This window comes from Microvirgula aerodenitrificans DSM 15089 (genome assembly GCF_000620105.1).
GTDB lineage: Bacteria > Pseudomonadota > Gammaproteobacteria > Burkholderiales > Aquaspirillaceae > Microvirgula > Microvirgula aerodenitrificans.
On record NZ_JHVK01000005.1, the window covers coordinates 171,445 to 228,165 of the forward strand.

At 65.7% G+C, this 56,721-nt stretch carries 51 protein-coding genes (2 of these 51 cut by a window edge); 21 read left to right on the forward strand and 30 right to left on the reverse strand.

The window, feature by feature from the left end; all coding sequences use genetic code 11:
* A protein-coding gene (locus Q352_RS0107755; RefSeq protein ID WP_028498863.1) for a glycerophosphodiester phosphodiesterase family protein crosses the window boundary here: on the reverse strand, positions 1-20 show its 5' portion. The gene continues 904 nt to the left of window position 1, outside the view; 20 of the gene's 924 nt are visible here — the first part of the coding sequence; it begins with the start codon at positions 18-20; its stop codon lies off the left edge, out of view.
* Positions 21-173: 153 nt separating this feature from the next.
* Positions 174-719, reverse strand: a complete 546-nt coding sequence (locus tag Q352_RS20220) for a YfaZ family outer membrane protein (RefSeq protein WP_051528764.1) — start codon at positions 717-719, stop codon at positions 174-176.
* A 307-nt stretch (positions 720-1,026) separates the two neighbouring features.
* On the opposite strand from Q352_RS20220, the gene prpB reads away from it, so the two are divergent.
* The 3 genes from prpB (at position 1,027) to Q352_RS0107775 (ending at position 4,665) form a co-directional block, all read left to right on the forward strand.
* Positions 1,027-1,905, forward strand: a complete 879-nt coding sequence (prpB, locus tag Q352_RS0107765) for a methylisocitrate lyase (RefSeq protein ID WP_028498864.1) — start codon at positions 1,027-1,029, stop codon at positions 1,903-1,905.
* 70 nt (positions 1,906-1,975) lie between these two features.
* The gene (prpC, locus tag Q352_RS0107770; RefSeq protein ID WP_028498865.1) at positions 1,976-3,124 is read left to right on the forward strand and encodes a bifunctional 2-methylcitrate synthase/citrate synthase; all 1,149 of its coding nucleotides are present in this window, start codon (positions 1,976-1,978) and stop codon (positions 3,122-3,124) included.
* Between the two features lie 89 nt (positions 3,125-3,213).
* A complete protein-coding gene (locus tag Q352_RS0107775; RefSeq protein ID WP_028498866.1) occupies positions 3,214-4,665 on the forward strand; it encodes a bifunctional 2-methylcitrate dehydratase/aconitate hydratase in 1,452 nt (483 codons plus the stop codon).
* Between the two features lie 64 nt (positions 4,666-4,729).
* On the opposite strand, the gene Q352_RS0107780 is transcribed toward Q352_RS0107775, so the two are convergent.
* Positions 4,730-5,311, reverse strand: a complete 582-nt coding sequence (locus Q352_RS0107780; protein ID WP_028498867.1) for a helix-turn-helix domain-containing protein — start codon at positions 5,309-5,311, stop codon at positions 4,730-4,732.
* 133 nt (positions 5,312-5,444) lie between these two features.
* Between Q352_RS0107780 and Q352_RS0107785 the strand changes: the two genes are divergently transcribed.
* Positions 5,445-6,359, forward strand: a complete 915-nt coding sequence (locus tag Q352_RS0107785; RefSeq protein ID WP_028498868.1) for a DMT family transporter — start codon at positions 5,445-5,447, stop codon at positions 6,357-6,359.
* 176 nt (positions 6,360-6,535) lie between these two features.
* Positions 6,536-7,288, forward strand: coding sequence for a hypothetical protein (locus tag Q352_RS20225; protein ID WP_051528765.1), 753 nt, complete (start codon positions 6,536-6,538; stop codon positions 7,286-7,288).
* A gap of 83 nt (positions 7,289-7,371) precedes the next feature.
* Here Q352_RS20225 and mmuM read toward each other — a convergent pair whose 3' ends face one another.
* Positions 7,372-8,325: a homocysteine S-methyltransferase gene (gene mmuM / locus Q352_RS0107795; RefSeq protein ID WP_036385624.1), complete on the reverse strand. Its 954-nt coding sequence runs from the start codon at positions 8,323-8,325 to the stop codon at positions 7,372-7,374.
* 287 nt (positions 8,326-8,612) lie between these two features.
* Between mmuM and Q352_RS0107805 the strand changes: the two genes are divergently transcribed.
* The 6 genes from Q352_RS0107805 (at position 8,613) to Q352_RS0107830 (ending at position 13,481) form a co-directional block, all read left to right on the forward strand.
* Positions 8,613-9,149, forward strand: coding sequence for a septation protein A (locus Q352_RS0107805; RefSeq protein WP_028498870.1), 537 nt, complete (start codon positions 8,613-8,615; stop codon positions 9,147-9,149).
* On the forward strand, positions 9,149-9,445 hold the full coding sequence (locus Q352_RS0107810; RefSeq protein ID WP_028498871.1) for a YciI family protein: 297 nt from the start codon (positions 9,149-9,151) through the stop codon (positions 9,443-9,445). The genes Q352_RS0107805 and Q352_RS0107810 overlap by 1 nt, the downstream gene beginning before the upstream one ends.
* Positions 9,446-9,447: 2 nt before the next feature.
* Positions 9,448-9,708, forward strand: coding sequence for a BolA family protein (locus Q352_RS0107815; RefSeq protein ID WP_028498872.1), 261 nt, complete (start codon positions 9,448-9,450; stop codon positions 9,706-9,708).
* 23 nt (positions 9,709-9,731) lie between these two features.
* Positions 9,732-10,520 (forward strand): peptidylprolyl isomerase, encoded by a 789-nt coding sequence (locus Q352_RS0107820; RefSeq protein ID WP_028498873.1) that lies wholly within the window; start codon positions 9,732-9,734, stop codon positions 10,518-10,520.
* A 79-nt stretch (positions 10,521-10,599) separates the two neighbouring features.
* Entirely contained in the window at positions 10,600-11,373 is a 774-nt protein-coding gene (locus tag Q352_RS0107825; protein ID WP_028498874.1) for a peptidylprolyl isomerase, read from the forward strand.
* Positions 11,374-11,693: 320 nt separating this feature from the next.
* On the forward strand, positions 11,694-13,481 hold the full coding sequence (locus Q352_RS0107830; protein WP_028498875.1) for a DEAD/DEAH box helicase: 1,788 nt from the start codon (positions 11,694-11,696) through the stop codon (positions 13,479-13,481).
* A gap of 95 nt (positions 13,482-13,576) precedes the next feature.
* Here the strand turns inward: Q352_RS0107830 and Q352_RS0107835 are convergent, their stop codons facing one another.
* From Q352_RS0107835 to Q352_RS0107845, 3 genes are read right to left on the reverse strand one after another with little or no spacing between them, the layout of a single operon-like run.
* Positions 13,577-14,767 (reverse strand): sugar transporter, encoded by a 1,191-nt coding sequence (locus Q352_RS0107835; protein ID WP_028498876.1) that lies wholly within the window; start codon positions 14,765-14,767, stop codon positions 13,577-13,579.
* Positions 14,768-14,813: 46 nt separating this feature from the next.
* Positions 14,814-15,155, reverse strand: coding sequence for a DUF6616 family protein (locus tag Q352_RS0107840; RefSeq protein ID WP_028498877.1), 342 nt, complete (start codon positions 15,153-15,155; stop codon positions 14,814-14,816).
* Between the two features lie 15 nt (positions 15,156-15,170).
* Positions 15,171-15,704 (reverse strand): MarR family winged helix-turn-helix transcriptional regulator, encoded by a 534-nt coding sequence (locus tag Q352_RS0107845; RefSeq protein ID WP_028498878.1) that lies wholly within the window; start codon positions 15,702-15,704, stop codon positions 15,171-15,173.
* A gap of 259 nt (positions 15,705-15,963) precedes the next feature.
* Here Q352_RS0107845 and alaS point away from each other — a divergent pair, with 259 nt between their 5' ends.
* Positions 15,964-18,597, forward strand: coding sequence for an alanine--tRNA ligase (gene alaS / locus Q352_RS0107850; protein WP_028498879.1), 2,634 nt, complete (start codon positions 15,964-15,966; stop codon positions 18,595-18,597).
* A gap of 162 nt (positions 18,598-18,759) precedes the next feature.
* On the opposite strand, the gene speA is transcribed toward alaS, so the two are convergent.
* Positions 18,760-20,646 carry an arginine decarboxylase gene (gene speA, locus Q352_RS0107855; RefSeq protein ID WP_028498880.1) on the reverse strand — a complete coding sequence of 629 codons (1,887 nt, stop codon included), beginning with the start codon at positions 20,644-20,646 and terminating at the stop codon, positions 18,760-18,762.
* Positions 20,647-21,212: 566 nt separating this feature from the next.
* Here speA and Q352_RS22750 point away from each other — a divergent pair.
* Positions 21,213-21,359 carry a DUF3149 domain-containing protein gene (locus Q352_RS22750; RefSeq protein WP_084299955.1) on the forward strand — a complete coding sequence of 49 codons (147 nt, stop codon included), beginning with the start codon at positions 21,213-21,215 and terminating at the stop codon, positions 21,357-21,359.
* 138 nt (positions 21,360-21,497) lie between these two features.
* Here Q352_RS22750 and Q352_RS0107865 read toward each other — a convergent pair whose 3' ends face one another.
* On the reverse strand, positions 21,498-23,387 hold the full coding sequence (locus Q352_RS0107865; protein WP_028498881.1) for a sensor domain-containing diguanylate cyclase: 1,890 nt from the start codon (positions 23,385-23,387) through the stop codon (positions 21,498-21,500).
* Positions 23,388-23,487: 100 nt separating this feature from the next.
* Positions 23,488-24,174 carry a Crp/Fnr family transcriptional regulator gene (locus Q352_RS0107870; RefSeq protein WP_028498882.1) on the reverse strand — a complete coding sequence of 229 codons (687 nt, stop codon included), beginning with the start codon at positions 24,172-24,174 and terminating at the stop codon, positions 23,488-23,490.
* A 345-nt stretch (positions 24,175-24,519) separates the two neighbouring features.
* Here Q352_RS0107870 and Q352_RS20230 point away from each other — a divergent pair, with 345 nt between their 5' ends.
* The 3 genes from Q352_RS20230 to Q352_RS0107885 all read left to right on the forward strand — a co-directional run bounded on the left by Q352_RS20230 (position 24,520) and on the right by Q352_RS0107885 (position 27,146).
* Complete coding sequence (locus Q352_RS20230; RefSeq protein ID WP_244879564.1) at positions 24,520-25,695, forward strand: NnrS family protein; 1,176 nt, start codon at positions 24,520-24,522, stop codon at positions 25,693-25,695.
* Between the two features lie 65 nt (positions 25,696-25,760).
* Entirely contained in the window at positions 25,761-26,162 is a 402-nt protein-coding gene (locus Q352_RS0107880) for an NfeD family protein (protein ID WP_051528767.1), read from the forward strand.
* Between the two features lie 12 nt (positions 26,163-26,174).
* Positions 26,175-27,146, forward strand: coding sequence for an SPFH domain-containing protein (locus Q352_RS0107885; protein ID WP_028498884.1), 972 nt, complete (start codon positions 26,175-26,177; stop codon positions 27,144-27,146).
* Between the two features lies 1 nt (position 27,147).
* Here the strand turns inward: Q352_RS0107885 and Q352_RS20235 are convergent, their stop codons facing one another.
* Positions 27,148-28,632: an MFS transporter gene (locus tag Q352_RS20235; RefSeq protein ID WP_036385627.1), complete on the reverse strand. Its 1,485-nt coding sequence runs from the start codon at positions 28,630-28,632 to the stop codon at positions 27,148-27,150.
* A 90-nt stretch (positions 28,633-28,722) separates the two neighbouring features.
* On the opposite strand from Q352_RS20235, the gene Q352_RS23275 reads away from it, so the two are divergent.
* Positions 28,723-29,649 carry a LysR family transcriptional regulator gene (locus Q352_RS23275; RefSeq protein ID WP_036385629.1) on the forward strand — a complete coding sequence of 309 codons (927 nt, stop codon included), beginning with the start codon at positions 28,723-28,725 and terminating at the stop codon, positions 29,647-29,649.
* Positions 29,650-29,719: 70 nt separating this feature from the next.
* Here the strand turns inward: Q352_RS23275 and accD are convergent, their stop codons facing one another.
* From accD to leuB, 11 genes are all read right to left on the reverse strand, one after another.
* Positions 29,720-30,583 (reverse strand): acetyl-CoA carboxylase, carboxyltransferase subunit beta, encoded by an 864-nt coding sequence (gene accD / locus Q352_RS0107900; protein ID WP_028498885.1) that lies wholly within the window; start codon positions 30,581-30,583, stop codon positions 29,720-29,722.
* A 74-nt stretch (positions 30,584-30,657) separates the two neighbouring features.
* Positions 30,658-31,455: a tryptophan synthase subunit alpha gene (trpA, locus tag Q352_RS0107905; RefSeq protein ID WP_028498886.1), complete on the reverse strand. Its 798-nt coding sequence runs from the start codon at positions 31,453-31,455 to the stop codon at positions 30,658-30,660.
* An 8-nt stretch (positions 31,456-31,463) separates the two neighbouring features.
* Positions 31,464-32,666 (reverse strand): tryptophan synthase subunit beta, encoded by a 1,203-nt coding sequence (gene trpB / locus Q352_RS0107910; protein ID WP_028498887.1) that lies wholly within the window; start codon positions 32,664-32,666, stop codon positions 31,464-31,466.
* Positions 32,653-33,282 carry a phosphoribosylanthranilate isomerase gene (locus tag Q352_RS0107915; RefSeq protein ID WP_036385631.1) on the reverse strand — a complete coding sequence of 210 codons (630 nt, stop codon included), beginning with the start codon at positions 33,280-33,282 and terminating at the stop codon, positions 32,653-32,655. Before Q352_RS0107915 ends, trpB begins: the two co-directional genes overlap by 14 nt.
* 8 nt (positions 33,283-33,290) lie before the next feature.
* The gene (gene truA / locus Q352_RS0107920) at positions 33,291-34,067 is read right to left on the reverse strand and encodes a tRNA pseudouridine(38-40) synthase TruA (RefSeq protein ID WP_028498889.1); all 777 of its coding nucleotides are present in this window, start codon (positions 34,065-34,067) and stop codon (positions 33,291-33,293) included.
* Positions 34,064-34,696 carry a CbiQ family ECF transporter T component gene (locus Q352_RS22230; RefSeq protein ID WP_051528768.1) on the reverse strand — a complete coding sequence of 211 codons (633 nt, stop codon included), beginning with the start codon at positions 34,694-34,696 and terminating at the stop codon, positions 34,064-34,066. The genes truA and Q352_RS22230 overlap by 4 nt, the downstream gene beginning before the upstream one ends.
* 71 nt (positions 34,697-34,767) lie before the next feature.
* A complete protein-coding gene (locus Q352_RS0107930; RefSeq protein WP_156952491.1) occupies positions 34,768-39,012 on the reverse strand; it encodes a pectate lyase-fold domain-containing protein in 4,245 nt (1,414 codons plus the stop codon).
* Between the two features lie 225 nt (positions 39,013-39,237).
* The gene (locus Q352_RS22235) at positions 39,238-40,947 is read right to left on the reverse strand and encodes a motility hub landmark protein FimV (protein WP_156952492.1); all 1,710 of its coding nucleotides are present in this window, start codon (positions 40,945-40,947) and stop codon (positions 39,238-39,240) included.
* A gap of 102 nt (positions 40,948-41,049) precedes the next feature.
* Positions 41,050-41,958 (reverse strand): Asd/ArgC dimerization domain-containing protein, encoded by a 909-nt coding sequence (locus Q352_RS0107940; protein WP_028498891.1) that lies wholly within the window; start codon positions 41,956-41,958, stop codon positions 41,050-41,052.
* Positions 41,959-42,171: 213 nt separating this feature from the next.
* Positions 42,172-43,284, reverse strand: a complete 1,113-nt coding sequence (asd, locus tag Q352_RS0107945) for an aspartate-semialdehyde dehydrogenase (RefSeq protein WP_028498892.1) — start codon at positions 43,282-43,284, stop codon at positions 42,172-42,174.
* Between the two features lie 88 nt (positions 43,285-43,372).
* Positions 43,373-44,434: a 3-isopropylmalate dehydrogenase gene (gene leuB, locus Q352_RS0107950; protein WP_028498893.1), complete on the reverse strand. Its 1,062-nt coding sequence runs from the start codon at positions 44,432-44,434 to the stop codon at positions 43,373-43,375.
* Between the two features lie 269 nt (positions 44,435-44,703).
* Here leuB and Q352_RS0107955 point away from each other — a divergent pair, with 269 nt between their 5' ends.
* Entirely contained in the window at positions 44,704-46,113 is a 1,410-nt protein-coding gene (locus Q352_RS0107955) for a PhoH family protein (protein WP_028498894.1), read from the forward strand.
* A 46-nt stretch (positions 46,114-46,159) separates the two neighbouring features.
* On the opposite strand, the gene Q352_RS0107960 is transcribed toward Q352_RS0107955, so the two are convergent.
* The 4 genes from Q352_RS0107960 to Q352_RS0107975 all read right to left on the reverse strand — a co-directional run bounded on the left by Q352_RS0107960 (position 46,160) and on the right by Q352_RS0107975 (position 49,364).
* A complete protein-coding gene (locus Q352_RS0107960; protein WP_028498895.1) occupies positions 46,160-46,714 on the reverse strand; it encodes a DUF2628 domain-containing protein in 555 nt (184 codons plus the stop codon).
* A 106-nt stretch (positions 46,715-46,820) separates the two neighbouring features.
* The gene (locus Q352_RS0107965) at positions 46,821-47,423 is read right to left on the reverse strand and encodes an IMPACT family protein (protein ID WP_028498896.1); all 603 of its coding nucleotides are present in this window, start codon (positions 47,421-47,423) and stop codon (positions 46,821-46,823) included.
* Between the two features lie 7 nt (positions 47,424-47,430).
* A complete protein-coding gene (gene clsB, locus Q352_RS0107970; protein ID WP_028498897.1) occupies positions 47,431-48,597 on the reverse strand; it encodes a cardiolipin synthase ClsB in 1,167 nt (388 codons plus the stop codon).
* Complete coding sequence (locus Q352_RS0107975; RefSeq protein ID WP_036385633.1) at positions 48,594-49,364, reverse strand: endonuclease/exonuclease/phosphatase family protein; 771 nt, start codon at positions 49,362-49,364, stop codon at positions 48,594-48,596. The genes clsB and Q352_RS0107975 overlap by 4 nt, the downstream gene beginning before the upstream one ends.
* Before the next feature lie 265 nt (positions 49,365-49,629).
* Between Q352_RS0107975 and Q352_RS0107980 the strand changes: the two genes are divergently transcribed.
* The 3 genes from Q352_RS0107980 (at position 49,630) to Q352_RS20255 (ending at position 52,840) form a co-directional block, all read left to right on the forward strand.
* The gene (locus tag Q352_RS0107980) at positions 49,630-49,848 is read left to right on the forward strand and encodes a DUF6434 domain-containing protein (RefSeq protein ID WP_028498899.1); all 219 of its coding nucleotides are present in this window, start codon (positions 49,630-49,632) and stop codon (positions 49,846-49,848) included.
* Between the two features lie 551 nt (positions 49,849-50,399).
* Positions 50,400-51,020 carry a response regulator transcription factor gene (locus tag Q352_RS0107985; RefSeq protein WP_028498900.1) on the forward strand — a complete coding sequence of 207 codons (621 nt, stop codon included), beginning with the start codon at positions 50,400-50,402 and terminating at the stop codon, positions 51,018-51,020.
* The gene (locus Q352_RS20255) at positions 51,017-52,840 is read left to right on the forward strand and encodes an ATP-binding response regulator (RefSeq protein WP_051528770.1); all 1,824 of its coding nucleotides are present in this window, start codon (positions 51,017-51,019) and stop codon (positions 52,838-52,840) included. The genes Q352_RS0107985 and Q352_RS20255 overlap by 4 nt, the downstream gene beginning before the upstream one ends.
* A gap of 83 nt (positions 52,841-52,923) precedes the next feature.
* On the opposite strand, the gene Q352_RS24270 is transcribed toward Q352_RS20255, so the two are convergent.
* From Q352_RS24270 to Q352_RS0108010, 4 genes are all read right to left on the reverse strand, one after another.
* A complete protein-coding gene (locus Q352_RS24270) occupies positions 52,924-54,951 on the reverse strand; it encodes an FIST N-terminal domain-containing protein (protein ID WP_028498901.1) in 2,028 nt (675 codons plus the stop codon).
* A gap of 122 nt (positions 54,952-55,073) precedes the next feature.
* Complete coding sequence (nudB, locus tag Q352_RS0108000; RefSeq protein ID WP_028498902.1) at positions 55,074-55,502, reverse strand: dihydroneopterin triphosphate diphosphatase; 429 nt, start codon at positions 55,500-55,502, stop codon at positions 55,074-55,076.
* A gap of 18 nt (positions 55,503-55,520) precedes the next feature.
* On the reverse strand, positions 55,521-56,333 hold the full coding sequence (locus Q352_RS22240; protein ID WP_051528771.1) for a BUD32 family EKC/KEOPS complex subunit: 813 nt from the start codon (positions 56,331-56,333) through the stop codon (positions 55,521-55,523).
* An 86-nt stretch (positions 56,334-56,419) separates the two neighbouring features.
* Positions 56,420-56,721 carry the 3' end of a response regulator transcription factor gene (locus tag Q352_RS0108010; RefSeq protein ID WP_028498903.1) on the reverse strand. The gene runs 331 nt beyond the window's last position, so only the last 302 of its 633 coding nucleotides appear in the window; the start codon falls outside the window, past its right edge; its stop codon occupies positions 56,420-56,422.

Consider the following 56,721-nt stretch of genomic DNA (forward strand, 5'->3'; position numbering starts at 1 on the left):
AGGGCAATATTGCGATACATCGGGGCGTCCTTTTCATTCAGGATGATGAAGCCCCGAGTGTGACCCGTCCGGCATGCCGGCAACGACTGCAGTACGCTGCCGGCCGGCCGAACTGGCTTTTTTGCAACACCTCCCACCCGCACTTGCCAGCTACTGCATAGCCCGCCGGCGTATCAGAAGCGCAGTGCGGCGCCGATGTACGGGCCGTCAGCCAGCGTGCGGTTGTCACGGCCGTTGTCGAACTCGACCCGGTTGTAGCGATAACCGACGGTCAGTGCCAGCGGCTTGATCGGCACGAAGCGCGCGCCGATTTCGCTGTCGACATAGCTGTGCAGCGTGCCGGACGCCATGCCGCCGCTGGCGCCATAGGCCTGGGCAAAGACGCCGAACGAATTGCCGAGGCCGAGGTCGACCCGGCCACCGATCGGCAGCGCCCACTCGTCATGCCCGGCGACATCGATGTACTCGGCTTTGGCGCCGGCCGTCAGCAGCGCGCTGCCCAGCGGCAGGGAAAAGGTCAGGCCAAGCCCGGCCGTCTGGTCGTCGTCGTCGTGCCGCGAGCTGTGCAGCCAGTCGCCGGTCAGGCCAAAGCCGCCGCTGGTCGGCACGTAGTAGGCGGACTGGAACTCATTGCCGAACTGCGCACCCAATTCCGAAGCCTGGGCTGCGCCCCCGGCCAGGGCCGTACAGAGAATGGCCAGCGTGCTGATCCTGTTCATGACTGATTCCTCGTCGTTGTCGATTGTCGGTTTCCTGATGGATTGCCCGGGCGTCTGTGCACCCGGTGCGGTGGCAATTTTAACGTATCACAGTGTATGTATGTGTTTCCAGGCAGCAGGAAATGCTGCGGAAAATGTAACAAAGCGGATGGCATGCCACGGCCGGCACAAAACGGCATTGGCAACACCATCATGGCAATCCGGCTGTCTGACAGTTTGCGAACAAACCAAGCACTTGCTAGAATCACCCCCACACCAGTCACAGCAACGGTCCGGACAGACCGGTGCGCCAAGGAGAAACGACACTATGCCTACCCCCGGTCAACGCTTCCGCGACGCTGTCGCCAACGAGAAACCGCTGCAGGTCGTCGGCGCCATCAACGCCTACGCCGCGCGGCTGGCTGAACACAGCGGCTTCAAGGCGCTCTATCTGTCCGGCGGCGGGGTGGCAGCCGGCTCGTGCGGCATTCCCGACCTCGGCATCACCACACTGGAAGACGTGCTGATCGACGTCCGTCGCATCACCGACACCACGGATCTGCCGCTGCTGGTCGACATCGATACCGGCTGGGGCGGCGCGTTCAATATCGCCCGCGCCATCCGCTCGCTGGAAAAGGCCGGTGCCGCCGCCGTGCATATCGAAGACCAGGTGCAGCAGAAGCGCTGCGGCCACCGCCCGAACAAGGCCATCGTGCCGCAGGACGAGATGGTCGACCGCGTCAAGGCCGCCGTCGACGCCCGCATTGATCCGTCCTTCGTGATCATGGCCCGCACCGACGCCCTGGCAGTCGAGGGGCTGGAAGCAGCCATTGACCGTGCCCGCGCCTGCGTCGAAGCCGGCGCCGACATGATCTTCCCGGAAGCCATCACCGAGCTGTCGATGTACCGCCAGTTCGCCGAAGCGGTCGGCGTGCCGGTGCTCGCCAATATCACCGAATTCGGCGCCACGCCGCTGTACACCACCAGCGAACTTGCCGCCAATGGCGTCAGCATGGTGCTGTACCCGCTGTCGGCCTTCCGTGCCATGAGCCAGGCCGCCCTGTCGGTCTACGGTGCGATCCGCCGCGACGGCACCCAGCAGAATGTCGTCGACCTGATGCAGAGCCGTGCCGACCTGTACCAGCATCTCGGCTACCACAGCTACGAGCAGAAGCTCGACGCGCTGTTCGCCTCCGGCCGGCAATAACACTTCGCCCGGCGGGCGCCCCGTTCAAACAACATCCGCCCGCCCCGCCCGTCTACAAAGGAGAACCGTCATGTCCGAAGTCGTCATCACCGGCAAGCCGAAGAAGTCGGTCGCCCTGTCCGGCGTCGCCGCCGGCAATACCGCACTGTGCACCGTCGGCCGCAGCGGCAACGACCTGCACTATCGCGGCTACGACATCCTCGATATCGCCACGGCCTGCGAGTTCGAGGAAATCGCCTACCTGCTGGTCCACGGCAAGCTGCCGAACATCGCCGAGCTGGCCGGCTACAAGAAAAAACTGAAAGCCCTGCGCGGCCTGCCGGCCAGCGTCAAGGCCGTGCTCGAAGCCCTGCCGGCCGCCAGCCACCCGATGGACGTGATGCGTACCGCCGTGTCGGCGCTCGGCTGCACGCTGCCGGAAAAGGACGACCACAACGCCCCCGGCGCGCGTGATATCGCCGACCGGCTGATCGCCTCGCTCGGCTCCGCGCTGCTGTACTGGTACCACTTCGCCACCAACGGCAAGCGCATCGACGTGGAAACCGACGACGATACGGTTGGCGGCCACTTCCTGCACCTGCTGCACGGCGAGAAGCCGTCGGCACTGTGGGTGCGCGCGATGCACACCTCGCTGGTGCTGTACGCCGAGCACGAATTCAATGCCTCGACCTTTACCGGCCGCGTCATTGCCGGTACCGGGTCCGACATGTACTCGGCCATTACCGGTGCCATCGGCGCGCTGCGCGGCCCGAAGCACGGCGGCGCGAACGAAGTCGCCTTCGAGGTGCAGAAGCGCTACGAAAGCCCGGACGAGGCGGAAGCCGACATCCGCGCCCGCGTCGAACGCAAGGAAGTCGTGATCGGCTTCGGCCACCCGGTGTACACGCTGTCCGACCCGCGCAACAAGGTCATCAAGGAAGTCGCGCGCGAGCTGTCGGTCGAAGCCGGCGACCTGAAGATGTTCTCGATCGCCGAACGGCTCGAGAGCGTGATGTGGGACATCAAGAAGATGTTCCCGAACCTCGACTGGTTCAGCGCCGTCAGCTACCACATGATGGGCGTGCCGACCGCCATGTTCACCCCGCTGTTCGTCATCGCCCGCACGACCGGCTGGGCTGCACACGTGATCGAACAGCGTGAAGATGGCAAGATCATCCGTCCGAGCGCCAACTACTTCGGTCCGGAAGACCTCACCTTCGTACCGATCGAGCAGCGCTGAGCTGCTCCGGCCCCGCCCCCGTGGCGGGGTCTGCATACCGACACGACCGGCCCCCGCGCCGGCACCACGATTCACTGCAAGGGAAAAACATGTCCGCCCACATCTCCAACGTCCGCCCCGATCCGGATCAGGTCCTCGTCGACATCGCCAACTACGTCGCCGATGTGGCCATCGAATCGCCGGAAGCCTGGAACACTGCCCGCCTGTGTCTGATGGACACGCTCGGCTGCGGCCTCGAAGCCCTGTCCTACCCGGCCTGCACCAAGCTGATGGGCCCGATCGTTCCCGGCACGCTGGTGCCGAACGGCGCCAAGGTGCCGGGCACCCAGTTCCAGCTCGATCCGGTCCAGGCCGCGTTCAACATCGGCGCAATGATCCGCTGGCTGGACTTCAACGACACCTGGCTCGCTGCCGAGTGGGGCCACCCGTCCGACAACCTTGGCGGCATTCTTGCCACGGCCGACTGGGTGTCGCGTGAACGCGTATCCCGTGGCCAGGCGCCGCTGACCATGCGCGACGTGCTCGAAGCCATGATCAAGGCGCATGAAATCCAGGGCTGCATCGCCATCGAGAACAGCTTCAACAAGGTCGGTCTCGACCACGTGGTACTGGTCAAGGTCGCATCCGCCGCTGTCTGCGCCAAGCTGATGGGCGCCAGCAAGGAAGAAATCGTCAATGCCGTGTCGCAGGCCTTCGTCGATGGCCAGAGCCTGCGCACCTATCGTCACGCCCCGAACACCGGTTCGCGCAAGAGCTGGGCCGCCGGCGACGCGACCAGCCGCGCCGTGCGCCTGGCCCTGTTCACCATGAAGGGCGAAATGGGCATCCCGGGCGTGCTGTCGGCCAAGACCTGGGGCTTCTACGACGTGCTGTTCAAGGGCAACCCGTTCAAGTTCCAGCGCGGCTATGGCAGCTACGTGATGGAAAAGGTGCTGTTCAAGATCTCGTTCCCGGCCGAATTCCACAGCCAGACCGCCGTCGAATGCGCAATGACGCTGAATGCCAGACTCGCTGCCGCCGGCAAGTCTGCCGCCGACATCCGGAAGGTCACCATCCGTACCCATGAAGCGTGCATCCGCATCATCGACAAGAAGGGCCCGCTGTCGAACCCGGCTGACCGCGACCATTGCATCCAGTACATGGTTGCCGTGCCGCTGCTGTTCGGTCGCCTGACTGCCGCCGACTACGAAGACGTGATCGCCGCCGATCCGCGCATCGACGTGCTGCGCGACAAGATCGTCTGCGTGGAAGACCCGCAATTCACCCGCGACTACCACGATCCGGAAAAGCGCAGCATCGCCAACGCGCTGACGGTCGAACTCAACGACGGCACCACGCTGGACGAAGTGGTCTGCGAATACCCGATCGGCCACCAGCGCCGCCGCACCGACGGCATCCCGCTGCTGGAAGCCAAGTTCCGCACCAACCTGGCCCGCCGCTTCCCGCAAAAGCAGCAGGAAGCGATCTTTGCCCTGTGCAATGACGCGAAGACCCTGCTCGACACGCCGGTGAATGCCTTCACCGACCTGTGGGTCATCTGACCTTCCTGTCTTCAGGCCAAAAACCCCGGATCTTGCGATCCGGGGTTTTTTGTTGGCCGGGTGCCTATGAGTGCTCGATCAGCATGACGGCCATGGTGTCCGCTTCCAGTGCCTCGAACACGTGCGCCGTGTCCGCCGAGTAACTGATGTAGTCACCGGCCGCCAGTTCGACCGGCTGTTCCACCGGGCCGATCCGCGCCCGCCCGGCGCCAACGATCACGTGCTCGATGGTGCCGGGCAGATGCGGACCGGACAGCCGGGGCGCACCGGGCTGGACCCTGATCCGGTAGAGATCGCGCTGCGTCCCGGCCGGGCACGCGGCCAGCAGCGTTGCCGCATAGTTGCCCTGCTCGGAGACGGTTGCCGCTCCCTCGCCGGCACGGATCACCTGCACATGCCGGCGCGGCTGGCCGATCAGCCGGGTGACCTGGACATCAAGCGCCATGGCCAGCGACCACAGCGTTTCCAGGCTCGGGTTGCCGATACCGGCTTCAAGCTGTGACAGCGTCGACTTGGCAATGCCGGCCCGTCTGGCCAGTTCGGTCACCGACAGACCCAGCCGCTCGCGCTCGCGGCGGATCGATGCAGACAGCAGTCCGATCGGGGTATGCGCTTTCAGCGCGGCAGCATCCGGGGAATCCTTCATTCGTTCACCATGTCATTCATTTGTTCGACTTGACGAACGATAGCCGATAATTCAGCATATCGGTCAATCGTTCGGTTTAACGGATTGTAGCCGCAGGCAGCACCGCGGCCAATCGTCGACAAAGGAATTCTGCATGAACCCCAGGACTCGTGGCGCACTGGAAATGACAGCGGCCATGACCATCTCCGGCACGGTCGGCTGGCTGGTCATCGAAACCGGGCAGACAGCCCCGACCGTGGTGTTCTGGCGCTGCGTATTCGGCGCCGTGGCCATGCTGGTTGCCTGTGCGCTGCGCGGCCAGCTGCGGCCGGGCATGCTCAGCGCACGCCAGCTGGGCATCGTGCTGCTCGGAGGGGTCGCGCTGGTGCTGAACTGGACGCTGCTGTTCGCTGCCTACCCGCTGGCTTCGATCTCGGTCGCCACGGTCACCTATCACACCCAGCCGTTCATGCTGACCGCACTGGGCGTGCTGCTGTTCGGTGAGCGGCTGACGGGAGACAAGGCTGGCTGGCTGCTGATCGCCTTTGCCGGCATGGTGCTGATCGTCACCGGCGGGCAGACCGCCGGCGGAACCGGCTCGAACTATCTCGCCGGCATCGGCATGGCGCTGGGGGCGGCATTCTTCTATGCCATTGCAGCAGCGATCGCCAAGCAGCTGAAAACCGTTTCGCCCTATCTGATCGTGCTGGTGCAGATGCTCGTCGGCTCGGTGCTGCTGGCGCCGTTCGCCGGTCTTGCCACCCTGCCGGCAGACAGCGGGGCCTGGGCGCTGCTGGTCACGATCGGCGTGGTCCATACCGGCCTGATGTCGACCCTGCTGTATGCCGCGATCCAGAAGATTCCGACCAGCCTGGTCGGGGCGCTGTCCTTCATCTATCCGGTGGTCGCCATCCTGGTGGACCGGGCGGTATTCGGCCACCGGCTGGACCTGATCCAGTGGCTCGGCACGGCCGCCATCCTGGCTGCGGCAGCAGGCATGAACTTCGGCTGGAAGCTGCTGCCGGGCAGGCGTTTCCCGCGTGACCGGCACCGGTCTCCCCCGGCCTGAAAACAGCTGCAACAATCTGCAACAGCCGGCCCTGTCCGCACGACAAGGGCCTACTATTCAGCGTGAAGGCACCGGCGCATGAACGGTGCCATGACCTCAAGGTCATCGTGCCCAGGCCCCCGGGACCCGATGACGCTCCCCCCGGCGGCACCTCATGAATCAAAGGAGAGCCGCTGATGCGCTATCTGCTTGTCGCCCTGTCACTGATGCTTGGCCCCGCTGCCTGTACCCAGGCCCGGATCGGCATCGGCGTTGCCACGCCAGGGCTTGCCATCGGCATCGACATCCCGGTGTACCCGGATCTGGTCCGGGTGCCGGGCTATCCGGTCTACTACTACCCGGACGCCGGCACCAACTACTTCTTCTACGACGGACTGTACTGGGTATTCCAGGGCGACAACTGGTACCGGAGCAACAGGTACAACGGCCCCTGGCAGTGGGTCGGGCCCGAATACGTGCCGCTGTATGTGCTGCAGGTACCGGTGCGCTACTACCGCTATCCGCCACCGTACTTCCGCGGCTGGCATGCCGACCAGCCGCCACGCTGGGGACACGACTGGGAAGCCCGCCGTCCGGGACGGGATCACCGGGAGCCGTACGCAGCCCCGGCGCCGTTGCCATCCTATCCGCAGCCATACCAGGGGAACCGCGCTCCCCGCTCGACGGAACAACAGTACGGAATCCGGTCACAGCCCGCGCCGCGTCCGCCGGGGCCTCCGCAAGGCCGGTACCCGGATCAGCCGCGCGCAGCGGACGGCATGCCGCACGGCCCGCGGGGGCAGCAGGACGGAGAAGACGGGCGTCCGCATGACGGGCCGGACGGGCAGCGGCAGCAACATCAGAGGCCACGGCAGGACTACCCCGGGCATCAGCAGGGAGAATCGCATCAACGGGGCGCGAGGCAGTCGTTCCCCGACCCGCAGCCGTAAGGCCGATACCCTCTGTTCCGGCGCCAGCGGGTTGAGTGGAAGGCACACTGGCCAAGGCCGGTGTGCCGGGATCACCGGCGCGGCTACTGCGTCAGCGTGTCTGCCCACGCCGCCACCGCACGGATATCGTCCGGCGTGGTCCGGCAGCAACCGCCGATCAGCCGGGCGCCGGCCGCATGCCAGCCCCGCGCCGACTCGGCAAAGCGACTGGCGTCAGCCTGGCCGTGCCAGCACTTGTGTTCGGGATCATAGTCCTCGCCCGAGTTCGGATAGACCAGGACCGGCTTGCGGGTGGTGGCCGCCGCTGCGGCCACCAGTGACGGAATATGCGCCGGCGCGGTGCAGTTGATGCCGACCGCAACCACTTGCGCAAAGCCGTCCAGCGCCGCCACGCACTCGGCCAGCGGCGTGCCGTCGCTGACATGTGCGTCATCGCGGCAGCTGAAGCTGATCCATGCCCGTGCAGCGGGGAAGGATTCCGCCAGCAGGCGGGCAATGGCCAGCGCCTCGTCCAGGCATGGCAGGGTTTCGCAGGCCAGCAGGTCCGGTTCCGCCGCCAGCAGCTCGACCAGCCGCGGCCGGTGGAAAGCCATCAGCGCGTCGATATCCAGCCCGTAGTGGCCGCGGTACTCGGAGCCGTCGGCCAGCATGGCGCCGTACGGGCCGACCGACGCCGCCACCAGCGGCCGCGAACGGCCAGCATGGTGTTCTGCCCGGGCCCAGAATGCGTCACGCGCCTCGCGGGCCAGTTCGACCGAACGGCGCATCAGCGTGCCGGCAGCGGCAGCGTCCAGCCCGCGCCGGGCAAAGCCCTCGAACGTGGCCTGATAGCTGGCGGTGGTGGCGACATCGGCACCGGCAGCGTAATAGTCTTCATGCACCTGACGAATCAGCGCCGGTGCTTCCATCAGCACCCGGGCGGACCACAGCGGATCGTTCAGGTCACAACCGCGGCGTTCAAGTTCGGTGGCCAGGGCACCATCGAGAATCATCAGCGGTCGGGCAGCCAGCAGGGCCGCGATCGGGTCGGTCGTCATGGTCAAGCTTTCCTTAATGCGGAAACGGTACAAAGGGAGGGCTCCAGCATAACGGAGCGCCGCGCGCGACGCGATGCTTGCCGACAGCCCCCAGCGGCGTAAACTTCCGGGATGGCTACATCAGGCGGGCATGCATGATTGCCGTGGCGCCGAATGCGCCGACGGATACCCATTTTGTCCGGTGCGGTAATACGCTGCCGGAAAACAGACCGGTTTTTTCCATTGTCGACGGCAACGGACCGCACTCCGGTTGCCGCCAGCCCCACCCCCCTGCATAATCTCCCGCCATGAAATTCCTTTCCGACCTGCTTCCGGTCCTGCTGTTCTTCGTCGCCTACTACATTACGCGCGACATGTTTGTCGCGACCGGCGTGGCCATCGCCTCCACCGCCATCCAGGTCGGTCTGGCCTGGTACCGCCATCGCAAGATCGAAACCATGCAATGGGTATCGCTCGGTCTGATTGTCGTACTCGGCGGCCTGACGTTGCTGCTGCACGACAAGCGCTTCATCATGTGGAAGCCGACCGCGCTGTACTGGGCCATGGCCATCGGCATCGCCGTCAGTGAATGGATCTTCAGGAAGAGCCCGCTGAAAGCCATGATGGGCGCGCAGATGACGCTGCCCGAGCCGGTATGGCGCAAACTGGCGCTGGCCTGGGTTGCCTTTTTCGCCGCCATGGGTGCACTCAATCTTTTCGTCGCCTGGACCTTCAGCGAAGAAGTCTGGGTCAATTTCAAACTCTTTGGCGGGATGGGCCTGATGTTCGCCTTTGTGCTGGCACAGGGCTTCGCACTCTCCCGCTACATTGAGGACAAATCCTGATGCTATACGCCCTTATCGGCCAGGATCGCCCCGGCTCGCTCGACGCGCGCCTGGCCGCCCGCCCGGCTCATCTGGAACGCCTGCAGGCCCTGCAGAACGAAGGCCGTCTGGTGCTGGCCGGCCCCTGCCCGGCCATCGACAGCCCGGATCCGGGCCCGGCCGGCTTTACCGGCAGTGTCGTCGTCGCCGAGTTCCCGTCGCTGGCCGAGGCACGCGCCTGGGCCGATGCCGACCCGTATGTCGCCGCCGGCGTCTATGCGCAGGTCGACATCAAGCCGTTCAAGCGGGTGTTCTAGGCGTGAGCCTCGAACAACTGATCGCCGAGCGGCTCGCGTCGCTCGAACCGGAAAGCCTCATGCTGGATGATGAGTCCTCGCAGCACGCCGGCCATGCCGGCAACAGCGGCGGCGGACACTATCATCTGACTCTCGTCAGCGCGGCATTCACGGGCCTCAATGCCGTGGCCCGCCATCGTCTCGTCTACGGTCGCCTGAGCGACCTCATTCCGCACCGGATTCACGCCCTCTCGATCAAGGCTTACGCCCCGGACGAGTTGTGAACCGTCAACTGGAGAATCACCCCATGCGCATTCGTCATTCGCTTACCGCCATCGCCTTCTCGCTGCTCGCCGCCGGCGCCATTGCCGCCCCGGTCGCCGTCGTCAACGGCACCCAGATCCAGCAGTCGTCGCTGGACGAAGCCGCCACCGCCGTCGTCCGTGCCAGCAACGGCAAGGTCAAGGACACCCCGGAACTGCGCAATGAACTGAAGCAGCAACTGATCAACCGCGAAATCATCCAGCAGGAAGCCACCCGCCGCGGTCTGGACAAGAGCGCGCAGTTCAAGCAACGCCTGGACGCCATCCGTGGCGACCTGCTGCAACAGTCGCTGTTCGAAGACATCGCCAAGCAAAGCCCGGTCAGCGACGCACAGATCCGCGCCGAGTACGACAAGATCAAGGCCGCTGCCGCCGGCCAGAAGGAAGTCCACGCCCGCCAGATCACCGTGGGCACGGAAGCCGATGCGCAAGCCGTCATCGCCCAGCTGAAGAAGGGCGGCAGCTTCGAGGCACTGGCCAAGCAGAAGTCCAAGGACCCGGCAGCCAAGCAGAACGGTGGCGACATGGGCTGGGGCAACCTCGGCATGATGGCCAAGCCGCTGGCCGACGTGCTGAAGCCGCTGGGCAAGGGTCAGTACACCACGACCCCGTTCAAGACCGACCTCGGCTGGATGGTGTTCAAGGTTGAAGACACCCGCACCGCCAAGTTCCCGACCTTCGAAGAAGCGAAGGGCCAGCTGGGTCGCCAGATGCAGAATGCCGCAATCGAAAAGACCATTGCCGATCTGCGTGCCAAGGCCAAGATCCAGTAATATGGCTTTCCGGCGCCGCCGGTCTCCGGACCGGCGGCTTTTGACATCAGAAACTCTAAATCGACTGCACGACCATCACATGCGCAAACTTCTCACGCTGAGTCTGCTCGCCGCCACGCTCGCCGCGCCGGCCTTCTCCGCCCAGGGTATCCAGGTCAACGGCACGCTGGTGCCGCAGGCCCGTGTCGACGCCTTCGTCAAACAGATGACCGCCCAGGGTCAGCCGGACAGCCCCGAGCTGCGCAATGCCGCCCGTGACCGCGTGGTCATGACCGAGCTGCTGCGCCAGGAAGCCGTCAAGAAGGGCCTCGACAAGAGCCCCGAGTACAAGTCCGAGCTGGAAAACGTGCAGTCCGCGTTGCTGGCCAATCTGTATGTCCGCGATTACATGAAGTCGCATCCGATCAGCGAGGCCGAACTCAAGGCCGAGTATGAGCAGATGAAGTCGCAGATGCACCAGAAGACCTACCACGCCCGTCATATCCTGGTGAAGACCGAAGCCGAAGCCAGGGCCGTCATCGACCAGCTGAAGAAGGGCAAGAAGTTCGAGGACCTGGCCCGCGCCAGGTCGCTGGACACCGGCAGCAAGGACAATGGCGGCGACCTCGGTTTTGTCGATCCGGCACAGCTGGTGCCCGAATTCGCCAATGTGATGACCAAGCTGGCCAAGGGCCAGATCACCCAGACCCCGGTCAAGAGCCAGTTCGGCTGGCACGTGATCCAGCTGGTCGACAGCAAGGACGCCGATTTCCCGCCGTTCGACCAGGTCAAGGCCCAGCTCGAACAGCAGGTGCAGGGCAAGCGCTTCGATGCGTTCCTGAACCAGCTCAAGACGCAGGCCAAGGTCCAGTAATCACGGCCCTGCTCCTGCATCCCGAAAAGCCGCCTCCGGGCGGTTTTTTCTTGCCCATCCTTGCCGCCCGCAGGAAAAATTTGCCGCCTGTGGCAACAGTGTGTATAGTGCGGCGCTTCGCTTAGCAAGCGCCTGATCACTGCAACTGGTGTGGTCAGGCTGCATCGAATCCCGGCCCCCGCCTGCTTCTGTTGATACGGCACCACGGTCTGTCTTCGATGTCTCGTGGTTTCCGTCGTCCCGCCGCCTCCTGCGAGCGGGTCTCAACGTCCGTATCCCGAACAGGCTGAGCGTCGTTTTGTTACCCAACAAGGATTCGCATGCAAGATCAAAACATTATCGCCGATACCGCCATCACCGCTGATACCGCCGCTGTTGACACCGTCAACGTCGCTGCTGCCGAAGCCGTTGAAGCCGTCACCGTCACCGTTGACAGCGCCGACGCCGGCAACGTGTTCGAGGCACTCGGCCTCGACGCCCGCCTGATCACGGCACTGGACAATCTGGGCATCAAGACCCCGACCCCGGTCCAGGCCGAAGCCATTCCCCTGCTGCTGAACAACCGTGACCTGATGGCCTCCGCCCAGACCGGTACCGGCAAGACTGCCGCCTTCCTGCTGCCGGCGCTGTCGCGTCTGCTGGAAGCCCCGGTCGGCCGCAGCCGTGGCCCGCGCATCCTGGTGCTGGCTCCGACCCGTGAACTGGTTCAGCAAGTGGCCAAGGCCGCTGAACAGTTCTCGACCAAGATTCCGCGCGTCAACGTTGTCAGCATCATTGGCGGCACCTCGTTCCGCATCCAGAACCAGATGCTGACCCGCCCGATCGAAGTGATGGTTGCCACCCCGGGCCGCCTGATCGACCAGATGAAGTCCGGCCGCATCGACTTCTCGCGCCTGGAAATGCTGATCCTGGACGAAGCCGACCGCATGCTGGACATGGGCTTCTCCGAAGACGTGCTGGAAATCTCCAGCCAGCTGCCGCGCAACCGTCAGACCGCCTTCTTCACCGCGACCATGACCCGCCGCGTGCTCGACTTCGCTGACGAATTGCTGCGCAATCCGGAAACGATCGAAATCGCCGCGCAAACCGCCCGCCACGAAAACATCGACCAGCAAGCGATCTACGTTGACGACCTCGACCACAAGCGTCGCATCGTCCGTCACCTGCTGGCCCAGGACAACGTGACCCAGGCCATCGTGTTCGTCGCCACCAAGCGCGACTGCGACACCCTGGCCGACGAACTGAACGTCGACGGCCTGCGCGCCGATCCGCTGCATGGCGACATGCAACAGCGCGACCGCAGCCGCACGCTGACCCGCCTGCGCAACGGCCAGACCGAAGTGCTGGTTGCCACCGACGTGGCCGCTCGCGGCATCGACGTCGCCGGCATCAGCCACGTGATCAACTTCGACCTGCCGCGCTTCGCTGAAGACTACGTTCACCGCGTGGGCCGTACCGGCCGCGCCGGCCAGACCGGCATCGCCGTGTCGCTGGTGGGCCGCAACGACCTGTTCCCGCTGAAGAAGATCGAACGCTTCACCGGCCAGAAACTGAACGTGACCGAAGTCGCCGGCATGGAAGCCCGCTTCAAGCCGCAAGACCGCCGCGAAGGCAGCGGTGGTGGCCGTAGCGGCTACGGTGGCAAGGGTGGCCGTCCGGGCCAGGGCCAGGGGCGCGGTGGTTACGGCGATCGCAACCGTGGTTTCGCTCCGCGTGACGGTGCCGCGCCGCAACGTCGCGAAGGCGGTTTCGCCCCGCGTGATGGTGGTGCCCCGCAACGTCGCGAAGGTGGCTTTGCCCCGCGTGACGGCGCCGCGCCGCAACGCCGCGAAGGTGGCTTTGCCCCGCGTGACGGTGGTGCTCCGCAACGTCGCGAAGGCGGCTACCCGCCGCGTGACGGCCAGGGCCAGCGCCGCGAAGGCGGTTTCGGCAACTCCCGTTTCGGCGGCCAGCGTGACGGCGAACCGCGTCGCGAAGGCGGCTTCAGCCAGGAAGGCCGTCGTGACGACAACCGCGAACGCCAGTGGGGTCAGCGTGATGACCGTCGCCCGAGCACCGGCAACACCGGTGGCAACGGCCGCCGCTACCCGGGCAACAGCGAGTATTGATAGCTGCCGCGCGGGTTGATACCCGCCGACAGTCAAAAAATCCCGCCCCACCTTTACGGTGGGGCGGGATTTTTCATTGCCGGCCGGCGGAACAGCTATTGCGGCTGCGGAACGGGGTGACGGGAAAAGTGCCAGATGGCGCCGCCGCACAGCACCAGCCCGCCCACGGCCAGCAGCCCGCCGACAAGGCCGACATGGGCCAGCCCCAGCTGGCGGCTGACCACGCTGCCGAGCAGGGCGCCGGCGCCGATGCCGATATTGTAGATACCGGAATACAGTGACATTGCCACATCAGTCGCATCCGGCGCCTGGGACATGACCTTCGACTGCATCACCAGACTGAAGCTCATGATGGCCCCCCCCCATGCCGCACTCAGTCCGCCCAGCGCCACGGCACTGCCGGACAGCGGCAGCAGCAACAGCAGGCACAGTGCCAGCCCGCCGATGCTCACCAGCACAAAGCCCTTCGGAAAGCGGTTGCTGTAGCGGCTGAACAGTACCGAGCCCAGAATGCCGGCACCACCGAACAGCAGCAGCAGGACCGTGGTCATGTCGCCGCTCAGCTGCGCCACGGTCTGCGCAAACGGCTCGACATAGCTGTAGGCGGTGAATTGTGCGCTGATAACCAGCACGGTCAGCAGATAGAACACGACCAGCCTTGGCCGGCGGAACAGGATCGGCAGGCTGGCGAGCGAACCCGCATTGCGACTGGGCAGCAGCGGCAGCGCTTTCATCAGACACAGCAGGGTCAGCCCGGCCAGGGCCCCGATCAGCAGGAAGGTCGAGCGCCAGCCAAGCGCCTCGCCGATCACCCGCCCGAGCGGGATGCCGAGCACCATGGCCAGCGAAGTACCGGTAGCCAGCAGCCCCAGCGCCTGGACCCGCTTGCCCTCCGGCGCCACGCGCACCGCAAGCGACGCGGTAATCGACCAGAACACGGCATGGGAAATGGCAATGCCGATCCGGCTCAGCAGCAGGATGGCAAAATTCCAGGCAATACCGGACAGCAGATGACTGCCGATAAACAGCAGGAAAACCAGCAACAGCAGGCGACGACGTTCGATATTGCGGGTCAGCAGCATCAGCGGCAGCGAAGCCAGCGCCACCATCCACGCATAGATCGTCATCATCAGCCCGACCGTGGCGACCGGCATGTCGAAACTCCGGCCGATATCGCTCAATAGCGCGACCGGTACGAACTCGGTGGTGTTGAAGATAAAGGCGGCCAGCGCCAGGGCGACAACACCGAGCCAGCGACCGGCTCGCGCATCCACGGGAAGAGTCATTTAACGGCGTTCAGGGTAAAACGCCATTTTCGCGCGTCGTGTCCTTTCACGCCACGGCGGCAAGCTGGGCCAGATGCCCGCCCAGGTCCGTGCCACGGCCGCCGGCATTGACGGTATCGAAGTAATCATGCCAGCCCGAGGCGGCAATGCCGCCCAGCAGCGCATCGAGCGCGGCCTGATCGGCCAGCCGCCACAGGGCGAAGAAACGCTGCGGTGCGGGATGCAGGCTGCCGGCCTCCACCTCGCCCATGGCGAGCACCTCGACCCCGAGGGCCATCAGCGCCCCCATGCCGGCGCCCACGCCGTCGAAGAACCGCTGTCGGCCAGCCGGGTCCAGTGCCAGCCAGGCCGGTTTCGGTGAATAGAGTTCGGCCAGATAGTGCGCCATGGGATTTTCCTTGTTTCAGGTGGGTGAGAACGGGGTGGCCGGTGGCGGCCGGCCGTCACGGCCGGCATCGGTCCGCAGCCAGATACGCTGCAGCAGGCGGCTCAGCTGTTGCTGCTCCGCCGCGGTCACATCGGCGAACAGCGTCGCGATCCAGCGCGAATGCTCGTCGGCCAGCATGGCGGCCGTCTCCCGGCCGGCGGCCGTCAGCCGGACCGTGACCCGGCGCCGGTCAAGCGGATCGGCGGCACGGACGACAAAGCCGTCGCGCTCCAGCCCGTCGAGCAGGCCGGTAATGGTGGCGCGCGTCACCCCGGCCCGTTCGGCCAGTTGATGCGGCGACAGACCGTCCCCGGCGTCGAGCAGCAGAAACAGCAGCACGAACTTCCCTTCCGACAGCCGGTGACGCCCGAGCCGGGTCGCACAGTCGCGGTCAATGGCCGCGCCCAGCGCCAGCAGCCCGAAGCACAGCCGCACCTTGTCCAGATCCGGCTGTTGCCGGCGCCCCGCCCCGTCGAGCAGGGCCAGATGTTTTTGTTCAAGCCAGTTCATGAGCCGACTTATAATATGGCACCTAATCATTTGTCAAACCCGAACCGCCGCCGTTCCCCTGCCCGCCCGGCAGGCATTTGCCCACCCGGCGCCCGCGCGCATTGCATCCTGCCCGCGTTCATAAGAAAATCGGGACGTTCACCGAAGCATGACAATGCCCGGCCATTACGCCGGGCATTGCTACTGCTACCCCAACTCAAGCGGTTTCACGACGGTTGCGAGACAAGCGTCCTGAAACCGCTGCAAATGAATACGAGACATGAAAGCCTCCGAAATCCGTCAGAAGTATCTCGACTTCTTCGCGAGCAAAGGTCACCAGGTGGTTGCTTCCAGTTCGCTGGTACCGTGGGAAGACCCGACGCTGCTGTTCACCAACGCCGGCATGAACCAGTTCAAGGACGTGTTCCTCGGCTTTGACAAGCGCCCGTACACCCGCGCCACCACGTCGCAGAAGTGTGTCCGCGCCGGCGGCAAGCACAACGACCTCGAAAACGTCGGCTACACTGCGCGTCACCACACTTTCTTCGAAATGCTGGGCAACTTCAGCTTCGGCGACTACTTCAAGCGCGACGCCATCCACTACGCGTGGGAATTCCTCACCTCGTCCGACTGGCTGAATCTGCCGAAGGACAAGCTGATGGTGACCGTGTACGCATCGGATGACGAAGCGTTCGACATCTGGAACAAGGACATCGGCGTCCCGGCCGACAAGATCGTCCGCATCGGCGACAACAAGGGTGCCCCGTACGCCTCGGACAACTTCTGGCAGATGGGTGACACCGGCCCGTGCGGCCCGTGTACCGAGATTTTCTATGACCACGGCGCCGATATCTGGGGTGGCCCTCCGGGAAGCCCAGAAGAAGACGGTGACCGCTTCATCGAGATCTGGAACAACGTGTTCATGCAGTTCAACCGCGATGAAAGCGGCACCATGAACCCGCTGCCGAAGCCGTCGGTCGACACCGGCATGGGCCTGGAACGCATCTCGGCCGTGCTGCAGCATGTGCACTCGAACTACGAGATCGACCTGTTCCAGAACCTGATCCATGCCGCCGCCCGTGAAACCGGCGTGCCGTTCAGCATGGAAGAGCCGTCGCTGAAGGTCATCGCCGACCATATCCGCGCCTGCAGCTTCCTGGTTGCCGACGGCGTGATGCCGAGCAATGACGGCCGCGGCTATGTGCTGCGCCGCATCATCCGCCGTGCCATCCGCCACGGCTACAAGCTCGGCCAGAAGGGCCTGTTCTTCCACAAGCTGGTGCAGGACCTGACCGACGAGATGGGCGATGCCTATCCGGAACTGCGCCAGAAGCAGAGCGTGATCGAAGACGCGCTGCGCCAGGAAGAAATCAAGTTCGCCGAAACGCTGGACAAGGGCATGGCGCTGCTGGAACAGGCGCTGGCCAATGGCGACAAGGTGCTGGACGGCAAGACCGCCTTCCAGCTGTACGATACCTTCGGTTTCCCGCTCGACCTGACCGCCGACATCTGCCGCGAGCGCGGACTGAGCGTCGACCAGGCCGGCTTCGATGCCGCCATGGACACCCAGCGCGCCCAGTCGCGGGCGGCCAGCACGTTCAAGATGGGCGGCAAGCTCGACTACGACGGCGCCGACACCTGCTTCGAAGGCTATACCGAGTCCAGCAGCGAAGGCCGCGTGCTGGCGCTGTACAAGGACGGTCATCCGGTTGACAGCCTGGCGGCCGGCGATGACGGCGTGGTCGTGCTCGACCGCACGCCGTTCTACGCCGAAGGCGGTGGCCAGGTTGGCGACGTCGGCACCCTGTCGGCCGGCGGCGGCGTGGCCGCGCTGTTCGACGTGCTCGAAACCAGCAAGATCACCGCGACCTCGTTCGGTCACCGCGGCAAGCTGGTGCGCGGCGGCCTGAAGGTCGGCGACAGCGTGACGGCGACCATCGACCTGCACGTGCGCCTCGCCACCCAGCGCAACCACTCGGCGACCCACCTGATGCATGCCGCGCTGCACGAAGTGCTGGGCAAGCATGTCGCCCAGAAGGGTTCGCTGGTCAATGCCGAACGTACCCGCTTCGACTTCTCGCACGGCCAGCCGGTCACGGCAGCGGAAATCGCCGAGATCGAACGCGTGGTCAATCATGTCATCGCGGCCAACTACGAAGTGACCGCGACGCTGATGCCGCACGACGAAGCGCTGAAGACCGGTGCCATGGCACTGTTTGGCGAGAAGTACGGCGATGTGGTCCGGGTGCTGAAAATGGGCGACTTCTCGACCGAGCTGTGCGGCGGTACCCACGTCAAGCGCACCGGCGATATCGGCCTGTTCAAGATCGTGGCCGAATCCGGCGTCGCCGCCGGCATCCGCCGCATCGAGGCCTTCACCGGCGAAGGTGCGCTGCGCTACATCCAGGCGCAGGACGCACTGGTGCAACAGGCCAGCGCCGCGCTGAAGGCACAAAGCCATGAGGAAGTGGTCAGCAAGATCGCCGGCCTGCAGGACCATGTCCGCACGCTGGAGAAGGAAGTCGGCCGGCTGAAGGGCAAGCTGGCCGCCAGCGCCGGTGACGAACTGGCGGCCGGTGCGGTCGACGTGGCCGGCGTCAAGGTGCTGGCAGTCGAACTCGACGGCGCCGATGTCGCCACGCTGCGCGACACGCTGCAGACACTGAAGGACAAGCTCGGCAGCGCCATCATCGTGCTCGGCAGTCACAGCGACGGCAAGGTACAGCTGGCCGCCGGCGTGACCGCCAACCTGACCGGCAAGGTCAAGGCCGGCGAACTGGTCAACCACGTTGCCGCCCAGGTCGGCGGCAAGGGGGGCGGCAAGCCGGATACGGCCATGGCCGGCGGCACCGAACCGGGCAAGCTGGCCGGCGCACTGGCCAGCGTGCAGGGCTGGGTCGCCACCAGGCTGTAAGCCGCCGGCAAAGCAGGAAAAAGGCGACGGGGTATCGTACCCCGCCGCCTTTTTTTCCCCTGCTTCTGCTGCCGGAGATTCTGTCCGGCAATGAAAAACGGCGCCAGGGTTTCCCCCGGCGCCGCTGTCATGTCCGGCCGCAACGGCCGGTCAGGCGTCCTGTCACACCATCAGGTACGACGACTGGGTCAGCCCGTGGCGGAAGGCGCCAAGGTACTCGCCGCGCTCGGCATCGCTGAGCGGCGCACCGGCCAGCTTGTCGTGGTAGCGGCGCATCAGCTCGTCCGGCGACAGGTGGACGTAACGCAGCATGTCCTCGATGGTGTCGTGCTCCTCGATCCCGCCCCAGTTGATGCGGCCGGCGTCATCGGCATAGACGTTCACGCTGTCGGTATCACCGAACAGATTGTGCATGTCGCCGAGAATCTCCTGGTAGGCACCGACCAGGAACACGCCCAGCAGGTAGTCGTCGCCCGCCTTCACTTCATGCACCGGCATGGTCGATTCGATCGACTGCTGGTCGACATACTGCGTGACCTTGCCGTCGGAGTCGCAGGTCAGATCCTGCAGCACGGCGCGACGGGTCGGCTGTTCGGTCAGGCGGTGGATCGGCGCAATCGGCAGCAACTGGCCGATGGCCCAGGTATCCGGCAGCGACTGGAACACCGAGAAATTGCAGAAGTACTTGTCGGCCAGCTTCTCGCTCAGTTCGTCGAACACCGGGCGGTGCGCACGCTGCAGCGTGTTCAGGTCACGATAGATCCGGCGGCCCAGCGCGGCGTAGCACTGTTCGGCAAATGCCTTCTCGCGCAGACCGGCCACGCCTTCGACATACATGTCAGCCACGGTCGACACATACTGGCCGGCACGGAAATAGGTTTCCGTCATGGTCAGGATGTCTTCGCTGGAGGCCAGTTCGTACAGCTTTTCCAGTGCGGTCGGCAGCTCTTCGATATCGGCCAGCGACTTGATGTCCGGCATGTCGTCGTTGCGGCGCTCGACGTCGGTCACGTTCATCACCAGCACCGCGTGATGGGCGGTCAGCGCACGGCCGGACTCGCTCATCAGGTGCGGGCAGCGGATGCCCTGCTCTTCGCAGAAGTTCTTGGTCATCGACACGATGGTCTCGGCGTATTCGCCGATGGTGTAGTTGACCGAACTGGCATTGCGCGAGTGGGTGCCGTCATAGTCGACGCCCAGACCGCCGCCGACGTCCATGTGATCGAGCGGCAGGCCGAGGCGCGCCAGTTCGCCGAGGTAGCGCAGCGCTTCGCGGAAGCCCTGGCGGTAGTCGGCGATGTTCGCAATCTGCGAACCCATGTGGAAGTGCAGCAGCCGCACCGAATCCTTCAGGCCGGCAGCGATAAAGCGGTCGGCCACCGTCAGCAGCTGTGCGGCGGACAGGCCGAACTTAGCCTTGTCGCCGCCGGTATCGGCCCACTGGCCGGTGCCCTGCGACAGGCGCACGCGCAGGCCGACATTCGGCACCACACCGAGCTTCTGCGCTTCCTCGATCACATACTGGACCTCGATTTCCTTCTCGATCACGATGAAGACTTCGTGGCCGAGTTTCTGCCCGATCAGCGCCAGGCGCACGAACTCGCGGTCCTTGTAGCCATTGCAGGTGATCTTGCCGCCCGGATGCGCGAGCGCCAGCACGGCCATCAGCTCGGGCTTGGAGCCTGCTTCGAGGCCGATCGGCAGCGTTTCGTCGGCGATGATCGCCTTGATCACCGCTTCCTGCTGGTTGACCTTGATCGGGTACAGCAGCGTGTAGCCTGCCGGATATTCCCAGTCCTTTCGGGCCTGGTCGAAGCCGTCGATGATGCGGCGGGCACGCTGCTCCAGAATGTCGGGGAAACGGACCAGCAGCGGCAGTTGCAGGCCGCTGGCGCGCAATTCGCCAACCAGTTTGTGCAGATCGATCGGGTGGCCATCCTTGCCATGCGGGCGCACGACGACACTGCCGTTGTCCCCCACGTCGTAGAAGTGACTTCCCCAGTGCCGGATCCCGTAGAGATTCCGGCTGTCATTGACAGTCCAAGCCATGAAACGTTGTCCTTTAACGCACGGCGCACGAGTGCTCAGGTGATGCACGCCAGATTAAAAAACCCGTCCTCCGTTTCACGGCTTTGGGCCGAATAGCGCCTAGAGAGTCTTCAAGCGGGATGGCGCCGCCTGTCGGGAACACGGGGCGGGCTACACCCCGTGTCCTCCCAGAATCGCGTTGGAGCCGCGACTCTTTTGTTGCGGGGACGTTCGGAAAGGCGCGAATTCTAACAACAATGTTTTTGCGATGCGGAATTAATTTTCCGTGTCAAGGCGAACGGTCAAAATATTGAACACCAGCAGCAGGTAAGCGCTTGTTCGCCCAGCAGAAAAACGGTCCATAGTCAGCCACATGGACGCAACGCCGCTCACCCGCCGCCGCGGGGTGTTTAAGATATTTTGTGCAGGGGTTTCCGGGATGACCGGCATGTCGGCCGGGTTGTCACCACGACAGGAGGAAGACCACCGGGTTTGACGTCAATCAATTGTCATTACCCGACTTCGTCAGACAATAGCTACCAAAGCCCGGTCACCCCGACGGGGACATCCACAGGAGCGCTTCCGCCATGGAACTCATGCTTGATCTCTTTTCGTCCGATGTCGGCATCCTGAGCCTGCTCGTCATCCTCATCACGCTGGGCATCGTCTGCACCTGTATCGTTTACTTCATCCGCAAGTCGCACGAAGCGCCGCCGGAAGACGCAAAACAGTAACAGGCAGCACCGGACCCGGCGCCGCCGCAGGGAAACCCCGTTTCGCGCGGCCGTTCTGCGTGGACAGGGGACATGGACAGTCTGAAACGGCGGCGACCCGGTGGGCTCGCCGCCGTTTGCCGTTGATGCCGGCGGCCGTCAGTCGGCGACTTCGACCCGGTCGCGGCCGTTGTTCTTGGCCGCATACAGCGCCAGGTCGGCGCGGATCAGCATGGCGGCAAAGGTTTCCGGCCGGGCGGGATCATGGCTGGCCACGCCGATGCTGACCGTCAGGTGCAACGGCGCAATGCCATCCAGCAAGATCGCCTGCTTGCCGATGGCGACGCGCAGCCGTTCGGCCACCAGCACCGCATCGGTCAGGCCGGTTTCCGGCATGACGATGGCAAATTCCTCGCCGCCAAGCCGCCCCGGCACGTCGCTGGCCCGCAGGGTGTCGATGCAGCAGCGCACCGTGGCCCGGATGGCCTCGTCGCCGATATGGTGCCCATGGCTGTCATTGATGCGCTTGAAATGATCGATGTCGAGCATCAGCACCGACAATGGCCGCTGATGGCGCATGGCCAGCTGCAGCAGGCCCTCGCCACGCTCCAGCAGGCTGCCGCGATTGGCGATGCCGGTCAGCGTGTCAGTGGTCGCCAGCACCTGCAGGCGCTCTTCCAGCGCCCGCCGGGCCGTAATGTCGTTGATGCCGATCAGCAGCGCCGGCCCGTCGTCGAACAGGATCGCGCTGGCCGAGACCAGTACCCACATGGCCTCGCCGTCAGGTCGCACCAGCGGCATTTCCCGGCCGGACACATCGCCGGCCTCGTCGACCTTCTCCACCAGCCAGACCCGCTCGACCTCATCCAGCCGCAACTGGCGCTGATCCGGATCGTCATCACCGGGGGCCAGCAGTTCCGCCGATGGCGGGTTGGCGAACAGCACCCGGCGCGCGTCCGGCCGGGTGACGATAACCGGTGTCGGCATCGCATTGACCAGGCGGCGGAAGCGGGCCTCGCTGGCGCGCAGCCGCTTCTGGTGCTCGAGCAGGGCCGCATGCCGGCGGCGGTCGCGGCGGTACAGCAGGAAAATCCCCGAACCGAGCACGGCCAGGATCGCCCCGGCGGCACCGGCCACCAGAATGCGTCCATGCCAGTCGGTCAGATAATCGCGTTCGGACAGGCCGACCGCCAGCACATAGGGCATGCCCGGCAGCCAGCCCCAGCTGTACAGACGCATTTCGCCATCATTGATCGAGCGGAAGCGGACCACCCCGCCGGGCTGGCCGGCAGCCATCTGCCCGACCATCGGGTGATTGCCCGGCGTCCCCCGGACCCGCGCAGCCGGATAGCGGGCCACCACGTCCAGCGCCGTGTCGCGCAAGGCCACGACACCATGCGGGCCGTAGTCGGTACTCGACAGCATGTCCTCGATATAGCTGATGCCGACATCGCTGAGCAGCAGACCGGCAAAGTGGCCGTCGGCAGTATGGATCCGGCGGACGATGGTCACGATATGCCGCTTGTCGATCCGGCTGTACATGGGCCGCGAGTAATACACCTTGATCGACGGGTCATCGCGCATGATGCGCAGGTAGTCGCGGTCGGACACGTCCGCCGTCCAGACCTTGCCGTAATGGTCGAGCGCCAGCAGCCGTCCATCCGGGCTGACCACGCCGACCTGCCCGGCCTGCGGCAGGCGGCCGCTGTAATAGCGCAGCACCTGTTCCAGCCTGGCCCGGTCGACCGGGTCCCGGGCCGACAAGTGCTCGACCCAGCGCGTATGGACCCCGCCCTCGACGGCGATCAGCACCAGTTCCACTTCCCGGAACATGCCGACCAGGCGCGACTCGAGCAGACGGCGCAGATTGCCGGCACTGGCTTCCGCCCGGCTGACTTCTTCATGCCGAGACTGGTAGAGTTCGATGGCCTGGAAACCGCACAGCAAGACGCCGAACAGCAGGGCCAGCAGCGGAACGACGCTGGAGAAGGCGGCCGACTCCCCGATCAGACCGGGCGAGCGAAGACGGCGACGGCGGGGACGAGGCAAGGGGAAAAGATCCGGTAGGTCATTTTAGACCCGCGATTGTAATCGCAACTTCATGCCGCACCCTAACTCATGAAGCATAATTTCTACCGGATGACATGGATTATGCCGGTTGCAGCAGCTGACTCAGCCGCTCGCTGTCGAGAATTTCGATCTCGCGCCCGTTGACGCTGATCAATTGCTGGGTGACCAGCTGGTGCAGCGTGCGGGACAGGGTTTCCGGGGTCAGGTTCAGCCGCGACGCGATCAGGTTCTTGTTGACCGGCAGCACCACGCAATACCCCTGGGTATCCTCGTCGGCCACGCATTGCAGCAGGAAGGCGATCACGCGCTGAACCGCATTCTGCATCGAATACGACTCCACATCGCGAATCAGCCCGTGCAGGCGGGTCGACAGCCCGGCCAGCATCGAGCGGGCAAAACGCGGGTCGGCCTCGATGGCACCGACGATGGCGCGTTTTTCCACCATCAGCAGGAAAGAATCCTCCAGCGCCTGGGCCATGACCGGATAGCTGCGATCGAGGAACATGACCGCCTCGCCGAAGCTCTGCCCGGGCCGGATCAATTCGACGATCTTCTCGTTGCCCTGCGGTGCCGTGACCGACAATTTGACCATCCCGGTGATCAGCAGATGGACGCCGTCACAGACGTCGCCACGCTGGAACAGCACCTGACCACGCGGATAGCGCAGTTCATGCACGTGCGGCAGCAGGCCACCGATATCGGTTTCTGACAGCGCCCCGAACAACGGGTGGTGACGCAGGCAGCCGCGCAAATCTAACTGTGACATTCCGGACTCCATGACAAACCGATCAGCCGCGATTGTGCCGCTTTCCGGCCCGGTTGAGGAATCCTTCTACCTGACTATGGACAGCCGGGAAGGATTACCTTGATGCGTCTCAAGGACGCTGCCCCGGCGGGGCCGTGACACTGTGGTCGGGCCACGGTGCATGCCTCCCGCCCCGCGGGCGGAAGCACGTGAAAAAAGTGTCGGTTTCCCGCCCGCTGGCCCATACCGGAGAAGCCGGTGCCCCCCGTTGGCCATGGGGACAGCTTGCCGATGGCCTTGATCCACGTCAATGACGCACAATCCACCGGCAACCGACACTTTCCCACCTTCAATCCGGTATCCGTCATGGCCCTGTTCTCCGCCCCCCACCGTTCCCTGTTCCTCTGCGGCGCGCTCGCAGCCATCGCCACGATGGCCTGGTGGTGGATGGTCCACTTTTCGGCCGCGCCGCCGGCGCTGAGCGTGGTACCGAGCCAGGCGCACGGCTGGCTGATGCTGTACGGGATCTTTCCGTTCTTCATGTCCGGCTTCATCCTGACCGCGGGCCCCAAATGGCTGGCGGTACCGCCGCCGCGGCCGCCGCGCTGGCTGGCCGTGGTCGCGCTGATGGCGGCCGGCCTGCTGACCGTGCTGGCCGGCACCCGGCTGTCCGCACCGGTCGTACTGGCCGGGATGGCGCTGTATACCCTGGGTTTTGCCGGCCTGACCCTGGTCTGGTTCGACCGGATTCGCGCCAGTCGCGCGCCGGACCGGCTGCATGCCTGGATGGTGCTGTGCGCGTTCGTGATCGGCGTGATCGGCCTGCTGTGCGGGCTGGCCTGGATCGCGGCCGGTGATGCGCGCCTGTGGCTTGCCACCCGCAGCCTGGCGCTGTGGGGTTTCCTGCTGCCGGTATTCCTGACCGTCTGCCACCGGATGGTGCCGTTCTTTACCGGCAATGTGCTGCAGCCCTACACGGTCTGGCGGCCACGCTGGTTGCTGTTCGCCATGCTGGCCGGCAGTGCGCTGCACGGACTGGCCGAGCTGACCGGCGTCACGTCGTTCCCGGTCGATGTCGCCGCCGCGCTGCTGCAGTGGTACGTATGCTGGCGCTGGCAGGTCTGGCGCACCTTCCGCGTGCCACTGCTCGGCATGCTGCACGCGGCCTTTCTCTGGTGCGCGATCGCCTTCAGCCTGTATGCACTGCAGTCCGGGCTGGCGCTGGCCGGCATCTGGGTCGGCGGCTATGCACCGCTGCACGCCATGACCGCCGGCTTCTTCGCCACCATGCTGCTGGGCTTCGCCACCCGCGTCACGCTGGGCCACAGCGGTCGCCCGCTTCAGGTCGGCCGGGTGCTGATCCTGGTCTATCTCGGCATGCACCTGGTCGCCCTTTCCCGCGTGCTGTCCGATTTCCTGCCGGCGGCACGCGGCCCGCTGCAGATGGCGGCGGCGATCGGCTGGCTGCTGGTACTGGCCGTGTGGGCCTGGAAAGTGGTTCCGATCTACCTGAAACGCCGCGCCGACGGTCAGCCGGGATAAGGGGCCTGCCGCCCGCAGGCGGCGTCCGGCGGACCACGTGTTATCCTTCAGGCATGGATACCTGGATGCAGTGGCTGGTCGTCGCGCTGTTGGCGCTGGCGATGGAACTCTTCTCCGGCAGTTTCTTTCTGCTGGTGCTTGCCGTCGGTCTGGCGGTCGCCGCCCTGCTGGCCTTTCTCGGCCTTGATGCGGCGGTCCAGGCCGCAGCGGCCGGCGTGGTCACGCTGGCCGGCTGGAGCCTGCTGTGGCGCAAACGCCGCAGCCTGCACCCGTCCTCTCCCCCGATGTCCCTCGATGCCGGCGCCCCGGTCCAGCTGTTGACCTGGACCGGCCCGACCCAGTGTCGCGTCCGCTACCGCGGTGCAGAATGGGAGGCCGAACTGATCGGCCCGCGCCATCCGGACGAACGCTACGTGGTCGCCCGCCTCGACGGCAACACCCTCGAAATCACCGCAGACAATGCGTAAGAAAGGACGGTAATGGAAGCCGCCATCGTTTTTCTGGTTCTGGTCATCATTTTCGTTTCCCGCGGCATCCGCATCGTGCCGCAGCAAAGCGCCTTCGTCATCGAGCGGCTCGGCCGCTATCACGCCACGCTGTCGCCGGGCCTGAACCTGATCATTCCGTTCGTCGACCGCCTCGCCTATCGCCACAGCCTGAAGGAAGTCCCGCTCGATGTCCCGAGCCAGGTCTGCATTACCCGCGACAATACCCAGCTGACCGTCGACGGCATTCTGTACTTCCAGGTAACCGACCCGCACCGTGCGTCATACGGTTCCAGCAATTACATCATCGCCATTACCCAGCTCGCCCAGACCACACTGCGTTCGGTAATCGGCCGCATGGAGCTGGACAAGACCTTCGAGGAGCGCGACGAGATCAACCGCGCCGTGGTCGCCGCTCTCGACGAAGCCGCGTTCACCTGGGGCGTCAAGGTCCTGCGCTACGAGATCAAGGATCTGGTGCCGCCGCAGGAGATCCTGCACTCGATGCAGCAGCAGATCACCGCCGAGCGCGAAAAGCGCGCCCGCATCGCCCAGAGTGAAGGCCTGAAGATCGAGCAGATCAATATCGCTACCGGTCAGCGCGAAGCTGCGATCAAGAAATCCGAGGGCGAGCAGCAGTCGCTGATCAACCAGTCGACCGGCGAAAAGCAGGCAGCCATCAATCGCGCCGAGGGCGAAGCCGCTGCACTGCGTCTGGTCGCCGATGCCAATGCCCAGGCCATCAGTCTGGTTGCCGCCGCCATCCAGAAACAGGGCGGCAACGACGCCGTGAACCTGAAGGTCGCCGAGCAGTACATCGAGGCATTCGGCAAGCTGGCCAAGACCAGCAACACCATGCTGCTGCCGGCCAATGCAGCCGATGTGGCCGGCATGGTCGGTACCGCGCTGTCGATGCTGAAGCAGACCCAGCAGGTCAGCGCAGCGCCGACGTCCGGCAACCGCTAGGCTAACGCAGCGTCTTCTGCCACAGCACCGCCACCAGCCCGACCCCGCACAGCAGCGCCAGCCAGATGAACACCTGGTCGGCGCTGAGCAGTACCGCCTGCCGTTCCACCATGCCGGCCAGCCCGGCCAGGCTGGCGGCCGAATCGACGTATCCTCCCTCGACCATCAGCGGATTGAAACCGTCCAGCTTCGCCACCAGTGCGGTATGGTTGCTGGCCAGGGCATCGAGCCATAACAGATTGCCGATACCGGAACCGGCCGTGATCGCGATCTGGCGCATGACATTCTTGAATGCATAGGCGTGGATAAAGTCCTGATGCGGGATTTCACGAAAGGTCAGCCCGGCGACCTGGATCACTGTCAGCAGCGGAAACAGCCCTTTCAGGGCAAACACGGGGAACAGCGCATCGGCCGGCGTTGCGCCGGTCGCCGAGGCCGACAGCCAGACCAGCGTCAGCGCGCACAGCGCAAAACCGGCGGCAATGACCTTGCGCCGGTCCGTCATCCATGGTGCCAGGCGGTAGTAGACCGGCAGTGCCAGCGCCGTGCACACCCCGCTGGTACTGAGGATCAACCCGGTCGTGGCGATATTGAATCCTTCTCCGGCCTGCAGGTACTGCGGCGCCAGGAAGGAAATGGCGCCATTCAGCAGATAATAGAACGCGTAGAAGCCAAGGCCGGCCAGGTAGCGGCGGCTGACCACCCGCCTGACGTGCAGCCACGGGTCGTCATGCACCAGCAGGTGCCGGCCGACATAGATCAGCAGCAGCAGCGCGGCCGAACCGGTCAGCACCAGGGTCGGTGACAGCCGGGTATAGCGGTAGTCCTGGACCGTGTGCAGCAGCAGCAGTACGCCCAGGCTCAGCGCCAGCAGGGCCAGCCAGTCGATATTGCCGGCGGCACGCGGCAGGTGTGCTTCCTTCGGCAGCAGGCGCCAGCACAGCAGCAGGACCAGCGTGCCGAAGGTCGCCTGCATGACGAACACCGCCTGCCAGTTGCAGGCCTGCACCAGCACGCCGGTCAGCCACGGCACCAGCGCCATGCAGCCGAACAGACCGAGCATGAAGAGTCGCAGCTGCCTGCCCCGCTGCTCGGGCCGCAGAACCTGCTGCAGCATGATGCGCGAGCCGCTGAACAGCGGTCCGCCACCGATGCCCTGAATGACCCGCGCCAGCACCAGCATGCCGAACGAGGTACTCACGGACGACAGCAGCGCGCCGGCGACGAACACCGCCAGACAGCCCGTCAGCAGGGTGCGGAAGCGCATGAGCCGGGTAAAGCGTTCCAGCAGCAGGATCATGGTGGTGCCGGATGCGGCATAGGCGCTCAGCAGCCACAGGAAATCCTCGGGCGCGGCATGCAGGCCACCCCGGATATGGGCGCTGGCGGTCACCACGCTGGCGGTGGACATGAAATCCACACAGGTGATCAGGCCGGCCAGCAGACCGATGTAGCGCCGACGGTGCAGGAAACGGTATCTGGGCATGCAGGCAATCTCTTGGGAGAGGCCAGCATAAGAGATATTTTCGCGACAATAATCGGGAAAAACGGGTTAGATTGTTGCTATATTGGAACAATGAACTGTCTTGACGACCTGAACCTGTTTGTCGCCGTGGCCGAAGCGGCCAGCTTTACCGCTGCGGCCGGCCGGCTGGGCATGCCGAAATCCAGTGTCAGCCGCGCCGTGACACGGCTGGAGGCCGCGCTGGGCAACCGTCTGTTCGAGCGCAGCACCCGGCATCTGCGCCTGACCGAAGCGGGTGAACAGCTGTGGGCACAAAGTGCCCCGCTGCTGCAGCGGCTGGAAAACGTGCTCGAGCAGTCGATGGCCCACAACGAGGCACCACGCGGGCTGCTGAAGATCGCCTCACCGTACGAACTCGGCATCCTGCGGCTGGGTACCGTCGTCAACCGGGTGCTGGCGCAGCATCCGGCGCTGGAAGCCCAGGTCGAGCTGACTTCGCGTCATCATGATCCGCGAGCCGAGGATTTCGATATCGTGTTCCGGCTGCAGGCCGCGCCACTGCCCGATTCCGGCCAGATTGCACGGCGCATCTACGACGTGCCGCGCCGGCTGTACGCTTCGCCGGCCCTGCGCGACCAGTTGCGGCTGGAGACGCTGGTCCACCCGGGCGAGCTGGCAACCCTGCCCTGTCTGATGAGCCCGGCCGAGCCGGAGTGGCAGCTGTGCGCGCCGGATGGCCAGATTGTCACCATCCAGCCTCGCGGCCGGCTGCGCGCCTACAACGTCAGCCTGCTGCTGCAGGGCGTGATCGCCGGTCTCGGCATCGGCCTGCTGTCGGACAGTTACTGCAGCGAGGCGGTGAAACGCGGCGAAATTGTCCCCCTCCTACCCGATTACCCGCCGTTGCCGCTGCGCGTGTATGCGCTGCTGCCGGGCCGGCGGCTGATGCCGGCCAAGGTCCGGGTCTTTCTCGATGCGGTGGCAGAGGAGCTGGGGCGCGGCGCCCCCGACAGTGTGGCACCGCACCCGGTCGGGTAAAAACAGACGGCCCGCCGCCCCTCCCGGGCAAACGGAGGGGACGACGGGCCGTCGGCGGACGGGCGCGGACTCAGACGGCGGCGGGTTGCCGCATCAGCAGCGTCAGCATGCCGGCCACCTTCTCGCGCATCTCGCGCCGGTCGATGATCTGGTCGAGCGCGCCCTTCTCCAGCAGGAACTCGGCACGCTGGAAGCCTTCCGGCAGCGTTTCGCGTACGGTCTGTTCGATAACCCGCGGACCGGCAAAGCCGATCAGCGCACCCGGTTCGCCAATCACCACGTCGCCGAGGAAGGCGAAGCTGGCCGAGACGCCGCCCATGGTCGGGTCGGTCAGAATGGAGATGAACGGCAGCTTGCGGTCGGTCAGCAGTTGCAGCGCAGCACTGGTCTTGGCCATCTGCATCAGCGAACTCAGGCCTTCCTGCATCCGCGCGCCACCGGAGGCCGCCACGCATATGAACGGGCAGTCGGCCTCGACGGCGGCACGCACGCCGCGCACGAAGCGCTCGCCGACCACCGACCCCATCGAGCCACCGATAAACTTGAACTCGAAGGCGGCCACGACCACCGGCAGGCTGAGGATCGCGCCCTGCATGACCACCATGGCGTCGTCTTCGCCGGTCTGCTCGTGGGCGGCAACCAGCCGGTCCGGGTATTTCTTGCTGTCCTTGAATTTCAGGATGTCGACCGGGCGGACTTCCGCACCAATCTCGGCCCGCCCTTCGGCATCAAGCAGGACATCCAGCCGCGCACGCGCATTCAGCGGGTGATGGTGCCCACACTTCGGACATACATGGAGATTGTTCTCCAGGTCCGTGTGGTACAGCACCGCCTCGCAGGCAACGCATTTGGCCCACAACCCTTCGGGCACGCCCGACGGTCGCTTGTTGTCCTTCTTGATCTTCGGCGGCAGGAGCTTGTTCAACCAGCTCATGGCAACTCCGTGGAATGCAGCAAACCCGCGAGTTTACCTCGCGGGCGCAAAATTGTCAGACATCGATCGCCGGATCAGGCGTCCAGCGCGGTACGGATCTCGCGCAGCAGCGCTTCCAGCCGGGCGGGCGCAGCAGCCGGGCCGGCGGCCTCGATCTCCTGCACCAGCCGCGAACCGATCACCACCGCGTCGGCCACCGCGCCGATGCGGCGCGCCGTTTCGCCATCGCGAATGCCGAACCCGACCCCGATCGGCAGCTTGATGTACTGTCTCAGCGCCGTGACGCGGGCCGACACCTCGGCCGGGTCCAGCGTGGCAGCACCGGTCACGCCCTTCAGCGACACGTAGTACACATAGCCGCTGGCCAGCGCCCCGACGGCCTCGACCCGGTTCAGCGGCGTGGTCGGCGCAATCAGGAACACCGTCGCCAGACCGGCGGCCTTCAGCACCCCGGCGTATTCGGCGCTTTCTTCCGGCGGGCAGTCGACGGTCAGCACGCCATCGACACCAGCGGCCGCGGCCGCCGTGGCGAAGGCCTCGTAGCCCATTGCCTCGATCGGGTTCAGGTAGCCCATCAGCACGACCGGCGTGGTGCTGTCGTCGCGACGGAAATCCGCGACCAGGCCAAGTACGGTGCGCAGGCTGACGCCATGCGCCAGCGCCCTCTCGCTGGCGAGCTGGATCACCGGGCCATCGGCCATCGGGTCGGAAAACGGGATGCCGAGTTCGATGACATCGGCGCCGCCGCGCACCAGCGCATGCATCAGGCCGACGGTGGCCGACGGGGTCGGGTCACCGGCGGTAATGAACGGAATCAGGGCCTTCTTGCCATCGCGGGCCACGGCGGCCAGCCGGGTGTCGATACGATTCATAGCTGTGCTCACAATTCGATGCCGGCGAGACCCGCCACGGTATTGATGTCCTTGTCGCCACGACCGGACAGCGACACCAGGATGCTCTGCTCCGCGCTCATGCCGGCGGCAAGCTTCATCGCGTAGGCGACGGCATGGCTCGACTCCAGTGCCGGAATGATGCCTTCCAGCCGGCACAGCGCATGGAACGCTTCCAGCGCCTCGTCATCGGATACGGCAACATACTCGGCACGGCCGATATCCTTCAGGTACGCATGCTCCGGGCCGACGCCGGGATAGTCGAGGCCGGCCGACACCGAGTGGGTCTCGGCGATCTGGCCATTCTCGTCCTGCATCAGGTAGGTGCGGTTGCCGTGCAGCACGCCAACCGGCGCATTGGCCGTCAGCGGCGCGGCATGCCGGCCGGTGGCGATGCCGTCGCCAGCCGCCTCGACACCGATGATGCGCACGCCCGGTTCGTCGATATACGGGTAGAACAGCCCGATCGCGTTCGAGCCGCCACCGACGCAGGCCACCACCGCATCCGGCTGCCCGCCGGTCATCTGCGGCATCTGGATCCGGGCTTCCTCGCCGATCACCTTCTGGAAATCGCGCACCAGCATCGGGTACGGGTGCGGGCCGGCGCAGGTGCCGATGATGTAATAGGTGCTGTCGATATTGGCAACCCAGTCGCGCATCGCCTCGTTCATCGCGTCCTTCAGCGTCCGCGAGCCGGATTCGACCGGCACCACGGTGGCGCCGAGCAGCTTCATGCGGAACACGTTCGGCGCCTGGCGCTTGACATCCTCGGCGCCCATGTAGACCACGCACTCCATGCCGTAGCGTGCCGCCACCGTCGCCGAGGCAACGCCATGCTGGCCGGCACCGGTCTCGGCGATCACCCGCTTCTTGCCCATGCGCCGGGCCAGCAGCGCCTGGCCGATGGTGTTGTTGACCTTGTGCGCGCCGGTATGGTTCAGATCCTCGCGCTTGAGGAAGATCCGCGCGCCGCCGGCAGCCTCGGACAGGCGGCTGGCAAAGTAGATCGGACTCGGCCGGCCGACGTAGTGCTTCAGCTCGTAGCGGTACTCTTCCATGAACGCGGGATCGTTCCTGGCCTTTTCGTACTCTGCCTTGAGTTCGTCGAGCGCGGACATCAGCGTCTCGGCGACGAATACCCCTCCGTGCCGGCCGAAGTGGCCCTGGGCATCGGGCATGTCATACGGATGCATCGTGAACTCCTGAGATGAATGCCGCGATTTTCGCGGCGTCCTTGATTCCCTTGGCGGCTTCGACGCCGCTCGAGACATCGACCGCCGCCGGCCGCACACGGCGGATGGCGTCGGTCACGTTTTCCGGGTCCAGTCCACCGGACAGGATCAGTGGCAATGGCAGCGCTGGCGGCAGCAGACGCCAGTCGAAGGTCGCGCCGGTGCCGCCGGCCTGGCCGGGGACAAAAGCGTCGCACAGCAGACCGCGGGCGCCGGCATGGCGGCCGGCATAGTCTAGCAAATCGAGCCCCGGCCGCACGCGTACCGCTTTCAGGTACGGACGCTGAAACGCGCGGCAGAAGTCCGGCGATTCGTCACCATGAAACTGCAGCATGTCCACCGGCACGGCGGCCAGCACCGCTTCAACCTGCGCTGGCGCCGGGTCGACGAACAGCGCGACCACGCTGACGAACGGCGGCAGCGCCGCAACCACGGCCCGGGCCTGCTCCAGTGTCACATGCCGCGGGCTGTCCGGGTAGAACACCAGGCCGATGGCATCGACGCCGAGCCGCGCGCAGTCATGGGCATCCTGCGCCCGGGTCAGGCCGCACACCTTGATGCGGGGCGTCTCGATCATGGCGACTTTCAGAAAAAGATCCGGCCGCCGGTCTGCGGCAGCCCGAAATGCGGTGGATAGGTCACGCCGGTCAGGTACAGCCCGTCCGGCATGAAGGTCGGCGGCGCGCGGCGACGGTCACGCTCGGCCAGCAGCGCCTCGATCCACGCCGGCGGGTAAGCCCCCTTGCCGACATAGACCAGCGCCCCGACCAGATTGCGCACCATGTGGTGCAGGAACGCATCGGCATTGAGATCGAAACGGATCAGGTCGCCATGCTGATGGATATCGAAGCGGGCCAGCGACTTGACCGGCGTGCGCGCCTGGCATTCGGCCGCGCGAAAGCTGGAAAAATCATGCGTGCCGAGCAGGCGTTGCGCGGCATCGCGCATGGCGTCGACATCGAGCGGCGAGTGGAACCAGCCGGCCCGGCCGGCTGCCAGTCCCGGGCGTACCGGGTGATTGAGCAGGTAATAGCTGTACGAGCGGGCAGACGCCGAGAAACGGGCATGGAAGTCGTCGCTGACCTCATGCGCCCACAGCACGGCGACGCCGGGCGGCAGGAAACGGTTCACGCCGCGCACCCAGGCTGTGGCCGGACGGCTCGCCTGCGTGTCGAAATGCACTACCTGTTCGGCCGCGTGCACGCCGGCATCGGTCCGGCCGGCGGCCAGCACCTTGACCGGATGGCTGGCGATCTCCGTCAGCGCCGCCTCCAGTGCATCCTGCACGGTCCGCCCGTCCGGCTGGGTCTGCCAGCCGCAGAAATGACGTCCGTCGTATTCGAGCCCGAGGGCAATCCTCATGCGATCCATACCAGCATGACCCCGAGCGCGGCAAGCGCCAGAACCACACCGTCCACAGGTTGAAAACGCGGACATTGTAGCGTCATTCCACACGCATCGGCCGGCACCGGTGCATCGGCCGCCAGTGCCGCCCAGACATCGGCCAGCGCAACCCGCCGCCGGTCCAGCCACTGCCGGGCCTCATCCAGCGCCAGCCACAGCAGCGTCGCCATCCGCTCCGGATCCAGCCGCAGCCGGCGCAGCGGAATCATCAGCGTGTACAGACCGGCCAGTTGCGCCGTATCCGGCGTCAGGAACAACACCACGCGAATCAGGCAGACCAGCACCAGCAGTCGCAGCGCATGCTCGCCGCCAACTTCCAGACCCTGCCAGGTCGGCGACCAGCTCATGCCCAGCACCGGGTCGCCGGGCACGGTCCAGGCGAACGCCACCATCAGGGTCAGCAGCAGCAAGCGGGTACGCCGCAGCGTCGAGGCCAGCACGGTCGGCGACAGGGCCAGCAGGATGGCGACGCCAAGTGCCGCCAGCGCACCCAGCCCTGCCAGCGGCAGGGCCGGCAACAGCAGGGCCACCGCGAGCCACAGCAGGAAACGCGTCGCGGGGTGCAGTCGGCAGAACAGTCGGGCCATAAGGGCAAAGTCAGGGAAATGCAGCTCGCATCGTAACATGCCCGCCACACCGGGCTGGCGTCCCCCCGTTTTCAGAACACCCGCTGATAACGCGCGGTCACACCATGGTCGCCGCTGACCGCATCCCGACCGATGTGGGCGCCAAGATCGAGGCGGCTGTCCCTGCCATGGAAGCCGAGACTCAACCGCCCGCCGTAACCAAAGCGTGCCCGGTCCGCCGCCAGGGTGAACCGCCCGCCACTCGGCAGGCTGGCGAAGCGGGCCTGCCGGACGGCGGCCTGCCGGTACAGCGTCGGCCGCCCCAGCAGTTCGGCATCGACCCGCCAGCCACGGCCGTGCCGCGCATCGACCGCCTCATGCCGGACCCGCAGCCCGAACACCCCCTCCACCGCGCTGGCGCGGGCCGCCGACAGCCGCAGCGCATAGACGCCGGCATTGCGCTCGGTCAGCGCCGCATCACGCTGGTGATGCACGGTCAGACCCAGCAGCGGCGCCAGTGCCAGTCCGCCAAACCGCTGCGGCGCCAGCACCAGCGCAAACCGGCCACTGAACCGGTCGCGCCGCTGGCTCGCCTGCGGCCGGAGATCGACGCTGCCGTAACGCAGCGTGCGCCGGGTGTCGAACCGGTGCTGCGCGTAACGGAATTCGCCTTCCAGCGTCGGTCCGCGGCCGAGCGGCTGCGCATAGTCCAGGCCGAACAGCTGGCTGTGGCCAGCGAGGCCGGCATCGGCGGCGGTCGCTCCCGGCCGGAGGCTGGCAAAACCGTAGCGGGCGGTCAGCTGCGCCGCCCCGCCCGGCGCAAAGCGCTGGCGCAGGACGACCAGATCATAGGCCGAGCGCCCGAGCCGGGCCTCCGGCCGGCCATGCCGGCTGCCGACCAGCTGCAGACCGAAGCCGGCCCGGGTTTCCGCCATGTCATGCCCGAGACGGGCGAAGCGCTGTTCCAGTGTCTGCAACGGCTTCAGCGCCGACCGGATGCCGGCCCCGGACAACTGGCGCAGCGCATGGCCGATATCGGCCACCGAGCCCAGTTCCAGGCTGCGGAACAGCTCGCTGCCGTCGTAGTCCTGCTCCAGCGCGGCCGCCAGCGGACGCAATGCCGCGTCCGGCGCCAGTTCGCGATAGTCGTTCTTGGTCAGGGTGACTCCGATATCGCCATCGGCATCGCGCCAGGCCTGCGCCCGCCACGCGGCGCTGCGCGAACGGATCTGCTCGATGCCGTCGATGCGCTCACCGCGCAGCACCTTGGCAAAGCGCGCCTGCCTGGCCGTGGTCCCGGCCACGAAGCCGGTATCGACGGTCACGCCGCTGGCGTCCAGATGCCCGCCGCTCAGCGTGCCGGCCTGACCATCCGGCCGGGTGCCGACCACGTAACCGGCCAGCCGGGTGGCGCGGGACGACGCAGGTTCCTGCGGGTCGATCTGATCCGGGAAATGGAAAGCGTACTCGTAGCTGCTCCCCAGATCGACATTGGTCACATCATGGACGGATTGCTCGTGCGCTCCGCTGAACACAGCGCAGTCCTTGGCCGGGCACAGCAGATTGACCTTCCCGCGGTTGATCATCGCCATATTGCCATCCGCAATATGGAACGCGAATGACTCCCTGCCATGAACATTGATAACGCCTTCCTTGTCATTGATCAGGGTAGCCACCGCCAGCGCCCCCGGGCCGAGGACCATGCCCATCATGTTGCTGTCCATGCTGCCTGCTTCGCCCACGTTGATCACGCCGCGATTGATCAGGTTCCCGTCGCCATCACTGCGCATGGCCACCGCCCCGTTTCCGCGCACGGTGATGACGCCCCCCTTGTCGTTCAGGAAATCGTGGCCGGCGTGCGCGGCATACAGTGCATGCGGAGAGCGCTCGGTGGCGGTAAAGTCGATGACGCCACGGTTGATGAACCGATTGCGACCGGTCGAGGTGTGGGTCCGCGGGTTTTCGACCGGGTCCACCGTCCGCAGCACGCCATAGCCGTCACTCGCCGTCAGCGTGCCGGTGTTGAGCAGCAGGACTCCCGGGCTCCAGCCACTGGAGAGGATCGCCCGGTAGCCGTACAGGCGCGCATCAAGCGGACCACGGGCAGCCTCCGCAGCCACTATCTTGCCGTGGTTGGTGAAAGCCCCGTTATCCTTCAGGTAAAAGGTCGCATCACTGGACAGGCGCAGCAGTGGCCCGTCGGCCGGCAAGGTAACCGGCCCGAACTGATACTCGCGCACGGTCAGGTTCCGGTAGCTGCCATCATCGCTGGAAACCCTTGAGCGCTTTCGGGTATGTTCGCTCCGGTGGTCACTGCAACTCTTTTTGTCCCCGCACAGATAGTTCACTTTTCCCTGGTTGACCAGGCTGCCGTTGCTGTCATTGTCGATATGGAACGCATGGGACTTTCCGGCGTAGATATTGATCGTGCCGGTATTGAGCAGCTTGGCCTGATGGGTGGACTTCGGTCCCAGATGCATGGCCACCATGCCGGTATCGGTCGTGCCCGGCGTGCCCAGATTGAGAATGCCGCGATTCTCCAGCAGTGAGTCGCTGTCGCTGAACAGCCCGACGGCGTTGTTGCCGGTCAGGGTGAGAATGCCGCCGGCATCGTTCACCACGTCGTGACCGGCATGACTCACCTGCAATGCCGTCATGGTGCTGTTTACGGCATGGAATTCGATCCCGCCACGGTTGATGAAGCGGCTGCGCACCGTTTTCGCCCTGTCGGAGCGGAAAACCTGATAGCCACCGTCGACCTTCATCCGGCCTTCATTGCGGTGCTCGGCGCCCCCCTGTGCTGCATCCTCCCTGAGGATGGCGCCCCTGGAGGGAGAAGCCGAGCCACCGGCCGGTGACACGGCGTGGTCGGCGATGAGACGACCGTGGTTGACGAACTGCCCCCCGTCCTTGATCACGAACGACCCGGCGAGCGACATGTGGTGGCTGTGCCCGCCCGCCCGGATGGTGTAGGGCTGCCTCACTTCCTGGCTCTGGTGGAGGCGCAGTACCGGCCCGGTATCCGACAATCCCGGCTGGGACTGTTTCTTGCGGTATTCGGTATGCCAGTCGGAGAACACGCCGCAGTCCTCGTGCGGGCACAGCAGGTTGACCTCGCCGATGTTGAGCAGCTGGCTGTTGCCGGACAGGATGCCGAAGGCGTGCGACTTGTTGGCGTGGATGTTGATCACGCCATTGTTGGTGATGACGGCCTCATGGCTGGCATTCGGCCCCAGCTTCATCGCGGTCATGTGGGTATCGGTCGTACCCACGCTGCCCAGATTGATGGTGCCGAGGTTTTCCAGCCTGCCGTCGCCGTCGCTGTACATGGCCACCGCGCCATAGCCGTGTACGGTCAGCGTGCTGCCGCTGTCGTTCAGCGCATCATGGCCATCATGCTGCAGCCGCAGCGCATGCCGTGTCCCCCTTTCAGCATGAAAGTCAATCCGTCCGCGGTTGCGGAAGCGATTGGCCACCAGCCGCTCTGCGGTCTGGCCCACCGCCCCGGCCGTCCGTGGGTCGGTGATCAGAATGCCGTAACCGCCCCGGGCTTCCAGCGTTCCGTCGTTCGCGTAGTCGAGCCCGCCGTGGCCGAGCCCGTCGACCAGGATGGCCATGTGCTTGCGCATACTGCCCGGCTCCTGCTCATGCGCATCGGCTGCCGTAATCTGTCCGGCATTGGCGATGGCCAGCGAGGGCTGCACGGCGATGAAGTCAGCACCGGTCAGGTGAACCGGCAGCGGTCTGGCGGCCACGCGCAGTACGCTGTCTTCCGCTGGTGGTACGGCATTTTTCCCGGGCGGGGAGGCGTCACTGCCTGACCCCGGTGAGTGGTTCACCGGCGGGCTGGCGGGCGAAGACGAATTGCCGGTTCCGGCCGATGACGAACCTCCACCTCCACTGCTGCCTCCACCGGCAAGTGTTGCAACCAGCAGAGCCAGCGCACCACCGCCCGCAGCCAGATAGGCCAGATTCAGCCCCCCGCCTCCGGCAGCAGGAGAAGAGTCTGCCATGCTGGCCAGCGGCATCAGCGGCCTGAATACGCGGTCATCCCGCCAGTCGTCCATGGTCGGCAGGCAGTAAACGGGCAAGCCGCCCGTCCCTGCCGGGCGGCAGTCCGGCATCTCCGCAACCGGGCGCGCGCCCCGGGCCGCTTCCGTTGCCGGTGGCCCTGATCCGGCCAGCGCGACATCACCGATGCCGCCGGCCACCGCCGCTGTGGCCAGCAGGCGGCGCAGGACCGGGAGCCTGGTCGCCGGTTCTTGCGGGCAGCGCTCGCTGCCCGGTGTGGCCGGATTATTTTTTTCCTGATGGGGTCGTGCGGGTGTATGGTTCATATTGAATCCCGAATGCAAATATCACGAATAAATTACTCGCTTCCATATTCGCCATTCGGCCAGCGCAGTTTCAATATGCCAATTCTGAATTTCCGCGTTAATCAATCCGATTTTTTATCAGGAATAAACCAGTCCGGCACCCGAAACATTCTTGTTTTTTACTGCTGCCGACGAAAAAACGCCGGGCGATAACCCGGCGTCGGTATTTCAGCACTGGACAGGATATTATATTGCCACGGAGGCCAGGAGCATTCTGGCTTCTTCCTGCTGCGTGGCGGAGCCTTCCTTCAGCACTTCTTCGAGAATTTCGCGCACGCCTTCATAATCGCCCATGTCCAGGTACACGCGGGCCAGGTCGAGTTTGGCCGTTACCGGGTCGTCATTGCCGGGTTCGACGCTGTCGAGATCCAGCGCCATGTCGTCCAGCGCCATGCCTGGCACGGCCACGGCCGGTTCGACGGCCGGTTTGGCCTGCAGTTCGTGTTCGAGCTGGAAGTCGAATTCGAGCAGTTTTTCTTCCTCGGGCTCCGGCTCCGGCTCGGGTTCCGGCTCGGCGGCGGGCACCGCCACGGCAGGTTCGGGTTCCGGCTGCGGCTCGGGTTCCGGCTCCGGCATGGCGGCGGGCACCGGCTTCTCTATCGACAGCAGGTCGAACATGTCATCGACCGCATCCGGTTCCAGCACTGGTGCAGGAACCGGTGCCTCGACGGGTGCCACCGGTTCGGCTTCCGCGATGACCGGCTCGGCCTCCACCACGGCCGGCGCGACCGGCGCTGCTTCGGCAACGGGCTCGGCCGCTGGTTCAGGTTCAGGTTCAGGTTCCGGCTCGGGTTCCGGCACCGGCACCGGCACCGGCACCGGCGGCTCGACCGTCGGGGTCGGCGTGGTTTCGGAGAACCACGCATCGATTTCCGAATCGTCGATCGCGCCCTGCGCCGGCGCGGGCTCGGGCGTCGGCTCGGCCGCGGCGACCGGGGCAGGTGCCGGGTCGCCCCACAGGCCGGCATCGGTTTCCGATCCGTCATCGGTCGCCGTGACCGGCGAAGGCAGCTTGGTTTCGGCGATCGGCTCCAGCACGGCGGTCAGATCCAGATCGTCCGGAGGCAGAGCGGTCGCCACCGGTGCCAGTTCTGCCATCGGCGTCTCAGCTTGACCCGCCTTGCGCCGGCGCCAGAACCAGAAACCGCCGCCGGCGGCACCAGCCAGGGCCAGCAGCGCGGCCAGGCCGCCACCGACCAGCGCCCACGGGAAGCCGCTGCCTTCGGCGGCGCTGTCCGCTTTCTTTGCTTCGGCTTTGGGCCTGGTCACGGGCGCAGCAGCCGGTTTTTTCGCCGGCGTGGTGATGCCGGACTCGGCGTCTTCAATCTGCTTCAGCCGGGACAGGAAGGTCTTCATGTCCTCACGCGGCGCGGCCGGGGCGTCGGCCTTTTCCGGGGCGGCAATCACGGCCGGAATCGGTGTCGACGATGCCGCGGGCGCCAGTTCGACCTCGGTGCCGCGCACCGTGGCCCCGCCCTTGCCGACCGAGGTCGGCATCGGCGCGGCAAAGGCCTTGACCGAGCGGCCGCCATTCTGCTCCAGCTCAACGGCCAGCTCCAGGAACGGTTCGCGGAACGGCTGCGGATGGCTCAGCCGGATATAGGGTGTGCCATCGTCCCGGGTTTTGACTTCGACCTTGAGCTTGTCGTAGTACGGCGACCAGCCGAGCGCCATTTCACGCTGCACCCCCGGCCCGGGAATGCTCGCCTGCACGGCATCGCCGGCCCTGGCGTCGGTCACGTCGATTTCGGCCACGAAGGGAGCACCCTGGGCCGACTGCAGATGCATGGCGCCGAGGCCGGCCCAGGCCGGCGTGGACAGCAGGCACAGCAACAGCAGCGTTGACTGCCGCAGCGAAATACGCCGCACAGGCAGGGAAGAAAGGTTGGCGGACATGGCTACCATGAAGTTGAGACGTCTCGGGCAGAATGACATGCGGCCGTTTCCGGCCACACGTCATTCCTTATCGACCGCAGCGCGGAAATCTGCAGTGCGCCATCAGAGCGCCTGCCCGATTGCATGCGCTGCCAGCAGGCGCAGGCCGTCGGTGGTCAGCCACAGGGCGACCCGGTTGTCCTGCACCCGCACCCGGCTGACCTGCAAGCGGGTCTGGCCAAGCACATCCATTGGCGACGGGGCCGCGCTGGCCGGGCCGTCGTCGTGCACGTCGATGCCGGCGGCCTTCAGGCCGGTGACCAGCATGCCGCGGTCGAAGGCGGTCGCGCCCTGCGCTTCCAGGCTGACGGCATGGCCGAAGAAGACCGGCACCAGGGCAGCGGTCAGCGACACGGCGGCGACCGGGTGCAGCGCATCGAGGTCGCGCAGCACGCGGGCTTCGAGCTCGGTGGCGCCATCGTCGGCCCACTCGCCGACCTGGGCCAGCAGGTTGAACGCGACCTGGCGTGGCAGGACTTCGGTGTCGTAACCGCGCTGGTTGAACAGGGCCGTGGTCTGTTGCGCCAGTTCGTCGACGCCGCGACGGCCGTACGACACCACCGGCAGCATGGCGGTCATGGTCAGGCGTTCGATGCCGGCCGGCAGCGCGTCCAGCAACTGGCCGATCATCAGTGCCAGCGGATGCGGGCAATGGCGAACGGTGTCGCCGTGCAGACGGCCACCGAGGTCGATGACCGTTTTGCCGGCATCGGCCACTGCCTGAGCCAGTGCATCGGCGCCGGCTGCGCCGGCATGGAACAGGATATCGATGGCGGCCGGGTCCTGCGTGGCGGTGTCGAGCACCGACAGCTCATGCCGGCCGAAACCGACGGTATCGTCGACCGATTCGGCGCTGGCCAGCGCCAGCACGCGCTTGCTGGCCGGGCGGGCGACGGCGAGCGCTTCGAGTACGGCGCGGCCAACCGCGCCAGTGGCGCCAGAGACGGCAAAGCAGGGATCAGCGGTAGTCATGGAGGCATCCTGTCGTGAAGAAGTGCACGCAGGGCGGCCGGAACGGACCAGGCCGGATGGCCGGTCGGCATCCGCGCACGCCCGTGCGTCGAAAATCGGAGGGCGCGAGAATCCCCCGTTTGCGGCAGGGCGTCAAGCGCGCGGGCCAAACGGGAACGCCCGCGCCCCGCTTCTGCGGTGGCGCGGGCGGAGGGCGCAGGCCCTGTTGCCGTATTACTTTTCGAGCAGGATGCGCAGCATGCGGCGCAGCGGTTCGGCGGCGCCCCACAGCAGCTGGTCGCCGCAGGTGAAGGCGCTGATATAGTCCTTGCCCATTGCCAGCTTGCGGATGCGACCGACCGGCACCGACAGCGTGCCGGTCGCGGCGACCGGCGTCAGGTCGCGCATGCTGGCGTCGCGTTCGTTCGGCACCACCCGGGCCCACGGGTTGGCGCTGGCGAGCAGACCCTCGATCTCGTCGACCGGCAGGTCCTTCTTCAGTTTGATGGTCAGCGCCTGGCTGTGGCAGCGCATGGCACCGATGCGCACGCACAGACCATCGATCGGCAGCGGGTTGCTGCTGCGACCGAGGATCTTGTTGGTCTCGGCACCACCCTTCCACTCTTCTTTCGACTGGCCGTTACCGAGGTCCTTGTCGATCCACGGGATCAGGCTGCCGGCCAGCGGCACGCCAAAGTAGCCGGTCGGGTTTGCATCCGAACGGATGAACTCGGCGACCTTGCGGTCGATGTCGAGAATGGCGCTGGCCGGCGTGGCCAGTTCGTCGGCCACGGCCGCGTGGATCGCGCCCATGCCCTTCAGCAGTTCGCGCATGTTGTTGGCACCAGCACCCGAGGCAGCCTGGTAGGTCATCGACGTGGCCCATTCGACCAGGTCGTTCTGGAACAGGCCGCCCAGTGCCATCAGCATCAGGCTGACGGTACAGTTGCCGCCGACATAGGTCTTGCCGCCATTGACCAGCGCGTCCTTGATCACGTTCATGTTGACCGGATCGAGGATGATGACGGCTTCGTCGTCCATCCGCAGCGTGCTGGCGGCATCGATCCAGTAGCCGGTCCAGCCGGCTGCGCGCAGCTTCGGGTAGACCGCGCTGGTGTAGTCGCCGCCCTGGCAGGTGATGATGGTGTCGCACGCCTTCAGCGCGTCGATGTCGGCGGCGTCTTTCAGGGCCGGCGCCGCTTTGCCGCCGAACGACGGCGACTGGCCGCCCGGGTTCGAGGTGGTGAAGTACCACGGCTCGATGTGGGCGAAATCGCCCTCTTCGACCATCCGTTGCATCAGCACGGAGCCGACCATGCCCCGCCAGCCAACCAGACCTACTCGCATCATGTTCTCATTCCTTCGATTGCTTCGTTATGCAGATTCTTCGGGCATTCCGGCGCCCGTTCACCGCCGCGCCAGGCGGCGGCGGATCTCACAGCGCGGCGATGACGGCGTCGCCCATTTGCCGGGTGCCGACCTTTTCGGTCCCCGGCTGGTAAATGTCGGCGGTGCGCAGGCCGCTGGCCAGCACCTTCTTGACGGCATTTTCGATCCGGTCCGCCTCGGCGCTGCGATCGAACGAGTAGCGCAGCATCATGGCCACCGACAGGATGGTCGCCAGCGGATTGGCGACGCCCTTGCCGGCGATGTCCGGCGCCGAGCCGTGGATCGGTTCGAACAGGCCCTTGCCATTGGCGTCCAGCGAGGCGGACGGCAGCATGCCGATCGAGCCGGTCAGCATCGAGGCGGCATCGGACAGGATGTCGCCGAACATGTTGCCGGTCACCATCACGTCGAACTGCTTCGGGTTGCGGACCAGCTGCATGGCGGCGTTGTCGACCAGCATGTGGCTGAGTTCGACTTCCGGATATTCGGCAGACACTTCAATGACCACATCGCGCCACAGCTGGGTCGCTTCGAGCACGTTCATCTTGTCGACCGAGCACAGGCGCTTGCCACGCTTCATCGCGATGCGGAACGCAGAGTGGGCGATGCGGCGGATTTCGCTTTCGCTGTAGATCATGGTGTTGAAACCGACCCGCTCGCCATTGCGGACTTCGATGCCGCGCGGCTCGCCGAAGTAGATGTCGCCGACCAGTTCGCGCACGATCATGATGTCGAGGCCGGACACGATTTCCGGCTTCAGGCTCGAGGCAGCGGCCAGTTCCGGATACAGAATGGCCGGGCGCAGGTTCGAGAACACGTTCAGCGCCTTGCGGATCCGCAGCAGCCCGCGTTCCGGGCGCTGTTCGCGCGGCAGCACGTCGTATTTCGGGCCGCCGACGGCGCCGAGCAGCACGGCATCGGCCTGCCGGGTGATCTCCAGCGTGGCGTCAGGCAGCGGGTCGCCGCAGGCATCGACGGCCGCGCCGCCGATCAGCGCGGTTTCGGTTTCGACGGGCAGGCCGTCGCGTTTCAGCGCCTCGAGTACACGAACGGCTTCGCCAACGATTTCTGGGCCGATTCCATCGCCCGGCAATACGGCAATCTTCAAGATTCCACCTCTACAGAGTTTCGCAAGTTCACATTTATCCGAAAGATAATACCGCGTGACCGTCGCGATGTTGCAACGCGATGACGATTTTTTTATACCGGGTATCGACGCCGGAATTCACGGCGTAATCTGAATGGGAACGCGGGCTGTCATGACCCTGTCACGGCACTGCGTTCTGCTCGTCCGGTCGCGTCCGGCCACCCCGGCAGGCCGGATGCGACCGCCGGTTCCAAAGGTGCCCATTGCCACCTGTCATCGAGGACGCTGCCATGCCAAGAAAAAAATCCGCCCCATCCTCCGCTGCCAAGCTGTTCGTTCTCGACACCAATGTGCTGATGCACGACCCGACCTCGCTGTTCCGTTTCGACGAGCATGACCTGTTCATCCCCATCATTACGCTGGAGGAACTTGACGGCCACAAGAAGGGCATGAGCGAAGTGGCCCGCAACGCCCGTCAGGCCAGCCGTTTTCTCGACGAACTGGTCGGCGGTTTTACCGGTGATATCGACGACGGCATCCCGCTGAGCGAGAAGAGCCAGGGAGCGGCAACCGGGAAGCTGGTGCTGCAGACCCAGGCCATCGACGGGGCGCTGCCGGCCAGTCTGCCGGTCGGCAAGGCCGACAACCAGATTCTCAGTATTGTCATGGCGCTGCACACCGCGCAGCCCGGTCGCGAAGTGGTTCTGGTGTCGAAAGACATCAATATGCGCATCAAGGCGCGCGCTCTGGGTCTGGCGGCCGAGGACTACTTCAACGACAAGGTGCTGGAAGACACCGACCTGCTGTACACCGGCACCCGCGAGATCGACACCGCCTTCTGGGACCGCAACGGCAGCCGGCTGGAAAGCTGGCAGGACGGCAATCGCACCCGTTACCGGGTCAGCGGGCCGGATGTGCCTGACCTGTACCTGAACGAGATGCTGTGGCACGAAGGCGAACAGCCGTTCACCGCCCGGGTGACCGACATCGCCGGCAAGACCGCCGAACTGGTCACGCTGCGCGACTTCAGCCACCAGAAGAACAATGTCTGGGGCATTGTCGCCCGCAACCGCGAGCAGAACTTCGCGCTGAATCTGCTGATGGATCCGGACATCGACTTCGTCACCCTGCTCGGCCAGGCCGGCACCGGCAAGACGCTGCTGACGCTGGCGGCCGGGCTGACACTGACGCTGGAACAGAAGCGCTACTCGGAGATCATCATGACCCGGGTCACGGTGCCGGTCGGCGAGGACATCGGTTTCCTGCCCGGCACCGAGGAAGAAAAGATGGCGCCGTGGATGGGGGCACTGGAGGACAACCTCGACGTGCTGAACAAGTCCGATGACGACGGCGGCGACTGGGGCCGCGCCGCCACCCGCGACCTGATCCGCAGCCGCATCAAGGTCAAGAGCCTGAATTTCATGCGCGGCCGCACCTTCCTGAACAAGCTGCTGATCATCGACGAGGCGCAGAACCTGACGCCGAAGCAGATGAAGACGCTGATCACCCGTGCCGGCCCCGGCACCAAGGTGGTGTGTCTGGGCAATATCAGCCAGATCGACACGCCGTATCTGACCGAGGGCAGTTCCGGCCTGACCTATGTGGTCGACCGCTTCAAGGGCTGGGCGCACAGCGGCCACGTGACGCTGGCGCGCGGCGAGCGCTCGCGGCTGGCCGACCACGCCGGAGAGGTACTGTAAGCCGGGACGGCCGCCACGCCTTCCCGGACGCGGCGGCCGGCCTCGCTCAGGCTGAGAGCGGATAAAGCATCAGCGGGATGACATGCAGGGAAAGCGCAAAAAAGAAAAACAGCAGGCCGAAAACCGCCCAGAGATTGGTACTGCCCTGGCGTGCCAGTTCTGCCCAGGCCTGCTCCGGTTCGTATCTGGCCTGGATATCTGCGATCCGGCGCTTCACATGCCACTGATAGAGGCGCATGCCCAAGGCCCCGAGCAGGATGGCGAAGAACAGACGGACTCCACTCTGGGCCAGCACCATCCCCCTGAAGTCATCGGCAAGCATGATCCTGAACCCTGCATCCAGCATGAGCACGATGCTCATGACGCACCAGGCTTGCTGATACATTTTTCGATAGCCAAGCCACAGAAAGCTGAAAAGAAACGCGGGCCAGCTCCACCCCAGTTTCAGTGGCCGGTGTTCAGCCCGATCCCATGACTGGCGGATGAAATCGTAATACAGATCGACAAATAACCGCTCTGCCTCACGGCCGGCCGGTACCTCGGCAGAGGATTCTGCTGCGTCAGCGACAATTGCCGTGCCGCAATGGGAGCAAGACGCCATCAAACTGATCCTGTCGCGACGGTGACCAGGCAGCCGACCGTCTGAGTCATTGAGAACCGGCCAGCTTACCATTCAGGATATTTGCAGCCAAACCGAAAACCGCACGTCATTGATCGGCAACAGGGGTTTCATGCCGGATGACGATCCGTCCCTGCGTCGCATCGGTCAGCGCACGGCAGAACGCCGCTTCGGCCGTCGCCGGCACGCTGACCGCCAGCCGCAACTGCGTGCCGGGTTCGGCCTGCAGCAGGGCTGCGCCGTACTGCTGGCACACATGGCGCACGCGCGATTCCAGCGCAAACGCCAGTTCCAGCCACAGGGCGGACATCGCCACCGGCGCCACCAGTCCGGCTGTGGCCAGGGCATCGCTGACCGCCTTGCCATAGGCGCGCACCAGCCCGCCGGCACCGAGCTTCACGCCGCCGAAGTCGCGCGCGACGATGGCGACGGCATTGCCGATATCCTTGTGCATCAGCACGTTCAGGATCGGCTTGCCGGCGGTGCCGGACGGCTCGCCATCATCGCTCATGCCGGCCTCGCCACCAGCCAGCAGCGCCCAGCAGCAGTGGCTGGCGGCCGGAAAACGCGCGCGCATTGCCGCCACCTCGGCCAGGGCTGCCGCCCGGTCGGCGACCGGCGCCACACGGGCGTGAAAGCGCGATTTCCGGACCTCGAGCACGGCCTCGACCGCAGCGGACAGCATCAGCATCGGGCGCTCATTCCTTGCCGTAGTACTCGCCCAGACCGGCGATATTGATGGCGAAGCGCGAGAAACCGTAGCACAGCGTGGCCCAGCCGCGATGCCACCAGCGCGCCTTGCGCAGCATGTCGTGCCCGATCGGCAGGCTGTCGCGGCGGATGCGGCGCACGATGCTGGCCTGCAGCTCACGGGCGAACGCGTAGTTCCGCACCACCAGATTGGCCTCGCGCGCCAGACCGAGACTGAATGGGTCAATATTGCTCGACCCGACCGTCGACCACAGCGTATCGATCACCGCGACCTTGGCGTGCATGTAGCCGGCGCGGTACTCGTGGATCTGCACCCCGGCATCGAGAAACTGCTGGTACAGCCGGCGGGTCGCCCACTGCATGACCGGGTGGTCGGGCCGTCCCTGCAGCAGCAGTTCCACCCGCACCCCGCGCCGGGCAGCGGCCAGGATGGCGCGTCGCAGGCGCAGACCGGGCAGGAAATAGGCATTGGCGATCAGGATGTCCTGACGCGCGGCGCGGATTTCGCGCAGGTATTCGTTCTCGATCGACAGCCGGTGCTTGACGTTGTCGCGGACTACCAGCCGCGCATCCATCACGCCGACCCGCGCAGTCGCCGGCCGGCTCAGTTCGATCACCGGCCACACCTCGCCGCGCAGCAGCGCCAGATGCCGCCACAGCCCGCGCGTGGTCGCGCACAGCGGCGCCAGTACCGGTCCCTCGACCCGCACTGCATAGTCATAGCGGGCGGCATAGCCCGGTTCGGCATTGTCGCGATCGTCGTGCAGATTGATACCGCCGACAAAGCCGATCCGGCCGTCGATTACCGCCAGCTTGCGGTGCAGGCGGCGCAGGCGGTTGCGGCGCGGCAGCCAGGTAAAGCGGAATTTGCGGTAGAAGTGGAAATGGGCACCGGCCTCGGTCAGCAGCGCCACCCAGTCGGCGGGAAAGGTTCGCGAACCGAAGCCGTCGACCAGGATGCGCACTTCGACCCCGCGTCGCGCCGCCGCGACCAGCGCCTCGGCCAGCGGCCGCGTGGTGGTGTCGATGCGGAAGATATAGGTTTCCAGCTGGATATCGTGGCGGGCGCCATCTATCGCCGCCTTCAGCGCCGGAAAGAACTCATCGCCATTGCGCAGCAGGTCGACCCGGTTTCCGGGCAGGAACCGGCTCATTGCACCCGCTCCGCCGGCAGCAGTTCGGCTGACAGCGGCAGATGATCGGACAGACGCGACCACGGCGGGCCGGACAGCACCTCGGCACGGCTTACGCTGAGCCCGCGCACGTAGATGCGGTCGAGCCGCAGCAGCGGCAGGCGGGCCGGAAAGCTGCGGCCGTGGCGGCCATGGATTTCCTGGTGGACCTCGACCAGACCGAGCGCATCGGCGAACTCGCGATTGGCGCGCGCGCGCCAGTCATTGAAATCACCGGCCAGGATCAGCCCGTTGCCGGCCGGCACGGCATGGGCGATGTACTCGGCCAGCGCCGCCATCTGCTTGCGCCGGTCGCGGCCCAGCAGGTTCAGGTGTACGCACAGTGCGGTGACGTCGATCGGCCAGCCGGGCAGGCTCAGGTCACAGTGCAGCAGGCCCCGGCTTTCCAGCCGGTTGACCGAGATGTCGCGGTTGCACCACTGCCGGATCGGAAAGCGGCTGAGGATGGCATTGCCGTGATGGCCGTTGTCGTAGCCGGCATTGAGCCCGTATACCGCCTTCTGCGACAGCTTGCGTGCCAGGTAGTCGTGCTGCGGGATCGACGGAAAGGTTTCCAGTCGCTGGGCGCGCAGCAGGTTGCGTCCCTGCACTTCCTGCAGGAACAGCACGTCGGCGCCAAGCAGTTCCAGCTGCTGGGCGATCCCGGGCAGACTGACATGCCGGTTCAGCGGGCTCATGCCCTTGTGAATATTGAACGAAGCGATGCGCAGAGCGTTGACCGTTTGCATCAGGCACTAATCCGGTGACCTGCGGCGGAGATGCCGCGCCGGCACCACGCCGGCACCGATGGCATCGGCGGCGGACAGCGCAGTCCCGGGTGAACTTTCGCCCTGCGCGAACACAGCGGTATTCGCGCCTGGCAGGGTCTACATGGTAGCACCGCGCCTGCGGCGCAAGCCCCGTTGCATGGAAATTGTCCGCCAGCGCCACTTGCTGGTCAGCCGCGAAAACGGTCAGTATGGATCAGGTGGCCTTTCGCCACGGGAGGAACGCATGAGTGATGCTTTCGACTGGCATGGTGGCCGGATCACCCGCCACACCCTGGTTGACGCGGCTTACCGCAATACCCGGAATGTGCGCCGCTTCATGCTGGCCCAATGCGGGGCCAGCTTTCGCTTCGACCGTGACTTCATGGCCTGGATCCGGAACGGCGAGCGCAAGACCATGGGTGGGGTGGCAGAGGAATGGCTGGGACGGCACCCGCCCCCGTGATCCTGTTCATCACCTTCGCCCGTCAGACGCGTCGCCCGCGTCCGATGCGGCGCCAGAATGCCACCGGGCCGGCGAGAAAACCCCGCACCTGCCGGCAGCCGGCGGCAGGCGGGTCTCCTGCGGTCGCGACGACCGCCGCGGCAGCCTGCCCGCGGGCAGGGGGTGCCCCCTGCCCTGCCCAAGCCACATTGACCCAGACCAGCACCCCGAGCAGCATCACTGCAGCAAGCAGCGACCCATGACGGCGCCACCAGTATCGCCCCGGCATCAGTGCCTGCCTTTCCCGGCAATATGCGGTTTCGCAAGCGAACATGCCGCCAGCCGCCTGGTGAAAAAAGACATCGGAAAATCCTCTGGATGGAAAATCGCTGATGGCAGCGGCCGATCGGCCATGCCGTATCAATACCAAAATTATCAATCAAGCATTTGTCATTGGTAAATAATCCAATCCGATTAGGGCTAGTCTATTTTGCTTAGTGGCGGCAATTCCCCTTGCCGCAGTCAGCGGACGCGACTATTTTCCCTGCATTCATCATGATGCCTGGGTATCCATGCCGCGCGCGCGCCTGCTGTTGATCGACGACCACACCCTGTTCCGTACCGGCCTGCGGCTGGTGCTGGCGGACTGCCCGCTGCTGGGGGAAATTTTCGAGGCAGGTTCGATCATGGAGGCGGTGCAGACGCATGGCACGATGCCGGTGGACATCATCCTGCTCGATATCCAGCTGCCGGGTCTGAACGGACTGGACGGCGTGCGGGTCCTGCTGCGCTACTTCCGCTCGGCGCGCATCCTGGTCGTGTCCGGCAGTACCGACAATGCTGCGGCCCAGGCCGCAGAGGTTCCCGGGGTCGTCGGCTTTCTGTCGAAATCAGCCACGGCCGGGGAAATCGAGGAAGCGATCGCCTGCTGCCTGCGCGGCGAGCGCCATTTCCCGCAGGATGCCGCCAGCCCGGCCACCCCCAGTCCCCAGGGGGCACTGACGCCGCGCCAGCTCGAGGTACTCGGTCAGCTCTGCCTCGGCCGTTCGAACAAGGTCATCGCTCATCATATGGGGCTGTCGGAAAACACCATCCGCGTCCATGTCGCCGCCATTCTCGATCATCTGGGGGTCTTCAGCCGGACCGAGGCGGTGCTCGAGGCCATGAACCGTGGTCTGGTGCAGAAGCCATGATCCGCTGCCCGTGGCCCCGCTTCGACGAACCGCGCCTGCTGGCCGCGCAAATGGCGCTGATCGACCAGAGTTTCGGCATGGCCATGCTCGGCTGCAGCATGGCCGCGCTGTTGCTGGCCATGAGCATCGTCCTGTCCGGCGGTGGCCATGCGGTCGGCGGGTGGGCGGCGGCCATGGCCGTGGCCTGCGGCATCGGCCATTACGGCCGCCGGCTGTTTCCGGCGCGCACCAGCGAGGAACAGGCATGCGGTTATGCCACGGCGCTGACCCTGTTGCTGACCGTTCTTGGCGGTTTGTGGGGGCTTGCGGGCTGGCTGTATCTGGACTTGCGCTTTCCGCCCAGCGCCGTCTGCCTGCTGTCGCTGATTGCCGGCATGAGTTCGGCGGCCCTGTCGATTTTCTCGCCCTGCCTGCCGCTGGCCGTCGGCTTCCTGCTGCCGGCCATCCTGCCGGTCTGGGGCGTGTTTCTGGTTTCGGACAATCCGCACTACCAGCCGCTGCAGCTCGGCGTTCCGCTGTACCTGCTGGCGTTGCTGGTGTTCGCATACAATTACTGGCGCGGTGCGCGGCGCTCGATCCAGCTGCGTTTCGAGAATATCGAGCTGGTTGCGCAACTGCACCGGCAGACCGAACTGGCCGAAGAGGCCAACCGGGCCAAGTCGGTCTTCCTGGCCTCGGCCAGCCATGACCTGCGCCAGCCGCTGCACGCGCTCGGCCTGTTCGTGGTGTCGCTGGGCCGCACGGCACTGAGCGAAAAACAGCGCGAGCTGCTGGACCATATCGAAGCCTCCTCGGCCGCCGCCCGCGAAATGCTGAATACGCTGCTGGATTTCTCCAAGCTGGAAGCCGGCGTTATCGAGGCCAGGCCCCGGCCGTTCCGGCTGCAGCCGATGCTGCGCAAGCTGGAGAACGAGTTCGCGCCACAGGCCGACGGCAAGGCGCTGATCTACCGCACCCGCGACACGACCGGCGTGGCCAATGCCGACCCCGGTCTGGTCGAGCTGATCCTGCGCAACCTGATTGCCAATGCCATCCGCTATACCAGCGAGGGCGGCCTGCTGGTCGGCTGCCGCCTGCGCGGCAGCGAACTGGCGATCGAGGTCTGGGATACCGGCGCCGGCATCCCGGCCTCGCAGCACCGGGAAATTTTCAGGGAATTCCACCAGCTCGGCAATCCGGAACGCGATCGCCGCAAGGGGCTCGGACTCGGGCTGGCCATCGTCGACGGGCTGACGCGCACCATGGGGGTGCGGGTGGAGCTGGCCTCCGTGCCGGCACGCGGTTCGGTATTCCGTCTGTTCCTGCCGCAGGCCGGCACCGAGCAAGCAGTTGCCGAAACCGTGCCGGCCGCGTCCGGACTGCCGTCCCTGCAGGGCCGGCGCATTCTGGTCGTCGACGACGATCCTGCCGTCCGCACGGCCATGACCGGACTGCTGGCCGGCTGGGGCAGTCAGTGCCTGGCGGTCGAGTCGGTTCAGGAGGCCGCCGACTGCCTGGACGGGTTCACGCCGGAGCTGGTGATCGCCGACTACCGGCTGCGCGGACAGCAGACCGGCCAGCAGGCGCTGGAAGCGATTTTCGCCCGCCTCGGCCAGTCGCTGCCGGCCGTGATCCTGACAGGCGACACCGCACCGGACCGGCTGCGCGATGCCCGTGCCAGCGGCGCGTTCCTGCTGCACAAGCCGGTCGATACCGATGTACTGCTCCTGACCCTGGCACGACTGCTCGAACGCCGGCAGGGCCTGCGCCCGGGCATGCTGGAGGGTTCATCCGCCCATTTCTGGTATCTGCCGGCAGCAAAGGACGAAAACCCGGCCTGAACCGGGTGGCTGATGACGGGCGGGCGCTCACGGCCTGAGCCTGTCCGGCCGGGCCGCCGCCGGGCTGCGGCGGCCCTCGCCGTTCAGGAACGCGTCAGCGCTTTCAGCGTATCGGCCACCACGCGGGTATGAGCGGCGGTTTCCGAAGTGCGGCCACTGGCGTTCTCGATGGTCTTCAGCATGCCGGCAATCGCTTCCACATCACCGGACTGCTTGTCGATCTTCTGCGCCACATCGCCGATGCTGCCGGTCAGCGTGGCGATGTCCGAACCGATTTCGCCGGCGCTGTTGCGCGTCTGCTCCGCCAGCCGGCGCACCTCGTCGGCCACCACGGCAAAACCGCGTCCGGCCTCGCCGGCCCGGGCCGCCTCGATCGCCGCATTCAGCGCCAGCAGGTTGGTCTGATCGGAAATCTGCTGGATGATCGCCACCACGCCGCGAATGCGGCTGCTGGCCTCGCCCAGGTTTCTGGCGCTTTCGGCGGCATTGGCCGCTTCGCGGGCCAGCACGTCCACGGTGTCGCTGGCTTCGCGCACGGTGGCTTCCTGCTCGCCGACCTGCGAGGTGAGACCTTCCACCGACGTGTACAGATCCTGCGAGCAGTTTTCCATCTGGCTGGCAGTCTCGATGCGCTGGCTGTGCGCCTGCTGCAGCGCGGCGCCGAGGTCGTTGAGACCGATCGCCACCGCCCGCATCCGCTTGTCGAAAATCTCGGGGTCCAGCTGCTCGCCGAAGCGCTGGTGCTTGTACTCGGTGAGCTGCTGCTCCATCACCCGCGACAGCCCTGACAGCTTGCCGACCTGACGATGCAGGAAAAAGGCCTTGAAACGCCCGTAGTGGGCGACGAAATTGTCGACGTAGTTGTCGCGGAAGGTCGTGCCGGGCGGCACGCGGAAGAAAAAGACCGCCGTCAGCGTCTGGTTCAGGTTCAGGCCGAGAATTTCGCCGAAGGTGGAAAAGCCGGCCAGATGTTCGCAGTCGAACACGCCGCCGAGTCCGGCCAGTTCCTTGCCGTTGTTCAGCCGGCGCAGGATGCAGTCGTTGAGGATGCCGGCCAGCGGTGCGCCGGGCTTGCCCTGCATGAAGGTCCGGAAATCCCGGATTGTGCCCTCGACGAAGCCGGTACGCCGCACCATCAGCAACTCTTCCCCCGGCGCAATGTCGCAGAAGAAATGGACGCAGCCGCGCTCGGCATCGATCTGCGAGATCGAGCGGACATACAGCTCGTCGCCGACGCGGATGGCGAACGAGTAGTCGGCCAGTTTTTCGTCCAGCGCCCGCGGTTCACAGCGGAAATGCTCGCACAGCGCCTCGACGAACGGCACCATCCGCCCGCTGCCGTTGATGACGTGGCTGATCTCGCGCCGGGCCAGCGACGCGCGGATCACGTGGAAACGGGTATCGGTCGGTTCGAAGTTCTGGCTCTTCAGCACACCGAAGCGGATGCCCTTGCTGATTTTCAGGAACACAACCACTGCGTGGTTCTCGAGCTTGCGCTTGCCGTCGTGAATCCAGGTATGGGTGAAGTCCAGCTTGCCGCCGGCCGAGCCGCCGACGAACAGGCACGGGAAACGGCCCGAGTCGTACAGCGCTTCCATGAAGAACGATTCCGACGCGGACAGCCCGTCGATCATCACATAGGCCAGCGTGTCCCGATGGTCGATGTCGATGTCGACATTCAGCATATCGATCGACTGGCGGATCTTCGCCACCCGCTCCTCGATCGGCAGCGTGATCTGTCCGCCGCGACGCAGGTCCTCGCTGCCCAGCGGCACCGAGACCAGTTGCGCACGCTCGACCAGCGTCGCGTCAAAACACTGGACGACAATGCGGTCCCAGCGATCGCCGGTCTGGCAGTACAGGCCGCCCGTGCTCGAGCACAGCTCACCAGCGGTCGAGCTCAGGATGACCGGTACGCCGGGAAAGCGCCCGGTAATCTGGCTTGCCACTGCGTCGATATCGACATGCGGCGACACGTAGACGGACACGAAGGTCGGCGCGGCGCCAAGGCCGGACAGCGCGGCAGCCAGCCCGGAGGAACCGGTTTCCAGCGTGACCACGCCACTCTGTGTCTTCGCCAGGGAGTGCTTGAAGCGGTTGAAAACATTCATGTATGCATCTCACAAACGGGACAGCCGCTGAGCCATCGGCCGCCACCGGGGTTTCGGCGCCATTCGCCACTCATTCAGCATACGCCGTCAACCGGCACAACAACAGTTTCTGGCCGATATGCCTAGCACCCGGCCAGGGTGCGGATCGCCTCGGCATTCGACGGCGAGAACGCCAGTCCGGCCGCCTCGCGCCAGTCCAGCCAGCGCCAGGCGACGTGCTCGCGCGGCGCCAGCGTCGGCGTGACCGCATCGGCCACGCACAGCGTGAACACGTGTTCGGTATTGTGGGTCACGCCCGGCGCGTAGCGGTGGCGCCAGCGCGGGTAGATTTCCCAGACAGTGTGCCGCCGGCAATCGGTCAGCACGCCGTCACGGATACCGGTTTCTTCCGCCACTTCGCGGCGCGCGGCCCCGGCCAGATCCTCACCGGCCTCGACGCTGCCGGTCACTGACTGCCAGTAGCCGGGCGCATCGGCGCGCTCGATCATCAGTACGCGCAGATCAGGGGTATGGATGACGACCAGAACGGAGACCGGATGCTTGTAGTCCATGCGAGCCTTTCAGTCGTGTCAGTCGTGGCCGATATCGGCGCGGCATGCCGCCAGGGTGCGGGCGATCGCCCTGACCCGCCGCGCTTCTTTCGGTGCCGTGCGCGCCAGCAGTGACGAGCGCGCCAGCCAGCCGACCAGCGGCAGCGCGCGCGACAGTACGGCGCGCACGGCAGCACCGGAGCGGCTGACGCACAGTGTCGACAGGGTATCGAAGTCGTCGTCGGACACGTAGCGGGTCACGCTGGACAGGAACAGCAGCACGTCGAAGCCCTGCAGCAGCGGCAGCGGCAAATAGCGGTCGTAGTCGGTCTCGAAGTCGATGCGGCCGAGGCGGCCTTCCGGGCCGAGGGTCAGGTTGCGCGCCTGGGCGCCGCCATGCCAGTGGCCGGCAGCATGAAAGTCGGTCAGGTCGGAGACCGCCAGCGTCAGCCAGCGCAGGCAGGCGGCGGGGTCGTCACGCGGATTCAGCTCGTCTTCCAGCGTCCAGCCGGCATCGCTCATGACGAAGGCGTCGCGATCGACGGCAAGAATTTCCGGCACCCGGCAGCCGGCGGCGTGCAGCGCAGCCAGCCGTACCGCCTCGACCGGCAGGCCGGCCGGATAGACGCGAGGCACGAACGGAACGCCGGGCGCGAGCTTGCGCCGCAGCCAGGGCGCATAGAGCGGAAAACAGCGGTCGCGCCAGCGCGGCGGCATCGCCTTCTTGACGAAGGCGTCCTGCGCCTGCCAGCGACAGGGCGACACCGGGCGGCGCCCGGTCAGCGCGGCGGTCACGGCGGACAGGTCGGCGCGGCGCGCCGACAGCAGATCGGAAACGGAAGAATCGGACATCACGGACCAACAGGGGGAAAACGGCTGCCCACCGGGCCGGCGACAGCGATGTGCAGCCCGTCCCGGCCGGCAGTCGGCATCAGGGTTTACTCGAGTGGCGGCCAGGAGGCCAGCAGGCCGGCCAGTTCGACGGCGGATTTGACCCCCATCTTCTCCAGCACGCGCGAACGGTGGACTTCGACCGTCTTGATGCTGATGTCCAGCGCCTCGGCGATCTGCTTGTTCAGCCGCCCGGCCAGCACATGCTGCATGACCTCGCGTTCGCGGTCGGTCAGCTGACGCAGCGCCGCATCGACCCGCTCGCGGCCGGCCCGCGCATTGCGGCGTTCGCTGTCGCGTTGCAGACAGTCGCCGACCCGCGCCAGCAGCACTTCGTCATCGAACGGTT

Excerpts from the sequence above, each read along its gene's own strand:
- Q352_RS20220 (WP_051528764.1), bottom strand. The coding sequence starts at position 719 with ATGAACAGGATCAGCACGCTGGCCATTCTCTGTACGGCCCTGGCCGGG.
- prpB (WP_028498864.1), top strand. The coding sequence starts at position 1,027 with ATGCCTACCCCCGGTCAACGCTTCCGCGACGCTGTCGCCAACGAGAAA.
- prpC (WP_028498865.1), top strand. The coding sequence starts at position 1,976 with ATGTCCGAAGTCGTCATCACCGGCAAGCCGAAGAAGTCGGTCGCCCTG.
- Q352_RS0107775 (WP_028498866.1), top strand. The coding sequence starts at position 3,214 with ATGTCCGCCCACATCTCCAACGTCCGCCCCGATCCGGATCAGGTCCTC.
- Q352_RS0107780 (WP_028498867.1), bottom strand. The coding sequence starts at position 5,311 with ATGAAGGATTCCCCGGATGCTGCCGCGCTGAAAGCGCATACCCCGATC.
- Q352_RS0107785 (WP_028498868.1), top strand. The coding sequence starts at position 5,445 with ATGAACCCCAGGACTCGTGGCGCACTGGAAATGACAGCGGCCATGACC.
- Q352_RS20225 (WP_051528765.1), top strand. The coding sequence starts at position 6,536 with ATGCGCTATCTGCTTGTCGCCCTGTCACTGATGCTTGGCCCCGCTGCC.
- mmuM (WP_036385624.1), bottom strand. The coding sequence starts at position 8,325 with ATGACGACCGACCCGATCGCGGCCCTGCTGGCTGCCCGACCGCTGATG.
- Q352_RS0107805 (WP_028498870.1), top strand. The coding sequence starts at position 8,613 with ATGAAATTCCTTTCCGACCTGCTTCCGGTCCTGCTGTTCTTCGTCGCC.
- Q352_RS0107810 (WP_028498871.1), top strand. The coding sequence starts at position 9,149 with ATGCTATACGCCCTTATCGGCCAGGATCGCCCCGGCTCGCTCGACGCG.
- Q352_RS0107820 (WP_028498873.1), top strand. The coding sequence starts at position 9,732 with ATGCGCATTCGTCATTCGCTTACCGCCATCGCCTTCTCGCTGCTCGCC.
- Q352_RS0107825 (WP_028498874.1), top strand. The coding sequence starts at position 10,600 with ATGCGCAAACTTCTCACGCTGAGTCTGCTCGCCGCCACGCTCGCCGCG.
- Q352_RS0107830 (WP_028498875.1), top strand. The coding sequence starts at position 11,694 with ATGCAAGATCAAAACATTATCGCCGATACCGCCATCACCGCTGATACC.
- Q352_RS0107835 (WP_028498876.1), bottom strand. The coding sequence starts at position 14,767 with ATGACTCTTCCCGTGGATGCGCGAGCCGGTCGCTGGCTCGGTGTTGTC.
- Q352_RS0107840 (WP_028498877.1), bottom strand. The coding sequence starts at position 15,155 with ATGGCGCACTATCTGGCCGAACTCTATTCACCGAAACCGGCCTGGCTG.
- Q352_RS0107845 (WP_028498878.1), bottom strand. The coding sequence starts at position 15,704 with ATGAACTGGCTTGAACAAAAACATCTGGCCCTGCTCGACGGGGCGGGG.
- alaS (WP_028498879.1), top strand. The coding sequence starts at position 15,964 with ATGAAAGCCTCCGAAATCCGTCAGAAGTATCTCGACTTCTTCGCGAGC.
- speA (WP_028498880.1), bottom strand. The coding sequence starts at position 20,646 with ATGGCTTGGACTGTCAATGACAGCCGGAATCTCTACGGGATCCGGCAC.
- Q352_RS22750 (WP_084299955.1), top strand. The coding sequence starts at position 21,213 with ATGGAACTCATGCTTGATCTCTTTTCGTCCGATGTCGGCATCCTGAGC.
- Q352_RS0107870 (WP_028498882.1), bottom strand. The coding sequence starts at position 24,174 with ATGTCACAGTTAGATTTGCGCGGCTGCCTGCGTCACCACCCGTTGTTC.
- Q352_RS20230 (WP_244879564.1), top strand. The coding sequence starts at position 24,520 with ATGGCCCTGTTCTCCGCCCCCCACCGTTCCCTGTTCCTCTGCGGCGCG.
- Q352_RS0107880 (WP_051528767.1), top strand. The coding sequence starts at position 25,761 with ATGCAGTGGCTGGTCGTCGCGCTGTTGGCGCTGGCGATGGAACTCTTC.
- Q352_RS0107885 (WP_028498884.1), top strand. The coding sequence starts at position 26,175 with ATGGAAGCCGCCATCGTTTTTCTGGTTCTGGTCATCATTTTCGTTTCC.
- Q352_RS20235 (WP_036385627.1), bottom strand. The coding sequence starts at position 28,632 with ATGCCCAGATACCGTTTCCTGCACCGTCGGCGCTACATCGGTCTGCTG.
- Q352_RS23275 (WP_036385629.1), top strand. The coding sequence starts at position 28,723 with ATGAACTGTCTTGACGACCTGAACCTGTTTGTCGCCGTGGCCGAAGCG.
- accD (WP_028498885.1), bottom strand. The coding sequence starts at position 30,583 with ATGAGCTGGTTGAACAAGCTCCTGCCGCCGAAGATCAAGAAGGACAAC.
- trpA (WP_028498886.1), bottom strand. The coding sequence starts at position 31,455 with ATGAATCGTATCGACACCCGGCTGGCCGCCGTGGCCCGCGATGGCAAG.
- trpB (WP_028498887.1), bottom strand. The coding sequence starts at position 32,666 with ATGCATCCGTATGACATGCCCGATGCCCAGGGCCACTTCGGCCGGCAC.
- Q352_RS0107915 (WP_036385631.1), bottom strand. The coding sequence starts at position 33,282 with ATGATCGAGACGCCCCGCATCAAGGTGTGCGGCCTGACCCGGGCGCAG.
- truA (WP_028498889.1), bottom strand. The coding sequence starts at position 34,067 with ATGAGGATTGCCCTCGGGCTCGAATACGACGGACGTCATTTCTGCGGC.
- Q352_RS22230 (WP_051528768.1), bottom strand. The coding sequence starts at position 34,696 with ATGGCCCGACTGTTCTGCCGACTGCACCCCGCGACGCGTTTCCTGCTG.
- Q352_RS0107930 (WP_156952491.1), bottom strand. The coding sequence starts at position 39,012 with ATGAACCATACACCCGCACGACCCCATCAGGAAAAAAATAATCCGGCC.
- Q352_RS22235 (WP_156952492.1), bottom strand. The coding sequence starts at position 40,947 with ATGTCCGCCAACCTTTCTTCCCTGCCTGTGCGGCGTATTTCGCTGCGG.
- Q352_RS0107940 (WP_028498891.1), bottom strand. The coding sequence starts at position 41,958 with ATGACTACCGCTGATCCCTGCTTTGCCGTCTCTGGCGCCACTGGCGCG.
- asd (WP_028498892.1), bottom strand. The coding sequence starts at position 43,284 with ATGCGAGTAGGTCTGGTTGGCTGGCGGGGCATGGTCGGCTCCGTGCTG.
- Q352_RS0107955 (WP_028498894.1), top strand. The coding sequence starts at position 44,704 with ATGCCAAGAAAAAAATCCGCCCCATCCTCCGCTGCCAAGCTGTTCGTT.
- Q352_RS0107960 (WP_028498895.1), bottom strand. The coding sequence starts at position 46,714 with ATGGCGTCTTGCTCCCATTGCGGCACGGCAATTGTCGCTGACGCAGCA.
- Q352_RS0107965 (WP_028498896.1), bottom strand. The coding sequence starts at position 47,423 with ATGCTGATGCTGTCCGCTGCGGTCGAGGCCGTGCTCGAGGTCCGGAAA.
- clsB (WP_028498897.1), bottom strand. The coding sequence starts at position 48,597 with ATGAGCCGGTTCCTGCCCGGAAACCGGGTCGACCTGCTGCGCAATGGC.
- Q352_RS0107975 (WP_036385633.1), bottom strand. The coding sequence starts at position 49,364 with ATGCAAACGGTCAACGCTCTGCGCATCGCTTCGTTCAATATTCACAAG.
- Q352_RS0107980 (WP_028498899.1), top strand. The coding sequence starts at position 49,630 with ATGAGTGATGCTTTCGACTGGCATGGTGGCCGGATCACCCGCCACACC.
- Q352_RS0107985 (WP_028498900.1), top strand. The coding sequence starts at position 50,400 with ATGCCGCGCGCGCGCCTGCTGTTGATCGACGACCACACCCTGTTCCGT.
- Q352_RS20255 (WP_051528770.1), top strand. The coding sequence starts at position 51,017 with ATGATCCGCTGCCCGTGGCCCCGCTTCGACGAACCGCGCCTGCTGGCC.
- Q352_RS24270 (WP_028498901.1), bottom strand. The coding sequence starts at position 54,951 with ATGAATGTTTTCAACCGCTTCAAGCACTCCCTGGCGAAGACACAGAGT.
- nudB (WP_028498902.1), bottom strand. The coding sequence starts at position 55,502 with ATGGACTACAAGCATCCGGTCTCCGTTCTGGTCGTCATCCATACCCCT.
- Q352_RS22240 (WP_051528771.1), bottom strand. The coding sequence starts at position 56,333 with ATGTCCGATTCTTCCGTTTCCGATCTGCTGTCGGCGCGCCGCGCCGAC.